Origin of the sequence: Polynucleobacter sp. UK-Mo-2m-Kol15, assembly GCF_018881505.1 — a bacterium.
Lineage (GTDB): Bacteria > Pseudomonadota > Gammaproteobacteria > Burkholderiales > Burkholderiaceae > Polynucleobacter.
This window is the reverse complement of the sequence record NZ_JACVQC010000001.1, coordinates 281623-339293: the sequence shown is the minus strand read 5'-3', so window position 1 is coordinate 339293 and position 57671 is coordinate 281623. Positions and strand designations below refer to the sequence as shown.

At 45.9% G+C, this 57671-nt stretch carries 67 protein-coding genes (2 of these 67 only partly in view); 9 read left to right on the top strand and 58 right to left on the bottom strand.

The features are described from left to right. The 3 genes from hisA to hisB all read right to left on the bottom strand — a co-directional run. Positions 1-51: the beginning of a 1-(5-phosphoribosyl)-5-[(5-phosphoribosylamino)methylideneamino]imidazole-4-carboxamide isomerase gene (gene hisA / locus ICN43_RS01845; protein WP_216196928.1), read on the bottom strand. 711 nt of this gene lie to the left of the window's left edge; 51 of the gene's 762 nt are visible here — the first part of the coding sequence; it begins with the start codon at positions 49-51; its stop codon lies beyond the left edge, outside the window. An 18-nt stretch (positions 52-69) separates the two neighbouring features. Then, positions 70-732 carry an imidazole glycerol phosphate synthase subunit HisH gene (hisH, locus tag ICN43_RS01840; protein WP_216196927.1) on the bottom strand — a complete coding sequence of 221 codons (663 nt, stop codon included), beginning with the start codon at positions 730-732 and terminating at the stop codon, positions 70-72. A gap of 62 nt (positions 733-794) precedes the next feature. Further along, positions 795-1382, bottom strand: coding sequence for an imidazoleglycerol-phosphate dehydratase HisB (gene hisB, locus ICN43_RS01835; protein ID WP_088526719.1), 588 nt, complete (start codon positions 1380-1382; stop codon positions 795-797). 126 nt (positions 1383-1508) lie between these two features. Here hisB and hisC point away from each other — a divergent pair, with 126 nt between their 5' ends. Continuing rightward, a complete protein-coding gene (gene hisC / locus ICN43_RS01830) occupies positions 1509-2582 on the top strand; it encodes a histidinol-phosphate transaminase (RefSeq protein WP_216196926.1) in 1074 nt (357 codons plus the stop codon). 2 nt (positions 2583-2584) lie between these two features. Here hisC and hisD read toward each other — a convergent pair whose 3' ends face one another. The 16 genes from hisD to ICN43_RS01750 form a co-directional block, all read right to left on the bottom strand. After that, a complete protein-coding gene (gene hisD, locus ICN43_RS01825) occupies positions 2585-3856 on the bottom strand; it encodes a histidinol dehydrogenase (protein ID WP_370623190.1) in 1272 nt (423 codons plus the stop codon). Positions 3857-3917: 61 nt separating this feature from the next. Continuing rightward, complete coding sequence (gene hisG / locus ICN43_RS01820) at positions 3918-4544, bottom strand: ATP phosphoribosyltransferase (RefSeq protein WP_216196924.1); 627 nt, start codon at positions 4542-4544, stop codon at positions 3918-3920. A 20-nt stretch (positions 4545-4564) separates the two neighbouring features. Beyond that, positions 4565-5839, bottom strand: coding sequence for a UDP-N-acetylglucosamine 1-carboxyvinyltransferase (gene murA / locus ICN43_RS01815; RefSeq protein ID WP_216196923.1), 1275 nt, complete (start codon positions 5837-5839; stop codon positions 4565-4567). A gap of 33 nt (positions 5840-5872) precedes the next feature. Beyond that, positions 5873-6121 (bottom strand): BolA family protein, encoded by a 249-nt coding sequence (locus tag ICN43_RS01810; RefSeq protein WP_216196922.1) that lies wholly within the window; start codon positions 6119-6121, stop codon positions 5873-5875. A 66-nt stretch (positions 6122-6187) separates the two neighbouring features. Continuing rightward, on the bottom strand, positions 6188-6976 hold the full coding sequence (locus tag ICN43_RS01805) for an ABC transporter permease (protein WP_216196921.1): 789 nt from the start codon (positions 6974-6976) through the stop codon (positions 6188-6190). Continuing rightward, positions 6973-7725 carry an ABC transporter ATP-binding protein gene (locus tag ICN43_RS01800; RefSeq protein WP_216196920.1) on the bottom strand — a complete coding sequence of 251 codons (753 nt, stop codon included), beginning with the start codon at positions 7723-7725 and terminating at the stop codon, positions 6973-6975. The genes ICN43_RS01805 and ICN43_RS01800 overlap by 4 nt, the downstream gene beginning before the upstream one ends. 1 nt (position 7726) lies before the next feature. After that, on the bottom strand, positions 7727-7987 hold the full coding sequence (locus tag ICN43_RS01795; RefSeq protein WP_216196919.1) for a lipid asymmetry maintenance protein MlaB: 261 nt from the start codon (positions 7985-7987) through the stop codon (positions 7727-7729). A 33-nt stretch (positions 7988-8020) separates the two neighbouring features. Next, the gene (locus tag ICN43_RS01790) at positions 8021-8668 is read right to left on the bottom strand and encodes a phospholipid-binding protein MlaC (protein WP_216196918.1); all 648 of its coding nucleotides are present in this window, start codon (positions 8666-8668) and stop codon (positions 8021-8023) included. Between the two features lie 73 nt (positions 8669-8741). Further along, positions 8742-9488, bottom strand: a complete 747-nt coding sequence (locus ICN43_RS01785; protein WP_216196917.1) for a VacJ family lipoprotein — start codon at positions 9486-9488, stop codon at positions 8742-8744. Beyond that, on the bottom strand, positions 9488-9970 hold the full coding sequence (mlaD, locus tag ICN43_RS01780; RefSeq protein WP_216196916.1) for an outer membrane lipid asymmetry maintenance protein MlaD: 483 nt from the start codon (positions 9968-9970) through the stop codon (positions 9488-9490). The genes ICN43_RS01785 and mlaD overlap by 1 nt, the downstream gene beginning before the upstream one ends. Positions 9971-9991: 21 nt before the next feature. Next, entirely contained in the window at positions 9992-10789 is a 798-nt protein-coding gene (mlaE, locus tag ICN43_RS01775; RefSeq protein WP_216196915.1) for a lipid asymmetry maintenance ABC transporter permease subunit MlaE, read from the bottom strand. Continuing rightward, a complete protein-coding gene (locus ICN43_RS01770; RefSeq protein WP_216859717.1) occupies positions 10786-11652 on the bottom strand; it encodes an ABC transporter ATP-binding protein in 867 nt (288 codons plus the stop codon). The genes mlaE and ICN43_RS01770 overlap by 4 nt, the downstream gene beginning before the upstream one ends. Before the next feature lie 10 nt (positions 11653-11662). Continuing rightward, on the bottom strand, positions 11663-13126 hold the full coding sequence (locus tag ICN43_RS01765; RefSeq protein WP_216196914.1) for a glutamate synthase subunit beta: 1464 nt from the start codon (positions 13124-13126) through the stop codon (positions 11663-11665). A 38-nt stretch (positions 13127-13164) separates the two neighbouring features. Then, positions 13165-17910, bottom strand: a complete 4746-nt coding sequence (locus ICN43_RS01760; protein WP_216196913.1) for a glutamate synthase-related protein — start codon at positions 17908-17910, stop codon at positions 13165-13167. Positions 17911-18104: 194 nt separating this feature from the next. After that, entirely contained in the window at positions 18105-18809 is a 705-nt protein-coding gene (locus ICN43_RS01755) for a transposase (protein ID WP_216196912.1), read from the bottom strand. Between the two features lie 12 nt (positions 18810-18821). Then, a complete protein-coding gene (locus tag ICN43_RS01750) occupies positions 18822-21158 on the bottom strand; it encodes a penicillin-binding protein 1A (protein WP_216196911.1) in 2337 nt (778 codons plus the stop codon). A gap of 140 nt (positions 21159-21298) precedes the next feature. Here ICN43_RS01750 and ICN43_RS01745 point away from each other — a divergent pair, with 140 nt between their 5' ends. Genes ICN43_RS01745 through aroB form a run of 4 tightly spaced genes read left to right on the top strand, consistent with a single transcriptional unit; the run spans position 21299 to position 24725 of the window. Beyond that, positions 21299-21979 (top strand): hypothetical protein, encoded by a 681-nt coding sequence (locus ICN43_RS01745; RefSeq protein WP_216196910.1) that lies wholly within the window; start codon positions 21299-21301, stop codon positions 21977-21979. Positions 21980-22014: 35 nt separating this feature from the next. Then, on the top strand, positions 22015-23097 hold the full coding sequence (locus tag ICN43_RS01740) for a secretin and TonB N-terminal domain-containing protein (protein ID WP_255533380.1): 1083 nt from the start codon (positions 22015-22017) through the stop codon (positions 23095-23097). 12 nt (positions 23098-23109) lie between these two features. Continuing rightward, on the top strand, positions 23110-23634 hold the full coding sequence (locus tag ICN43_RS01735; RefSeq protein ID WP_216196909.1) for a shikimate kinase: 525 nt from the start codon (positions 23110-23112) through the stop codon (positions 23632-23634). A gap of 8 nt (positions 23635-23642) precedes the next feature. Beyond that, on the top strand, positions 23643-24725 hold the full coding sequence (gene aroB / locus ICN43_RS01730; protein ID WP_216196908.1) for a 3-dehydroquinate synthase: 1083 nt from the start codon (positions 23643-23645) through the stop codon (positions 24723-24725). Positions 24726-24737: 12 nt separating this feature from the next. Here aroB and cyaY read toward each other — a convergent pair whose 3' ends face one another. Beyond that, positions 24738-25166 carry an iron donor protein CyaY gene (cyaY, locus tag ICN43_RS01725; protein WP_255533379.1) on the bottom strand — a complete coding sequence of 143 codons (429 nt, stop codon included), beginning with the start codon at positions 25164-25166 and terminating at the stop codon, positions 24738-24740. Positions 25167-25168: 2 nt separating this feature from the next. Here cyaY and ICN43_RS11240 point away from each other — a divergent pair, with 2 nt between their 5' ends. Together ICN43_RS11240 and lysA are read left to right on the top strand one after the other, a co-directional pair. After that, positions 25169-25360: a lipoprotein gene (locus ICN43_RS11240; protein WP_216196907.1), complete on the top strand. Its 192-nt coding sequence runs from the start codon at positions 25169-25171 to the stop codon at positions 25358-25360. Further along, a complete protein-coding gene (gene lysA, locus ICN43_RS01715) occupies positions 25357-26655 on the top strand; it encodes a diaminopimelate decarboxylase (protein ID WP_216196906.1) in 1299 nt (432 codons plus the stop codon). Before ICN43_RS11240 ends, lysA begins: the two co-directional genes overlap by 4 nt. A 94-nt stretch (positions 26656-26749) precedes the next feature. On the opposite strand, the gene ICN43_RS01710 is transcribed toward lysA, so the two are convergent. Next, positions 26750-27475 carry a cytochrome c gene (locus tag ICN43_RS01710; RefSeq protein WP_216196905.1) on the bottom strand — a complete coding sequence of 242 codons (726 nt, stop codon included), beginning with the start codon at positions 27473-27475 and terminating at the stop codon, positions 26750-26752. A 114-nt stretch (positions 27476-27589) separates the two neighbouring features. Between ICN43_RS01710 and yihA the strand changes: the two genes are divergently transcribed. After that, positions 27590-28255, top strand: a complete 666-nt coding sequence (gene yihA, locus ICN43_RS01705; protein ID WP_216196904.1) for a ribosome biogenesis GTP-binding protein YihA/YsxC — start codon at positions 27590-27592, stop codon at positions 28253-28255. Continuing rightward, positions 28239-29258, top strand: coding sequence for a porphobilinogen synthase (hemB, locus tag ICN43_RS01700; protein WP_216196903.1), 1020 nt, complete (start codon positions 28239-28241; stop codon positions 29256-29258). Before yihA ends, hemB begins: the two co-directional genes overlap by 17 nt. A 51-nt stretch (positions 29259-29309) precedes the next feature. Here the strand turns inward: hemB and dsbD are convergent, their stop codons facing one another. The 37 genes from dsbD to rpoB form a co-directional block, all read right to left on the bottom strand. Continuing rightward, on the bottom strand, positions 29310-30986 hold the full coding sequence (gene dsbD / locus ICN43_RS01695; RefSeq protein ID WP_216196902.1) for a protein-disulfide reductase DsbD: 1677 nt from the start codon (positions 30984-30986) through the stop codon (positions 29310-29312). Between the two features lie 5 nt (positions 30987-30991). Next, a complete protein-coding gene (gene cutA, locus ICN43_RS01690; RefSeq protein ID WP_216196901.1) occupies positions 30992-31324 on the bottom strand; it encodes a divalent-cation tolerance protein CutA in 333 nt (110 codons plus the stop codon). A 68-nt stretch (positions 31325-31392) separates the two neighbouring features. Continuing rightward, the gene (rplQ, locus tag ICN43_RS01685; protein ID WP_216196900.1) at positions 31393-31785 is read right to left on the bottom strand and encodes a 50S ribosomal protein L17; all 393 of its coding nucleotides are present in this window, start codon (positions 31783-31785) and stop codon (positions 31393-31395) included. A 16-nt stretch (positions 31786-31801) separates the two neighbouring features. Continuing rightward, complete coding sequence (gene rpoA / locus ICN43_RS01680; protein WP_015420255.1) at positions 31802-32782, bottom strand: DNA-directed RNA polymerase subunit alpha; 981 nt, start codon at positions 32780-32782, stop codon at positions 31802-31804. Between the two features lie 23 nt (positions 32783-32805). Next, a complete protein-coding gene (gene rpsD, locus ICN43_RS01675; protein WP_216196899.1) occupies positions 32806-33429 on the bottom strand; it encodes a 30S ribosomal protein S4 in 624 nt (207 codons plus the stop codon). Positions 33430-33544: 115 nt separating this feature from the next. After that, the gene (gene rpsK / locus ICN43_RS01670) at positions 33545-33952 is read right to left on the bottom strand and encodes a 30S ribosomal protein S11 (RefSeq protein ID WP_011901923.1); all 408 of its coding nucleotides are present in this window, start codon (positions 33950-33952) and stop codon (positions 33545-33547) included. An 18-nt stretch (positions 33953-33970) separates the two neighbouring features. Then, a complete protein-coding gene (gene rpsM / locus ICN43_RS01665) occupies positions 33971-34336 on the bottom strand; it encodes a 30S ribosomal protein S13 (protein ID WP_015420253.1) in 366 nt (121 codons plus the stop codon). A 24-nt stretch (positions 34337-34360) separates the two neighbouring features. Continuing rightward, complete coding sequence (gene rpmJ / locus ICN43_RS01660; RefSeq protein ID WP_012357167.1) at positions 34361-34477, bottom strand: 50S ribosomal protein L36; 117 nt, start codon at positions 34475-34477, stop codon at positions 34361-34363. A gap of 36 nt (positions 34478-34513) precedes the next feature. Further along, positions 34514-34732, bottom strand: coding sequence for a translation initiation factor IF-1 (gene infA / locus ICN43_RS01655; RefSeq protein WP_015420252.1), 219 nt, complete (start codon positions 34730-34732; stop codon positions 34514-34516). Between the two features lie 4 nt (positions 34733-34736). Next, positions 34737-36074: a preprotein translocase subunit SecY gene (gene secY, locus ICN43_RS01650; protein WP_216196898.1), complete on the bottom strand. Its 1338-nt coding sequence runs from the start codon at positions 36072-36074 to the stop codon at positions 34737-34739. Positions 36075-36091: 17 nt separating this feature from the next. Next, positions 36092-36532, bottom strand: a complete 441-nt coding sequence (gene rplO, locus ICN43_RS01645) for a 50S ribosomal protein L15 (RefSeq protein WP_015420250.1) — start codon at positions 36530-36532, stop codon at positions 36092-36094. Positions 36533-36559: 27 nt separating this feature from the next. Next, positions 36560-36748, bottom strand: coding sequence for a 50S ribosomal protein L30 (rpmD, locus tag ICN43_RS01640; RefSeq protein WP_215358833.1), 189 nt, complete (start codon positions 36746-36748; stop codon positions 36560-36562). A 24-nt stretch (positions 36749-36772) separates the two neighbouring features. Continuing rightward, entirely contained in the window at positions 36773-37291 is a 519-nt protein-coding gene (rpsE, locus tag ICN43_RS01635; RefSeq protein WP_015420248.1) for a 30S ribosomal protein S5, read from the bottom strand. Between the two features lie 18 nt (positions 37292-37309). Then, positions 37310-37663, bottom strand: coding sequence for a 50S ribosomal protein L18 (rplR, locus tag ICN43_RS01630; protein WP_015420247.1), 354 nt, complete (start codon positions 37661-37663; stop codon positions 37310-37312). A 13-nt stretch (positions 37664-37676) separates the two neighbouring features. Beyond that, positions 37677-38210 carry a 50S ribosomal protein L6 gene (rplF, locus tag ICN43_RS01625; protein WP_046329385.1) on the bottom strand — a complete coding sequence of 178 codons (534 nt, stop codon included), beginning with the start codon at positions 38208-38210 and terminating at the stop codon, positions 37677-37679. Between the two features lie 10 nt (positions 38211-38220). Then, positions 38221-38616, bottom strand: a complete 396-nt coding sequence (rpsH, locus tag ICN43_RS01620; protein ID WP_015420245.1) for a 30S ribosomal protein S8 — start codon at positions 38614-38616, stop codon at positions 38221-38223. A 24-nt stretch (positions 38617-38640) separates the two neighbouring features. Then, positions 38641-38946: a 30S ribosomal protein S14 gene (gene rpsN, locus ICN43_RS01615; RefSeq protein WP_046329384.1), complete on the bottom strand. Its 306-nt coding sequence runs from the start codon at positions 38944-38946 to the stop codon at positions 38641-38643. Between the two features lie 9 nt (positions 38947-38955). After that, positions 38956-39498 (bottom strand): 50S ribosomal protein L5, encoded by a 543-nt coding sequence (gene rplE, locus ICN43_RS01610; RefSeq protein WP_046329383.1) that lies wholly within the window; start codon positions 39496-39498, stop codon positions 38956-38958. A gap of 16 nt (positions 39499-39514) precedes the next feature. Then, positions 39515-39823: a 50S ribosomal protein L24 gene (gene rplX / locus ICN43_RS01605; protein WP_216196897.1), complete on the bottom strand. Its 309-nt coding sequence runs from the start codon at positions 39821-39823 to the stop codon at positions 39515-39517. Between the two features lie 9 nt (positions 39824-39832). Continuing rightward, entirely contained in the window at positions 39833-40201 is a 369-nt protein-coding gene (gene rplN, locus ICN43_RS01600; RefSeq protein ID WP_015420241.1) for a 50S ribosomal protein L14, read from the bottom strand. Positions 40202-40387: 186 nt separating this feature from the next. Continuing rightward, positions 40388-40657, bottom strand: a complete 270-nt coding sequence (gene rpsQ / locus ICN43_RS01595; RefSeq protein WP_076024550.1) for a 30S ribosomal protein S17 — start codon at positions 40655-40657, stop codon at positions 40388-40390. A 12-nt stretch (positions 40658-40669) separates the two neighbouring features. Next, positions 40670-40864: a 50S ribosomal protein L29 gene (gene rpmC / locus ICN43_RS01590; RefSeq protein WP_015420239.1), complete on the bottom strand. Its 195-nt coding sequence runs from the start codon at positions 40862-40864 to the stop codon at positions 40670-40672. Positions 40865-40878: 14 nt separating this feature from the next. Then, on the bottom strand, positions 40879-41292 hold the full coding sequence (gene rplP, locus ICN43_RS01585; protein WP_015420238.1) for a 50S ribosomal protein L16: 414 nt from the start codon (positions 41290-41292) through the stop codon (positions 40879-40881). Between the two features lie 2 nt (positions 41293-41294). After that, complete coding sequence (gene rpsC / locus ICN43_RS01580; protein WP_216196896.1) at positions 41295-42116, bottom strand: 30S ribosomal protein S3; 822 nt, start codon at positions 42114-42116, stop codon at positions 41295-41297. A gap of 8 nt (positions 42117-42124) precedes the next feature. Then, a complete protein-coding gene (gene rplV / locus ICN43_RS01575) occupies positions 42125-42457 on the bottom strand; it encodes a 50S ribosomal protein L22 (protein ID WP_215300499.1) in 333 nt (110 codons plus the stop codon). Positions 42458-42464: 7 nt separating this feature from the next. Beyond that, entirely contained in the window at positions 42465-42743 is a 279-nt protein-coding gene (gene rpsS / locus ICN43_RS01570; protein ID WP_011901904.1) for a 30S ribosomal protein S19, read from the bottom strand. Between the two features lie 19 nt (positions 42744-42762). Next, positions 42763-43593 (bottom strand): 50S ribosomal protein L2, encoded by an 831-nt coding sequence (gene rplB, locus ICN43_RS01565; RefSeq protein WP_015420235.1) that lies wholly within the window; start codon positions 43591-43593, stop codon positions 42763-42765. Between the two features lie 2 nt (positions 43594-43595). Beyond that, positions 43596-43910: a 50S ribosomal protein L23 gene (gene rplW / locus ICN43_RS01560; protein ID WP_076024545.1), complete on the bottom strand. Its 315-nt coding sequence runs from the start codon at positions 43908-43910 to the stop codon at positions 43596-43598. Then, entirely contained in the window at positions 43907-44527 is a 621-nt protein-coding gene (gene rplD / locus ICN43_RS01555; RefSeq protein ID WP_215326126.1) for a 50S ribosomal protein L4, read from the bottom strand. Before rplD ends, rplW begins: the two co-directional genes overlap by 4 nt. 11 nt (positions 44528-44538) lie before the next feature. Continuing rightward, positions 44539-45195 carry a 50S ribosomal protein L3 gene (gene rplC / locus ICN43_RS01550; protein WP_216199814.1) on the bottom strand — a complete coding sequence of 219 codons (657 nt, stop codon included), beginning with the start codon at positions 45193-45195 and terminating at the stop codon, positions 44539-44541. Between the two features lie 197 nt (positions 45196-45392). Further along, entirely contained in the window at positions 45393-45704 is a 312-nt protein-coding gene (gene rpsJ / locus ICN43_RS01545) for a 30S ribosomal protein S10 (protein WP_011901899.1), read from the bottom strand. Between the two features lie 116 nt (positions 45705-45820). After that, positions 45821-47011 carry an elongation factor Tu gene (gene tuf, locus ICN43_RS01540; protein WP_216196890.1) on the bottom strand — a complete coding sequence of 397 codons (1191 nt, stop codon included), beginning with the start codon at positions 47009-47011 and terminating at the stop codon, positions 45821-45823. 49 nt (positions 47012-47060) lie between these two features. After that, positions 47061-49163, bottom strand: a complete 2103-nt coding sequence (gene fusA, locus ICN43_RS01535) for an elongation factor G (RefSeq protein WP_216196895.1) — start codon at positions 49161-49163, stop codon at positions 47061-47063. A 27-nt stretch (positions 49164-49190) separates the two neighbouring features. After that, the gene (gene rpsG, locus ICN43_RS01530; protein WP_015420229.1) at positions 49191-49661 is read right to left on the bottom strand and encodes a 30S ribosomal protein S7; all 471 of its coding nucleotides are present in this window, start codon (positions 49659-49661) and stop codon (positions 49191-49193) included. Between the two features lie 150 nt (positions 49662-49811). Then, on the bottom strand, positions 49812-50192 hold the full coding sequence (rpsL, locus tag ICN43_RS01525; RefSeq protein WP_041484791.1) for a 30S ribosomal protein S12: 381 nt from the start codon (positions 50190-50192) through the stop codon (positions 49812-49814). 177 nt (positions 50193-50369) lie between these two features. Continuing rightward, complete coding sequence (rpoC, locus tag ICN43_RS01520; protein ID WP_216196894.1) at positions 50370-54632, bottom strand: DNA-directed RNA polymerase subunit beta'; 4263 nt, start codon at positions 54630-54632, stop codon at positions 50370-50372. A 1-nt stretch (position 54633) separates the two neighbouring features. Next, positions 54634-57671: the 3' portion of a DNA-directed RNA polymerase subunit beta gene (gene rpoB, locus ICN43_RS01515; protein WP_216196893.1), read on the bottom strand. Its footprint extends 1063 nt past the window's final position; the window shows 3038 of its 4101 coding nt (coding positions 1064-4101); the start codon falls outside the window, past its right edge — the gene reads right to left on this strand; it ends in the stop codon at positions 54634-54636.

Sequence of the window (57671 nt, the reverse complement as noted above, 5' to 3'; positions counted from 1 at the left end):
GAGTCGAACACAGTGGCCGTCTTTTAAGTCAATCGCGGGAATCAGCAGCATAGCGGTAATTAGAAAATATTAAGGTTGCCAAGAAACAAAGTTTTTGTAGAGCTTTAATCCGTATTCTGCACTTTTTTCTGGGTGAAATTGCGTTGCAAAAATATTATCCCTTGCAACTGCAGAAGTAAACCAATCACCATATTCTGTTGAGCCTGCAATATCTTCCTTGCGCTGCGGGACAGCATAGTAACTATGTACAAAATAAAAGCTCGTCAAATCCGGAATACCAGCCCAAAGCGGATGCTGAGAATCCTGACGAACCTGATTCCAGCCCATATGTGGCACCTTGTATACGGAGTTATCTGGCTGTAATTTTCCAGCCAAGTCAAAACGTCGTACTTCGCCAGAAATTAATCCCAAGCATGGAGTCCAATCTGATGGGGAATTTGCTCGCACTTCTGCGCTTTGATCAAAGAGCATCTGCTCGCCCACACAAACACCTAAAAGTGGTTTATTTTTAACGGCATCCAACAGTGCCTCCAATAAACTAGACTCTTCGAGATGCTTCATACAATCTGGCATGGCGCCCTGGCCTGGAAGTACTACCCGCTCTGCGGAGTTGATCTCTGCTGGAGTATGTGCAATCAGCACATTAGCATCGGGCGCCACATGCTGAAAGGCTTGATATACGGAACGTAGATTACCCATTCCGTAGTCAATGATCGCAATGGTCTGCGCCAATTGTTAGCCTATGTTCTGTAGTTTTTTGACAGTCTTCTACTCAACGCTAGAAATTTTCTAGATTAGAGGCTGCCTTTAGTAGAAGGAACGACACCGGAAGCGCGTGGATCGAGCTCTAGGGCCATGCGTAAAGCACGACCAAAGGCCTTAAACACGGTTTCAATTTGGTGATGAGCATTAATTCCGCGTAAATTATCAATATGCAAAGTCACACCAGCGTGGTTTACAAAACCACGGAAGAACTCGATGCTGAGATCTACGTCAAAGTCACCCACACGTGCACGGGTAAATGGAACGTTGAACTCCAAGCCTGGACGACCTGAAAAATCAACCACTACGCGGGAAAGGGTTTCATCCAAAGGAACATAGGAGTGGCCATAACGAGTAATGCCTGCTTTATCGCCAACCGCCTTGGCAAATGCCTGGCCCAAGGTAATGCCCACATCTTCAACAGTATGGTGATCATCAATATGGGTATCGCCTTTTGCGACCACTTTAAGGTCAATCATGCCGTGACGGGCAATTTGATCCAACATATGGTCCAGAAAGGGCACGCCAGAGGCTAGCTCAGCTTTACCTGTGCCATCTAAATTGATGGCAATTTGAATTTTGGTTTCCGAAGTGTTTCGGGTAACGTCGGCTTGCCGCATGCTTCAGTGCGCCGCGAGGCGAAGTGTTGATTGAAGCCTCATAATATCATTCCTAATAGAGATATAAATGCCGATTTTGATTGCTGGCTTTTATTCATTTTTGCTGATTTTTGACTAGAGTCCCTCATGAGCCGCTTTTGGAGCCCCGTTGTTCAGACCCTTACCCCTTACGTTCCCGGGGAGCAACCGCAAATGCAACGCTTGGTAAAGCTCAATACGAATGAGAGCCCATATGGTCCCTCCCCTAAGGCTTTGGCTGCCATTAATCAGCAAAACACGGATGATTTAAGGCTCTATCCAGACCCAGAAGGAATGGCTCTTAAAAGGGCTATAGCCGATTTACACGGTCTAGACCCTAAACAGGTGTTTTTAGGAAATGGCTCCGATGAAGTGCTGGCTCACGTCTTTTTAGGCCTCCTCAAACAAGCTCAACCGGTCCAATTTCCGGATATCACGTATAGCTTCTACCCAGTGTATTGCAAGTTATTTGGTATCGACTACCAAACAGTTCCCTTGGGTAGCAATTTTGAGATCCAAACCCAGAACCTCAAAGCCCCTAATGGCGGAATTATTTTCCCCAATCCCAACGCCCCTACTGGTCGCGCCATTCCACGATCAGACATCGAGACCCTTCTCCACAGAAATACAGAATCCGTAGTGGTGATTGATGAAGCTTATGTCGACTATGGAACCGAGTCTTGCATTCCATTGCTTCGCGGGAATGCTTGCCCAGAAAACCTCTTGGTCGTTCATACCCTATCAAAGTCACGCGCTCTGGCAGGACTACGAGTAGGATTTGCAGTGGGGCACCCGGCGCTGATTGAGGGTCTAGAGCGAGTCAAGAACAGTTTTAACTCCTACCCACTAGGCCGCTTGGCACAAGCTGGAGCAATTGCTGCAATACGAGATCCAGCCCATTTAGAATCGACGAGTAAAAAGGTAATTCAGACTCGCGAGCACCTGGTAAATGAACTGGCAGCGCTAGGTTTTGACACTCTGCCATCAACAGCCAACTTTATTTTTACGCGCCATGCGAAATACGCTGGTGCAAAGCTATATCAATCTTTACGCGATCGTGGAATTATTGTGCGTCACTTCAAGTCACCAAGGATTGAAGAATTTCTGCGCATCACCATTGGTACCGATGATCAAACAAATGAATTGATTAGCGCCCTAAAGGAAATTTTGGCTAGCGCTTAAATTTATTTATTCAGGCGCATCTCTGCAGCACGGGCATGAGCTGTTAAGCCCTCACCATGTGCGAGTGTACTGGCGACAACACCTAGTGTTTGAGCTCCTGCTTCGCTCACCTCAATCATGCTCGAGCGCTTGATAAAGTCATACACCCCCAATGGAGAAGAGAAGCGCGCAGTACGAGCTGTTGGTAAAACGTGATTTGGGCCAGCGCAATAATCACCCAAGGATTCACTGGTGTAGTTACCCATAAAGATAGCGCCGGCATGACGAATTAACTCAGCCCACTTGCGAGGCTCACCAGCACAAATCTCTAAATGTTCCGCAGCAATCGCATTAGCAATTTCACAGGCCTCACCCATATCATTTACCTTAATCAATAACGCACGATTAGTAAGCGATGTTTCAATCACTTGCTTTCTAGGCATTTCAGGTAATAACTTATTAATACTTGCTTGCACTTGCAGAATAAATTGCTCATCTGGGCAAAGCAAAATAGATTGCGCCAACTCATCATGCTCAGCCTGCGAGAACAAATCCATTGCAATCCAATCAGGATTGCTAGAGCCATCACAGAGAACTAAAATTTCTGAAGGGCCGGCGATCATATCGATGCCAACGGTGCCAAATACTCTGCGCTTAGCTGCTGCTACATAGGCATTACCAGGACCAACAATTTTATCTACCGGCGGAATAGTTTGTGTGCCGTAGGCTAAAGCACCAACAGCTTGGGCACCACCAATCGTAAAGACGCGATCAACGCCAGATAAATAAGCGGCTGCCAAAACTAAAGGGTTACGAGCGCCATCGGGGGTAGGTACCACCATGATGACTTCTTTGACACCAGCAACTTTTGCAGGGATCGCGTTCATTAACACGGAGGATGGATAGGCAGCTTTACCGCCGGGAACATAAATTCCGACGCGATCTAATGCTGTGACTTTTTGACCCAAACGCGTGCCATCAGCCTCCTCGTACTCCCAAGAGTGACAACCCGCTTCATTCTTTTGCTTCTCGTGATATGAGCGTACTCGCTGTGCAGCAATATCTAAGGCATTTTTTTGCTCAACCGATAAATCATCGTAAGCATTTTTTAATGCTTCTTGAGATATCTCTAACTCAGCAACACTAGCAACATTTAAGCGATCAAACTGTTTTGTGAAATCCAGCACTGCAGCATCGCCATTCACCTTTACTTGCGCCAAGATGTTAACTACTGCAGCATCAATTGCCTCATCATCTGCCATTGGCAAAGATAGGCTAGAGAGCAAGGTTGCCATAAACCCTGCATCTTGGCTATTAAGGAGTTTGACTTTGACGTCTGCTGACATGTGAATTTCTTTACTTCAGCAACTCAAAGAATGGTTGAAGCTTTGTGCGCTTACGTTTATAAGAAGCTTGATTAACCACTAAGCGTGCACTGATATCAGCGATTGGTTCGACCTCAACCAAACCATTTGCGCGTAAGGTATTGCCTGTAGACACTAAATCCACAATCGCATCTGCTAGACCAACCAAGGGAGCTAACTCCATCGAACCATATAAATGAATCGTATCAATGTGAACACCTTTGTTGGCAAAGTGTTCGCGTGCGCAATTGACATACTTAGTGGCAACTTTTAAACGAGAACCCTGCTTTACTGCAGCAGCGTAATCAAAACCTTCTTTAACCGCAACAGACATGCGACATTTAGCAATATTCAAATCAAATGGAACATATAGGCCATCGGTGCCGTTTTCCATCAAGACATCAAGGCCGGCAACCCCAAAATCCGCCCCGCCAAACTGAACGTAAGTCGGCACGTCTGAAGCGCGCACAATAATGAGGCGCACATCTGGATTTGAGGTCTCAATAATGAGTTTGCGTGACTTCTCTGGATCCTCAAGCGGACGAATGCCGATCTTAGATAAGATCTCGGCGGTTTCTTCGAAGATGCGCCCCTTCGAGAGGGCTAGAGTTAACTTCATGGACTAATTATCCATCAGGCTTACTTGATTCGCTGAATGTTGGCTCCTAACAGGGTCAACTTTTGCTCCATGCGGTCATAACCACGATCTAAGTGATAAATTCGGTCCACCTGGGTTTCACCTTGGGCGGCCAGTCCGGCAATCACCAGGCTGGCGGATGCTCGTAAATCTGTAGCCATCACGATTGCCCCAGAAAGCTTCTCTACACCTTGCGCAATCGCTGTATTGCCTTCAATCGCAATATCTGCGCCGAGGCGATTCATCTCTTGGACGTGCATAAAGCGGTTTTCAAAGATCGTTTCAGTGATCGTGGCATTACCTACAGCAATCGCATTGACTGCCATGAGCTGAGCCTGCATATCCGTTGGGAAAGCCGGATACTCAGAGGTACGGAAACTAACTGCTTTTGGGCGGCTTTTCATGGAGGCCCTAATCCAATCAGGGCCCACTTCCATCTCTAAACCGGCTTCTTTAAGTTTGACGATTACAGCATCTAATGTATCTGGGCGGCAGTGCTTTACTAAAATCTCACCGCCAGTAGCTGCGACTGCGCACAAAAATGTACCCGCCTCGATCCTGTCGGCAATCACAGCATGTTCTGCGCCATGAAGCTTTTCAACCCCCTCGATGACTAAGCGATCACTACCGATACCGGTAATCTTCGCACCCATTTTGACGAGCAACTCTGCTAAGTCACCTACTTCAGGCTCACGTGCGGCATTCTCGAGAATGGTTGTTCTCGATGCCAAAGTAGCGGCCATCAATAAATTCTCTGTACCGGTTACGGTGATCATGTCAGTCAAGATTGAAGCGCCTTGTAAGCGACCCGAGGTAGATTTAGTTTCTGCCTGGATGTAGCCACTCTTAATCGTGATCGTGGCACCCATCGCTTTTAGACCCTTAATATGCTGATCAACTGGACGCGCGCCAATCGCGCACCCACCCGGTAGTGAAACCTTAGCGCTATGCATTCTGGCAAGAAGTGGGCCCAGTACCAAAATAGAGGCGCGCATGGTTTTCACCATCTCATAAGTTGCTTCAGAGCTCTTAATATTAGCCGCATTTAGCACTACATGATTGCGATTATTCGTATCTGGGAAGGTAACGAGCACACCAATTTCTTGCAAGAGCTTGAGCATGGTTCGAACATCTTGTAAGTCAGGAACATTTTGCAAACTAATGGGCTGATCAGTGAGTAAACAAGCGCATAAAATTGGTAATGCCGCGTTCTTTGCGCCAGCAATCGCTACCTCACCCTTCAGGGGGGTGCCGCCAACCATTCGTAATTTGTCCATGAATCTATTCCAATGAAAAGCTAATGTCGTATTTTAAGTTGGGGTACTTTGCGAAAACTCTTGTGGCGTAAACGCTTTGATTGATAAAGCATGAACTTCTGCTTTCATGCGATCGCCCATGGCACCATATACCAATTGATGGCGCTGAATCAAACGCTTACCCTCAAACTCTGGACTCACAATCGTCGCAAAGAAGTGTTGACCATCACCTTCAACTTTGACATGAGTGCATGTGAGGCCTTGCTGAATATAGCCTTCAATTTGCTCTGGGGTTGGGAACATCACAATCTCCTGATTTCTAATTTCTGAATAATGCTTCGTATGTATTTGGGGAAAGCTCAAGCTCAACTAGTGCCTGAGCTTGTAGCCTTTTTGTAGCAAACGTAAAGCGATTGCTGATACCACAATAAAGAAGCAAGCAACAATCGCAAAACTATTCCAAGGAGAAATATCTGACACTCCAAAGAAGCCGTAGCGGAATCCATCAATCATGTAGAAAAATGGATTGAAGTGAGAGACCACTTGCCATGCTGCTGGCAAAGAATGGATGGAATAAAACACGCCCGATAGCATTGTTGCTGGCATGATGATGAAATTCTGGAAGGCCGCCAATTGATCGTACTTATCGGCCCAGATACCTGCAATTAAACCCATGCTTCCCAAAATTGCAGCGCCCAAAAGCGCAAACGCTATGATCCATAGTGGATATTCAAAAGATGGCATAGCAAACCAGGCGGTAATCAGCAATACACCGGAGCCCACGACAATGCCACGCAACACTGCAGCCAAGACATACGCAGCATAAAACTCTAAGTGACTAAAAGGGGCCAGTAAGACAAAAACTAGATTTCCCGTCACCTTAGATTGAATGATTGATGAGGAGGTATTAGCAAATGCATTTTGCAACACACTCATCATGACTAAACCAGGAATTAGGAAGGCCGTGTAATTGAGACGACCGTACACCTCTTTGCCCTCGAGCACATGCCCAAAAATCATTAAATACAGCACAGCGGTAAGAACTGGAGCTGCAACCGTCTGAAACGCCACCTTATAAAAACGCTTCACTTCTTTTCGTAGAAGCGTTGGAAAGCCACTGCCATAAGAGATGGGTAATTTATTCAAAACAGATTTCATCGAGCGCCTCCCGACATGATGTTGACAAACACATCTTCGAGATCCGTCTTGCCCTCACCATCTTTTTTTACCGAGCCATATTGACTCAATAAATTCGCAGTAGTGTCTAAGGCAACAATCTTGCCTTGCTTGAGCATGGCAATGCGCTGACATAATGCCTCAGCTTCCTCGAGGTAATGGGTTGTTAAAACAATCGTATGGCCATCTTGGTTTAATCGACTAATGAATTGCCAGAGAGATTGCCGCAGCTCTACGTCAACACCTGCTGTAGGTTCATCTAAAATAATCACGGGTGGTCTATGAACTAAAGCCTGCGCCACCAATACACGGCGCTTCATACCGCCAGATAAGGAGCGCATATTACTATCAGCTTTATTAGTGAGATCTAAGTTGGCCATAATCTCGTCAATCCAAGCATCGTTGTGACGAATGCCAAAATAACCAGACTGAAATTGCAAGGTCTCTCTAACGGTAAAAAAGGGATCAAATACTAACTCCTGTGGCACCACACCTAGCATTCGGCGCGCATCACGAAAGCGAAATTGAACATCAGCACCCATAATTTCTGCATACCCGCTATCCGCAGTAATTAAGCCAGCAAGAATGGAGATAAGGGTTGTCTTACCTGCACCATTGGGGCCAAGCAAACCAAAGAACTCGCCCTGCTCAATTGATAAGGAAACGTCATCTAAGGCTTGGAGTGCACCATAATTTTTAGATACGTTTTTTATGGATATTGCTGCGTGCATGCTATGACAAACCTAGCAACTCTGCAACACCATACACCCTAGCTAATACAGTTAATTTTTCTGGTACGTTTTGCACTGAAATCTGCCGGCCATCTGCCTGTAGTTTTTTCTGCCACGCTAATAAAACCGTTAATACTGTAGAGTCAAAATCCTTGAGATTGATGCAATCCACCGTTTTCAATGTCGCAAGATTTAACAGGCCATCTTTTTCTAATTGCAAGACATTGTCCTGTGTCACAGAAACGGGCAATAAAAATGGCATCTGATATTTTCTTTAATTGGTCTTATGTGACATCTAGTTGGCTGGCTTCGTAGCAGCAAGCTGTTTATTACGATCCTGCAAAAACTTCACGAGACCATCGACACCATTCTGGCTAATTTGATTCGCAAATTGATTGCGATAGGCCTCAACCAACCAGACACCCATGATATTCATGTCATAGACTTTCCAGCCATTACTTGTTTTTTCAAGGCGATAGTCAAGCGGTATCGGATCACCACGACCAATCACTACAGTCCTCACAACTACCTCTTTGTCATCTGGAGCTGCACGCAAAGGTTTAAATTGAATAGTCTGGTCACGCAACTGGCTCAAGGCGCCAGAGTATGTGCGAATGAGCAAGCTTTTAAACTCATTAACCAATTGCACTTGCTGTTCAGGCGTTGCTTTTTTCCAATTGGGCCCCATGGCCATTTCAGTAGTGCGGCGCATATCGGCATAAGGAAGAATTTTCTTTTCTACCAGCTCTACGATACGCGGAATATTCCCTTTTTGAATTTCCGGATCAGACTTCACGGAAGCCATCACGTCAGACACTACAGTCTTAATCAAACCGTCTGGCGTGGACTGATCAACTGCCTGAGCAGAAACGCTAGCGGCAAACAAAGCCAAGCTTGATAGCATTGCTGCAAAGTATTTTTGAATCGTTTTTTGGCTTTTCATGTGTCCTCGATTAATGACGGTCATTGGGTCTCATTTTAGCCCTTAAAGGAAATCAGCCTAGGCTTGATCGCCTTTATTCGTAGGGGTTTTCATAAACCGGCATGAGGGGCTCCCTATCTTCGCGTCCTTCATTAATTTGATATTCCCGTCGCTGAATATAAGCATCTCGCATAAAACTATATTTATCGATTGCTGCCCCGTCTAATAGGTCGCCCGCTTCGTAATACGTGTTACGCGCGTTAACTACGCGCAGGCCAGTAATGCTATTACGCAAACCAATATCTTTAACGTAAGCAAAAAGATAATCTGACTCCAAATCAGCTGCCGTCCCAAAGGTATCTCGGACACTACTGGGGCCAAAGAACGGTAAAACCACATATGGGCCAGAAGGAATGCCCCAGACGCCAAAGGTTTGACCCCAATCTTCCTTATGCTTCGGTAGGCCGCCAGGCGTTGCCATATCGATTAGGCCTCCCAAACCAAAGGTGGTGTTGACCACTACCCGCATAAGATCACTAAAGGCATAGTCGGGCTTGCCCTGCAAAAGATTCTGCAATGCGGTGTAGATATCACTGTAGTTACTAAAGAAGTTATAAATGCCGTCACGCACAAACTCTGGCAAGACAAAGCGGTAGCCAGCGACTACTGGCTTGAGTAAATAGGCATCTAAGCCTTCATTGAATTCAAAAACAGAACGGTTGAACGGCTCCCATGGATCCTGTGGGGAAGGCTCTACGCCAGCAGGAATAGAGGCACAACCTACCATTCCAGCTGCCATGCCAAGCAGAACAAGACGTTTAAGTTTCACAAGCCACTGCATTACTTTTCAGCGCCCTTATCTTTACCGCTATCGGCAGCCTTGTTATACAAGAACTGGCTAATCAAATTTTCAAGGACAACCGCAGACTGAGTCTGAGTAATCTTATCTCCAGTAGCTAACATTTCATCAGAGCCACCAGCTTCAAGCCCAATATATTGTTCACCCAATAAACCTGAGGTCAAAATCTTGGCAGCAGAATCCTTAGGAAATTTATAAGTATCTTCAATGGTCATAGTGACAGTAGCTTGATAAGTCTTGTCATCAAAAGCAATATTGGCAATACGGCCAACAACTACACCAGCACTTTTGACAGGTGCACGTGGTTTGAGTCCACCGATATTGTCAAAACGCGCAGAAATTTTGTAAGTAGGAGCAAAGGAAACGGCATTCATATTGCCGACCTTCAATGCCAGAAATAAAGCAGCCAGCAAACCAATGGCTACAAAGATTCCAACCCAAACATCAATTGCACTTTTTCTCATAAGAGTCCCAGTTTATTCTTTCTAATTCGAGAACATCATCGCGGTCAGCAAGAAATCCAATGCCAAAACCGATAAGGAGGAGATGACCACCGTTCTGGTGGTTGCTTGCGATACTCCCTCAGGTGTAGGCTTGGCTTCATAACCTTGATACAGCGCTATAAAAGTCACAGCCACACCAAATACCAAGCTTTTAATCAAGCCATTCCCAATATCAGAAAAAAGATCTACCCCGCCCTGCATCTGGGACCAAAAGGCTCCGGAATCCACTCCAATTAAGGGAACTCCGACAAAGTAACCGCCCATCACACCAACAGCAGTAAAGATCGTAGCCAAAATCGGCATAGCAATAATCCCAGCCCATAGACGCGGAGCAATCACTCGACTCAATGGGTCTACTGCCATCATTTCCATTGCACTGAGTTGTTCGCCAGCTTTCATCAAACCAATTTCGGCAGTTAAAGACGTACCAGCACGGCCCGCAAATAACAAAGCGGTAATCACGGGCCCTAATTCACGAGTTAGTGAGAGTGCCACCAATAAACCCAAAGCCTGCTCTGAACCATAGCGGTTAAGGGTGTAATAACCCTGTAAACCTAGAACAAAACCAACGAATAAACCAGAAACCGCAATAATCACAAACGAATGATTGCCGACAAACAAAATTTGATCAGAAACTAAGCGAGGTCTTTTTAATAAAAAGCCTGAGCGCCAAATCACTGCGGCGAACATGCGCGCAGCAAGTCCAAGGCTCGTTAAGTTGCGACGAACAAAAAAACCAAGGTCACCAAAAAAATCTACGGCGCTATGAATTATGCTCATTTCAAGCTCACCCCAAAATCTTCCGCAAGGCTTAGGCCTGGATAATGAAATGGCACAGGGCCATCAGGTGATGCATCTAGAAATTGACGAACAAACGGATCACTTGAGCGACTCAACTCTTCCGGAGTGCCTTGAGCACCAATACGACCATTAGCAATAAAGTAAACGTAATCTGCAATCTCAAAGGTTTCTTCAACGTCGTGCGTCACCAATAGACTCGTTGCGCCCAGAGCTTGATTCAAATCCCGAATCAAACGCGCAGTAATCCCCAAGGAGATTGGATCTAAGCCAGCGAAAGGTTCGTCATACATGATCAATGGGGGGTCAAGCGCAATTGCCCTTGCTAAAGCAACACGTCGCGCCATGCCACCAGAAATTTGTGAGGGCATTAAATCACGTGCGCTACGTAAACCAACCGCATTGAGCTTCATCAACACTAAGGAATGTAATAGATCTTCACTTAAATCGGTGTGTTCACGCAAAGGAAAGGCAACATTTTCAAAAACACTAAGGTCCGTAAAGAGCGCTCCAAACTGAAAGAGCATACCCATACGACGACGAGCAGCCATTAATTCAGAGCTGTTCATTTTGCCAATGTCACTACCTTCAAATAAAACTTGGCCAGACTGTGCTGTGAACTGACCACCAATGAGCCTCAAAATAGTAGTCTTGCCACAACCAGAGCCGCCCATCACGGCAACCACTTGGCCACGACGGAACTCCATATTAAGTCCCGATAAAATTTGCCGCTCCCCGGGGGCATAAGAGAAATTGACGTCTTTGATTGAAACGACAACTTCGCCATGCCCACCACTCACGGTATTTTGCGTTACTTCCGCGGGGTTGGAGTGGCTACTGTTCATATCCTGGATATTATCGCGGGAGAACGGATGACCCCATTAAATACTCGTCTACTGCCTGCGCAGCTTGTCGACCTTCACGAATCGCCCAAACCACCAAAGATTGTCCGCGACGCATATCGCCAGCAGCAAATACCTTTGGAACATTGGTTTGGTAGGCATTTTGACCATCAACAGGAGCTTTTGCATTACCGCGAGCGTCTTTTTCAACACCAAAGGCATTGAGGACTTGGGCTGCAGGAGACACAAAACCCATTGCCAAGAAAACCAGATCTGCCTTAATCTCAAATTCAGAATTTGGCATTTCTGACATTTTGCCGTCTTTCCACTCTAGGCGGACGCAGATCAACTTCTCAAGCTTGCCATCTTTGCCTTCAAATCGCTTAGTCGCAACAGACCAATCGCGCTCACAACCTTCTTCATGCGAAGATGAAGTACGCAACTTAGTTGGCCAGTAAGGCCATACCAAAGGCTTGTTTTCAGTTTCTGGTGGCTGTGGCAATAATTCAAATTGGGTAATCTTGGCGGCGCCATGACGATTCGAAGTACCTACGCAATCAGATCCAGTATCACCACCGCCAATCACAACAACATGCTTGCCAGATGCAGAAATTTCGTTCTTGAAATCGCCAGCGTTTTCTTTGTTCTGTGGAATCAAAAATTCCAAAGCGTAGTGAACACCCTTCAACTCACGGCCAGGAACTGGCAAGTCACGCGGTTGCTCAGATCCACCGCTAATTACAACTGCATCAAAATCTTTCATCAACTGATCAGGTGAAACTGTTTTTGTTGAGTAGTTTTTTACTTCAGCACCAATTGCTTCTTTGCCAACAAATACACCAGTCTCAAACTTCACGCCTTCAGCTTGCATTTGCTCAACGCGACGATCGATCAACCACTTTTCCATCTTGAAATCAGGAATACCGTAGCGTAACAATCCGCCGACACGATCATTTTTTTCGAATACGGTAACCTCATGACCAACGCGCGCCAATTGCTGAGCAGTAGCCATGCCAGCAGGTCCACCGCCAACTACAGCAACCTTCTTACCTGTCTTAGTTTTAGGTGGTTGCGGCTTAACCCAACCATTCTCCCAGCCCTTATCGATAATGGCGTGCTCGATAGACTTAATGCCCACTGCATCGCTATTGATTCCTAAAGTGCAGGCAGCTTCGCAAGGTGCCGGACAAATACGACCAGTGAACTCAGGGAAGTTGTTGGTCGATTGTAAAACGTCTAATGCATTCTTCCAGTCATCATGAAATACCAAATCATTGAAGTCTGGGATGATGTTATTTACAGGGCAGCCGTTATTACAAAATGGAATACCGCAATCCATACAGCGTGCGCCCTGTACTTTGGCTTCATCATCCGTTAATACTGCAACGAACTCTTTGTAGTGATGGAGGCGTTTAACGGGGGCTTCGTAGGTTTCATCTACGCGCTCAAACTCCATAAATCCAGTGACCTTACCCATATTGAATCCTTAGTATCTTTTCTTAATGTCTTTATTAATTAAGCTGCAACAGTTTTGTTTTGCGCTTTTTCCCATAGCTCACCCAAAGCACGTTTGTACTCAGTAGGCAGCACCTTCACAAAACGACCGCGAGCGTTTTCCCAATCAGCCAGGAGCGCTTTAGCGCGCTCTGAACCTGTATGGCGGAAATGACGCTCAATTAGACTCTTCAAAATTTGCTCGTCTGTCATGCGCTCGCCACCATCTTTGACGTCGACTGGAGCATGCCACTGTGACTGAGGCATCTTGGCAATCTGCTCAGTTGAAGGCAATACTTTTTCCAAGGTTGCCATGCTGGTATTGCAACGCTTCTCAAAGAGGCCATCTTCATCGTAAACATAAGCAATGCCGCCGCTCATACCTGCCGCAAAGTTACGGCCAGTTGCACCCAATACAACTACAGTACCCCCAGTCATGTATTCGCAACCATGATCACCGGTGCCTTCAACTACAGTTGTTGCACCAGAGTTACGAACTGCAAAACGCTCGCCTGCAACACCATTGAAGAATGCTTCACCGCCAATTGCGCCGTAGAGAACAGTGTTACCAACAATAATGTTCTTCGCTGTGTCGCCACGGAATTCGTGTGGCGCACGCACAATCACGCGTCCACCAGACAGGCCTTTACCAACGTAGTCATTACCATCGCCAACCAAGTCTAGCGTGATTCCGCGAGCCAAGAATGCTGCAAAACTTTGTCCTGCAGTGCCGTTCAATTGAATATGAATAGTGTCATCAGGCAAACCAGCGTGGCCATAACGCTGAGCGATTTCTCCGGAGAGCATTGCGCCAACAGTACGATTCACGTTTTTTACTGGAACAATGAAGGAGACTTTCTCGCCACGCTCAAGCGCAGGCTCACTCTTTTCGATAAGAATGTTATCTAAAGCACTATCTAAACCATGATCTTGGGTCAAGATCTGGTAGCGAGGAGCATCTTTGGCTACAGCTGGCTCAGCAAAAATCTTACTGAAATCTAAACCATGTACTTTCCAGTTCTCAATACCTTTGCGGGTATCTAGGAAGTCAACGCGACCGATCAAATCATCAAACTTACGAATACCGAGTTGCGCCATGATCTCGCGTACCTCTTCCGCAATAAAGAAGAAGAAGTTCACAACATGCTCAGGCTTACCTGAGAACTTTTTACGCAATTCAGGATCTTGTGTAGCCACACCAACTGGGCAGGTGTTCAAATGACACTTACGCATCATGATGCAACCCTCAACAACCAATGGCGCTGTTGCAAAGCCGAACTCGTCTGCGCCTAACAATGCGCCAATCACAACATCACGACCGGTTTTCATTTGGCCATCAGCCTGTACGCGAATGCGGCTACGCAAACCATTAAGTACTAATGTTTGTTGTGTTTCAGCTAAGCCCAATTCCCAAGGGGAACCAGCATGCTTAATAGAGGATAGTGGTGATGCACCGGTACCGCCATCATGCCCGGCAATCACTACGTGATCCGCTTTTGCTTTAGCAACACCAGCAGCGATCGTGCCAACACCTACTTCAGATACCAACTTCACTGATACGTCAGCGGCTGGGTTCACGTTCTTCAGATCATGAATCAACTGGGCGATATCTTCAATAGAGTAAATATCATGATGTGGAGGCGGAGAAATCAAACCAACGCCCGGCACAGAGAAACGCAACTTACCGATGTAATCAGAAACTTTGCCGCCTGGCAATTGACCGCCTTCACCTGGTTTAGCGCCTTGAGCCATCTTGATCTGAATCTGATCGGCAGAGCGAAGGTATTCAGTAGTAACGCCAAAACGTCCTGAAGCAACCTGCTTAATTCTGGAGCGCAGTGAATCACCGTCAAGCAAAGGGATATTTGCCTCAACCACATCGTCACCCAAAATGCTGGCTAAGGTTTCGCCCTTCTTGATTGGAATGCCTTTGAGCTCATTTACATAACGATTCGGATCTTCACCACCTTCACCAGTATTGGACTTACCGCCAATACGGTTCATAGCAATTGCCAAAGTAGCATGTGCCTCAGTAGAGATAGAACCCAAAGACATCGCGCCCGTTGCAAAACGTTTAACGATTTCTTTTGCAGGCTCTACTTCGTCCAATGGAATTGCTTTAACTGGATCAATCTTGAACTCAAACAAGCCACGCAGGGTCATCTGACGTTTGGTTTGGTCATTTATCAGATTGGCATACTCTTTATAAGTTTGATAGCCCTTATCAATACCAGCGCGAGTAGAGTGCTGCAACTTCGCAATCGTATCCGGAGTCCACATATGGTCCTCACCACGAATGCGGAATGCATACTCACCACCAGCATCCAACATATTGGTCAATACAGGATCATTACTAAATGCAGACTGATGCATGCGCAAGGCCTCTTCAGCTACTTCAAATACACCGATGCCACCCACGTTAGATGGCGTGCCTTTGAAGTAATGATCAATAACGTCTTTATTTAAACCAATCGCTTCAAAAATCTGAGAACCGGTGTAAGACATATAAGTAGAGATGCCCATTTTAGACATTACTTTTTGCAAACCCTTACCAACTGCTTTCACAAAATTCTTGACGGCTTTTTCGGCCGATAGATCACCAGATAAACCTTTAGCCATCTCAGCCAAAGTCTCCATTGCAAGGTATGGGTGAACTGCCTCAGCGCCATAGCCAGCCAAGAGTGCGAAGTGATGTGTCTCACGGGCACTTCCAGTCTCAACTACGAGACCAACACTGGTACGCAAACCTTTTTCCACCAAGTGCTGATGAATGGCTGAAGTAGCTAACAATGCTGGAATGGCAACATGCTGCTCATCAACCTGACGATCGCTCACGATCAAGATGTTATAACCAGAGCGGACCGCATCAGCCGCTTCAGCGCATAAGGATGCTAAGCGGGCTTCAATACCAGCCTTGCCCCAAGATGCTGGGTAGCAAATGTCTAGCTCATATGAGCGGAACTTACCGCTAGTGTAATGACCGATATGACGAATTTTAGTCATATCATCAAAATCTAAAATCGGCTGGCTTACTTCCAAGCGCATTGGTGGGTTGATATTGTTGGTATCCAACAAATTCGGCTTAGGCCCAATGAAGGATACTAAAGACATCACCATGTTTTCACGGATAGAGTCAATCGGGGGATTGGTCACCTGAGCAAATAATTGCTTGAAGTAGTTATAGAGTGGCTTGTTTTTATTTGATAACACGGCTAATGGGCTATCGTTACCCATCGATCCAATCGCTTCTTCGCCATTCATAGCCATTGGTGCCATGAGGTACTTAATATCTTCCTGGGTGTAACCAAAGGCTTGCTGACGATCTAGTAATTTTGCTGCTGGGCGAATAGTTATCTTTTCATCAACCAAGTCATCCTTAGTTGCATCAACTTCATCGAGCTTCACACGCACTGCATCGATCCAACTCTTATATGGCTTGGCTTTTGAGACGGCGTCCTTCAGTTCGACATCATCAATAATGCGCCCTTGTTCCATATCAATCATGAACATCTTGCCTGGTTGCAAGCGCCATTTTTGAATAATCCTACTTTCTGGAATAGGCAATACACCTGCCTCAGAACCCATAATGACCAAGTCATCATCGGTAACGTAATAACGTGCTGGACGTAAACCATTACGGTCCAAGGTTGCACCAATTTGACGACCATCAGTAAACGCCATTGCTGCTGGGCCATCCCATGGTTCCATCATTGCGGCGTGGTACTCATAAAATGCACGACGGTTTTCATCCATCAATGTGTGCTGTTCCCATGCTTCTGGAATCATCATCATCATCGCTTGTGCCAATGGATAACCTGACATGACTAATAACTCTAAGCAGTTATCAAAACAGGCCGTGTCAGACTGGCCTGGGTAAATCAGTGGCCATAATTTTTTGAGATCTTCCCCTAGCACCGGGGAGCTAATAGCGCCTTCCCGTGCGTTCACCCAATTCACGTTACCTTTAACTGTATTGATTTCACCGTTGTGCGCAATCATGCGATAAGGGTGAGCCAATTCCCAAGCAGGGAATGTATTGGTTGAGAAACGCTGATGCACTAATGCTAGCGCTGATACTGTGCGCTTATCTTGCAAATCCTGATAGTAGGCACCCACTTGGTTAGCTAACAACAAACCCTTATAAACAATAGTTCGAGCTGACATCGAAGCAACAAAGTATTCTTTTCCGTGCTTTAAATGTAAATCCTGAATTGCATGGCTCGCTGTCTTACGAATGACGTACAACTTGCGCTCAAGCGCATCAGTTGTCATGATCTCGCGACCGCGTCCAATAAAAATTTGACGAATAAATGGTTCTGTCATTTGCACGGTTGGGGACATTGGTAATTTCACATCTACCGGCACATCCCTCCAACCCAAAACAACTTGACCCTCTAAGCGAACGGTGCGCTCTAATTCTTGCTCGCAAGCTAAACGGGAGGCATGCTCTTTAGGCAAGAAAATCATGCCAACACCGTATTCACCAAAGGGGGGCAACTCTACACCCTGCTTTGCCATCTCTTCGCGATATAAAGTATCGGGGACCTGAATCAAAATTCCAGCCCCATCACCCATTAGCGGGTCAGCGCCTACTGCTCCTCGGTGATCCAAGTTCTCAAGAATTTTTAATCCCTGAGCAACAATCTCATGGGACTTCTTTCCCTTGATGTGAGCGACGAATCCGACGCCGCAAGCATCATGCTCATTTTGCGGATCGTAGAGGCCCTGTGAGATTGGACGAAGGTCTGTATTCATTTGTGTAGTCATGGTATTTCCGATGGCCCAGCGGGCTTGATTACTTTTGGAGGATCAAATATAGGGGAATACCCATGCTGATGCAATAGAAATAAAATGAGTCCGTCCCATTTAAATTAGACTTTTAGCAAAATGAATTATAAAAAAAGGGACAGAGTCAATACTTGATGCCAGCAGCATCAAGTAAATTGATTTTAGAAAATCATCTAACTTACTGAATTGATAGGGATTAATTTCTTTGGGCGACCACGCTGGCGGATTAATGCCTGCTCAGGATTCTCTTTAAATACATTTTTTGCATAGATATCGCCTACCCAGGGCTTAGATCTTAGCAATGCATCGGTAATTTGGCGGTCTTCCCAATGGGGCGCGCCCTCCTTCACAAATGCCGCCCAAGTCATTTGTCGCTCAAAAGGAGTATTACCTAACTTCCAAAAATGTTGGTGATCCACTAACCATGGCTCTGCATTTCCACCGATGTGGGAAGCAAAACTGGTCCAAGTGGAACCTTGGGGGCTAGCTTCAAAACCAGCCCTCACAGGATTAAGCTCAATATAGCGTTGACAACGTAAAAAATAATCAGGGTCTATCAGCGAAGAGCGATAGCGTCCCTCCCAAATAGTTCCCGAGCGGTTGTGCTGTTGATTGAAATACTGGGCATAACGCCTACCTAAAGATTGCATCGTCTTTGCCAGAGAATCCGTATTTTGGGGAGTCATCAGGAGATGTACATGATTAGGCATCAAAGCAAATGCATGGACCGAACTACCAAATTGCTTTGCAGCTTCTCGCAGCCAATCCAAATATCTGCGTCGATCAGTCTCATTAAAAAAAAGTATTTCCCGATTATTGCCGCGAACCATGACATGCATTGCTTGGCCAGGAATAATGGTGCGTGCTTGCCTTGCCATTACTAAAACGAACTATTGCAGTTCGCGCGCACCGCCACTATTAGAAAACTCGGGAATAAACCAATCACCATCAACTTGGGTTACACCCGCAGGAACTTCACGACCTTGTTGGGGATGATCTTTTAAGGCCGTACTCATGTAAGAGATCCACATTGGTAAGGCAAGGCCACCACCGGTTTCACGATCACCCAAACTTACAGGCTTATCAAAACCAATCCATGCAATGGCCACTACCTTTGGACTGTACCCTGCAAACCAAGCATCGTGTGAGTCATTGGTTGTGCCTGTTTTACCTGCGATATCACTACGACCTAATTTCGCTCTTGCACTTCCCGCAGTCCCAGTTTTTGTAACCTCTTGCAACATGCTGTCCATTACGAAGGCTGTACGAGCGTCTAGAACACGAGTCGCATCTTCGCCTGCATGTGTTGGTTTGGCCTCAAATAAGACCACTCCTTTTGAATCCGTCATCTTATTAATCAAGAATGGATCTACGCGATAGCCACCATTAGCGAACACACTATAAGCCGATGCCATTTGCAGAGGCGTTACAGAGCCAGCACCTAAAGCCATTGTTAAATAAGGCGGGTGCTTTTCTGACTCAAAACCAAAGCGCTGAATATATTCCTGCGCATAAGAGGGGCCGATGGCGCGAATAAGGCGCACCGAAACTAAGTTTTTCGATTTAGCCAAAGCTGTACGTAAGCGCATCATGCCCTCATATTTACCATCGTAGTTCTTAGGCTCCCAAGCTTTACTACCAGTCTCCATGCTGCCAATGGATAGCGGCGCATCATTGGCCATCGTGCTTGGAGAGAATCCTTTTTCAATTCCAGCGGCATAAATAAAGGGTTTAAATGAAGAGCCCGGCTGACGTTGTGCCTGAGTCACGTGATTAAATTGATTGCGGCGAAAATCGAAGCCGCCCACCAAGGAGAGAATCGCACCCGTCTCGGCATTCATAGAAACAAAGGCTGCTTCAACTTGTGGTAACTGCGCTAACTTCCAAATGCCACCATCGGAAAGCAACCTCACAATCGCACCAGGGCGTAAACGTTTTTTGGGTTGCGTACTGTCAGTCAAGGAGGCGGCCGCAAGCTTCAAGCCCTCGCCTTTGAGTGTGATCATATCTCCAGTTGAAATCATCACTTGCATTTCTTTTGGTTTGATATCAAGCACTACGCCGGACTGTAAATCATCTAACTGCGGGTAAGCTAACAAGGCCTCATCAATTGCCCGTTGACGCTTCACAGTATCCTGTGGCAAATCAATAAATCCCTCTGGTCCACGATATGCGTGCCGTAAATCATATTCAAAAATACCGCGACGCACTGCTCTATAGGCTGCTTCCTGATCTGCCTTCAAGATCGTGGTGTAAACGTCTATTCCCTGAGAATAAATTGCTTCGCCATATTGGGTAAACAACAATTGACGTACCATCTCCGCAGCAAAATCGGCGCGGGTACTAAATTCATTTCCCAAGCCTCGAATTTTTAACTCTTCAGCCATGGCGATTTGATATTGCTCAGGCGTGATGTAGGACAAATCACGCATACGCTGCAAAATATATTCCTGACGAATCTTGGCGCGGCGGAAATTGCTGACGGGGTTATAAGCCGAGGGTGCTTTAGGCAATCCTGCCAACATGGCGGCCTCCGCAATGGTAATGTCCTTTAATTCTTTACCAAAATAGATTTGAGCCGCACTAGAAAATCCATAAGCTCTCTGACCCAAAAAGATCTGATTCATATAAATCTCAAGAATCTTGTCTTTACTTAATTGAGACTCGATTTCCCAAGACAGAAGCACCTCATAAATCTTGCGACTGAAAGTCTTCTCGTTACTAAGAAAAAAGTTTCGTGCCACCTGCATGGTGATGGTTGATGCACCTTGGGAGAGGTTACCGCGCAAATTAGTTAACGCAGCCCTGAGGATGCCTATGTAATCCACTCCACCATGTGAGTAAAAGCGATCATCCTCAATGGCTAAAACTGCATTGCGCATACTCATTGGTATCTCATTCAAAGGGATCACCTTACGGCGCTCCTCTCCAAACTCACCAATAAGCACTTTGTCAGCCGTATAAATCCGTAATGGTGTTTTCGGGTTGTAATCAACCAATGCCGAGATCTTGGGCAAATTCGGCTTTGCTATTAAAAAGGCGTACCCCAGCAATAGCGTAATCACTACAGCAAAGACCACGCTGATAATGAGCAGCGCCTTAATGAGGGGGTTGCCTCCTGACTTAGCAGACGAGAAATTTTCCCCTCTTTGCTGACTGGGACGTTTATCAGGCTGTCGGTTAAACCGCCGATTTAAGGGCGGCCTGTCTTTTGGAGGTAGAGCCATAGACTCAAATTATAGGGTGCTTACCGACTTTTCCTTAAAGCTCCAAAACCCTTGTTTGAAATATTTCTGGGCTGATTTTTCTGACGCTAAATTCTGCTTTTCCTGATCGCCTTTAACATCCCCATATTGAACAATATGGCATGCCTGCACGCCATATCTCCCCCCAAACATTTGATGATATTTTGAGCGAGCTGGGTGATGACCCCGCCATTCCAGATCCCCACGGAATTCGCAAAACATCATCTCCTAGAGGGGTGGATATGGGGCCCCAAAGTAAGCCTCCAAAGCCCTTTTTTTCTACTAACTGGTTTGAACTCAACAGCCTTACTTGCAGCCCACTTTGGGTCTTTGGTGGAAGCTTAATACTCTTTGGAGGCAGCCTCTTTTTTTATTTTGAAACAAAACAATCTGGGGCTGAGATAGAAATTAGCACCTTACAGAATCAGCATTTAACACTCAAAGAGGAATTTGAATACTCTCAAAGCAAATGGCATTCTGAGCAAGAAGATCTATACGAAGCAATTGATGAAATAGAAGTAAGTATTCACTTATTAGAGATAAAACCACCAATTCAGGCGCCCCAAAACAAGCCCATGGTTATTCCTGAGGAAGCAGACCTTCGTCGCTGGAGATACTTAGGTATCGCCCGAATTGGCATGACGGAGCAAGCTTTTTTCCATACCGGCAAATCCACCACCATGGTGCTCAAGGAGGCAATAGCTTTAGGGGAATGGCGACTGACTCAATTGTCAAAAGAGCTGGCCGTCTTGACCCACCCCAAAGGCAAATCTATCACCTTTAAATCCACCCGATCGGAGTGACTTTATTGAAAATCTTTCCAAAACTCTCTGCCAGTATGCCGCTCATAATCCTGGCTTTATTACTCAAGCCAGCGCTGGGAAATCACGCTGAAATGAGCTCATCAAGCAAGCCTGAAGAAAGTCAAATTAGCCTGCAATTTAGCCAAATTGAATTGACTGAGCTTTTGCAAGTTTTAGCCAAAATGGGAGATACCAACTTTCTCCTCAGCGAATCGATTGAGGGCAAGATTTCAGTTGATCTCAAAAATACTCCTTGGCAAACCGCCCTCCATTCGATCTTAGCTAGCCGAGGATTACGGCTGGTCCGAAATGGCGATATTTACTGGATTGGTCCTCATGCAGAAATTCAAACTTTTCAAAAATTTCGACGGGAGGATGCTGCACTGCCTTTTGGGGGAGACCACATCAATAGCCCTCGCCAGATACTCATAGAGGCTCGTATCGTTGAAGCCGATCAGCGCTTTGCCCGTGAGCTAGGTATGAAGTTGGGATTTCAAGCTAATGCAATTGGCAACCACCCAAACCAAAATGCAAGCGCTAACCTTGATCTCGCCGGAACTGGCTTGGCTGGATTCAATCCAGCTACATTAGCTGCAACTTTAGTTTCTAAAAATGCGGCCCGTCAATTACAAATTGAGCTCTCAGCCCTCGAATCCGATGGCCAAGGTAAGATTCTCTCCAACCCCCGCATCATGACAGGCGATCAGGTGAAAGCAACGATTGAACAAGGAACTGAGTTGCCCTACCAAGTGAGCTCTCAAAGCGGGAGTAAATTACAGTTTCGCAAAGCTAATTTACGGCTAGAAGTCCTGCCTAAGATTCATCCGGATGGGAAAATTTCTATGTTGGTGGGTATTAATAAAGACACCATTGGCATGAAAACTGAGCAGGGTTATGCGATTGATACCAAAAATCTCAGCTCCGAAGTCACAGTTGAAAATGGGGGTACAGCGATCATAGGCGGGATTTTTCAAACCACCGAACGCGATGACGAGATCAAAGTACCTTTACTGGGTGACATTCCTTTGATTGGGCATTTATTTCGCCATAAATCCAAATTGGCAGATAAAACTGAATTATTAGTCTTCTTAACCCCCACCATCCTGGACAAACACTAATAAAATCATAGGGTGAACACTTCATCCAACAATATCTTTCTTATTGGCCTCATGGGCGCCGGAAAGTCGACGGTCGGGAAATTGCTGGCCAAGAAATTAGGTCGTCGTTTTTTAGATGCCGACCATGTGATTGAAGAGCGTTGTGGCGTCAAGATTCCCGTCATTTTTGAAATGGAAGGCGAGGATGGCTTTCGCAAACGCGAGGCTCAGGCCATAAAAGATATTACAGCTGAACATGAGCTCATTTTGGCTACCGGGGGCGGGGCTGTTCTCCTTCCCGAAAATCGTCAATTTCTTAGTAAAAGAGGCACAGTAATTTATCTCCATGCTAATCCCATAGAACTGTGGCATCGCACCAAAGGCGGCGAAGGTAGGCCACTTCTTAAGAATGGTGATGCAAAAAAGATTTTAGAAAACCTCTATGCTATTCGTGACCCCCTGTATCGCGAAATCGCTGACTATGTCATTGAGACTGGCAAACCTAGTGTTAATCAACTGGTCAACACTCTCATCATGCAACTCGAACTCTCCGCATAAATCTATCCATGAAAACATTAGAAGTTGATCTAGGCAGCCGCAGTTACCCCATTCATATTGGTACAGATTTAATAGATCAACCAGAGCTATTTAGCGCTTGCAAAAAAGCGACATCGATTTATATCGTTACCAATACAACTGTTGCTCCCTTATATGCACAGCGTCTCACTAAGACTTTAGAAAAACTAGGTAAGCCCGTCAGAACGATTGTCTTGCCTGATGGGGAGTCTTATAAGGACTGGAAAAATCTTCAGTTGATTTTTGATGACCTCCTCAAGTTTGGCGCTGATCGTCAAACCATGTTGCTGGCCTTGGGGGGTGGCGTCATCGGTGATATGACTGGCTTTGCTGCTGCCAGTTTTATGCGTGGCATCCGCTTCATTCAAGTGCCAACAACATTATTGGCTCAAGTGGACTCATCTGTAGGTGGTAAGACGGGCATCAACCATCCGCTGGGGAAAAATATGATCGGAGCATTTCATCAGCCAGTAGCAGTCATTGCCGATCTCAATACTTTGAAGACATTACCTGCACGCGAACTCTCTGCGGGCCTAGCTGAAGTGGTAAAGCATGGCGCTATTGCAGATGCTGAATTCTTAAGCTGGATTGAGGCAAATGCAAAAGCATTACTGGCATGTGACACGGCAGCAATGGCTCATGCAGTTTTAAGGTCTTGTGAAATTAAATCAGCAGTTGTTTCAGCAGACGAGAGAGAGGGTGGAATTCGTGCCACACTCAATTTCGGACATACCTTTGGCCATGCGATTGAAGCCGGCATGGGTTACGGCGAGTGGTTGCATGGTGAGGCTGTTGGTTGCGGCATGGTCATGGGTGCAGACCTCTCACGACGTCTGAACTTCATCACTCAAGCTGAGGTTGATCGTTTAACTCAGATTATTCAAGCGATGAACCTACCTATTGCGCCACCGAAGTTCGGCACACAGCGTTATATGGAATTAATGCAAGTAGATAAAAAGACTGAAGGCGGCCAGATTCGCTACGTCGTTTTAGAAAAAATTGGTAAAGCTCAAATTAAGAGCGTACCCGACGCTCAGGTCATCGAGACCTTAATGGCGACCGGGGCAGTTTAATTATTTCCTTACTTATTTCTGAAGTAGGCTAATAGTAATTGCCTGCCCAGCTTGAGCGCTGGCAAATTCTGATAAATCGCCCATTAATTCGCGCCCAGTTTTAGTATCTAACCACAATGGGGAGGCCAGAGTGCCAGCCCATCTATAGTGATAGCCACCAGATTTAGCTGCTACCCAAATCTCATGTAAAGGGGGCTGTGTATTGACGACAATGACGCTACGATCCCTAAATCGAATATTAATTACGTTGCCACCCTGACGCTCTACATCGAGATCTAGATCCAGTGCGTCGTCCGCAGCTTCCAAAGCCACCTCTATCGACTGCAACAAATTGCTACCCAACTGGTGGAATTGCTTGTCATCAATGGTTTCCGTCGTTAAATTGCCTAGCTTCATATTGGAGTCCTGCATGCTATATTCAATCATTCGTTTTAGAGACATTCATGATAGCGATTCTTAAAAGAACTCTTGGCATTAGCCTTCTAATATCCCTTGCTGGATGTGGGGTTAGAGGGCCCTTATATCTACCAAACGTACCGCCCGCACCCGCTCCCCCTTCTGAGGCAGAGCCCAAAGGCAAGCTCTATCCACCCCAAAGCCCAGCTGCTAACAACCCAACATCGGCCAAGCAATGACAATTAAAGCAATTCCACTCCCCAACTTAGCGGGATTTACAGAGCGTAATGGCGCCTGGTATGCAGAAGAAATTCCTCTGGCAGATTTAGCTAAAGAGTTTGGTACGCCTTTATATGTTTACAGCAAAAAAGCGTTAACCGAGGCTTATCAAGCCTATGACAAAGCTTGTGTTGACCCTTTTGGAAAAAGGCGTGCTCGCGTTCACTACGCCATGAAAGCCAATAGCAATTTAGCGGTAATTGATTGTTTTAAAAAATTAGGTTCTGGCTTTGACTTAGTCAGTGGCGGCGAATTAGCTCGTGCCATTGCAGTTGGTGCAGATCCAAAAAGTTTGGTTTTCGCAGGTGTAGGTAAGTCTACAAAGGAAATCACCCAAGCATTGCAAGCGGGTGTTAAATGCATCAATGTGGAATCGATTGCAGAGCTCCATCAAATTAATCGGGTTGCCACTAAGCTTAACTGCCGCGCCCCAATTTCCTTACGAGTAAATCCCGATGTGGATGCGCAAACACATCCTTATATTTCTACCGGATTAAAAGGAAATAAATTTGGTATTGCTTATTACGAGGTTCTAAAAACCTATCGTGAGGCTGCATTACTTTCACAAATTGATGTGGTTGGTATTGATTGTCATATTGGCTCACAAATCACAAGCACTGCACCCTATCTTGATGCACTTGATAAGGTACTCGAATTAGTTGCTCAATTGAAAAAAGAGGGTATTGAGATTCATCATCTCGATTTGGGTGGAGGACTTGGGATTTCTTATGGCGATGACAACCCACCTGACATTACTGAGTTCACTAATACCTTGCTCAATCGTGTTGCCGAGCGTGGCTTTGCTCACCTCGATGTGGTCTTAGAGCCCGGTAGATCATTGGTTGGCAATGCTGGCGTCCTCTTGACCCAAGTGGAATACCTCAAGCCAGGTGCCGAGAAAAACTTTTGCATTGTGGATGCAGCGATGACAGAATTAATGCGTCCCGCCCTCTATGAGGCTTATCACGCCATTGTTCCAGTCCAAAGCAAGCATATTGCAAACTCTATGTATGACATCGTTGGGCCTGTATGTGAGTCTGGTGATTGGCTCGGCAGGGACCGTGAGCTTGCAGTAGAAGAAGGTGATTTACTGGCTATTCTGTCTGCTGGCGCTTATGGTTTTGTAATGGCTTCGAATTACAACACTAGACCAAAACCTGCAGAAATTATGGTTGACGGTAAGAATGCATATGTCATTCGTACTCGTGAAAATGTTTCCGATCTCTTCGCTAGTGAATCTACCCTGCCAAAATAAATGTAATTAAAAAATTCATTTTGCTTGGTAAATCTCTATGCAATAAAAAACCCCGCTACACCAGCGGGGTTTTTGTTTTGTACTTAAATAATGATTAATGCAAGCCTGCCATGTAATCAGAAACTGCTTTCATTTCTTGATCAGAAAGCTTGGTAGCAATCGTTGTCATCTGTGTGCTATTTTTGCGAGTACCTTCACGGAAACTCACTAGCTGATTATAGGAATATTCAGCCCACTGCCCACCTTGGCGAGGATATTGCGCAGGAATGCCTGCCCCATTCGGGCTATGACAGCCAGCGCAAGCCGGAACACCCTTTGACGCAATACCGCCACCATAAATACTCTTGCCCAGCTGGATGGTATCTTTACTTTGAGCAAGGCCTTGGGATGGAGCCTGCTGAGCGAGGAAAGTGGCAATATTGGCCATATCTTGATCATTTAAAGGCATAGACATACCCATCATGATCGCATTCGCTCTAGTACCTTCTTTAAAGTTTTTCAACTGCTTTGCTGTGTATGCAGCATGCTGAGCAGAAAGCTTGGGCCAAGTAGATATGGCACTCTGACCCTTGGGGCCATGGCATGTAATACAAGCCACAACTCCGCGAGTTGCATCTCCGGAGTTATAGAGTGCTTCGCCAGCAGCCACGTCAACCTTTGGCTTACCTGGAACCACAGCCTTTGCCTCTGCAGTTGCTGCCATGGGCGCTGGATCAGCTGCAAAAGCTTGTTGGGTAAGCCCGCTTAGAGCGAAAATAGACAGGACTGCAAAGCCAGCGCGTAAGCTAGTTAATTTGGAGATTTGAGAGGTTTGACGCATTATGTTTACCTTGGCAAAAATTCCTAAAAGTGTTTGGGCCCTACTTTTACAACCTTTTACCCAACACCATGAGATATTTCATGATTTTGCGTGATTTTACAATAGCTTCTGGACATGTCTAAACTCTTTCAAGCCCGATTTTCGACCACAGTCAATGACACCCATTGTCTGCCTGCCACTCCGCTCCGAGAGGTAGCCTTTGCTGGACGATCAAATGCTGGAAAATCCAGCGCAATCAACGTGCTTTGCAACCAAAAACGTCTCGCTTTTGCAAGTAAAACGCCAGGGCGTACCCAGCACATTAACTATTTTGGGCTTTTTGCCAAAGATGATCTATTAGCTTATTTAGTTGATTTACCTGGATATGGCTATGCAGCAGTCAATCACGAGACCAAATACCACTGGAATACCCTGCTCAGCGACTATCTCCAAGAACGAGAGCAGCTGGTAGGCATGGTCCTTATTGTCGACTCCAGACGTGGTATCACCGAGCTAGATGAACAAATGATTCAATGGTTTGTGCCAACCGGCAAACCTATCCATATTTTGCTCAGCAAATGCGATAAGCTCAACAAAAGTGAGTGTAAGCATGCTTTAGAGGCAGTTCGTAAGCAATTAGAACAATATGCTCCAGCCCTGCCCGATGGCCATGGTAACTCCCAGCAACTTACGGCACAATTATTCTCTAGTACCAAGCGCATTGGTCTTGAAGAGGCCGACAATATTGTTATTAAATGGTTATTTGAAGCAGAGACTCAAGAAGATGAAATCACAAGCTAACTCTTTATTGAACTTTCCACGACACCGCCCCCGTCGCATGCGACGTGATGATTGGTCACGTCGCCTGATGCAGGAGAATCATCTCAACACAGGCGATTTAATATATCCAGTCTTTTTGCTCGAAGGTACAAATCAATCCCAAGTAGTTGCTTCCATGCCTGGGATCAATCGCGTGTCACTCGATTTGCTTTTTAATGTCGCTGAAGAATGTGTTGCCCTTGGCATTCCAGTGCTGGCACTTTTTCCGGTAATTGATTCATCCCTGAAAACACCTGATGGCAAAGAGGCGTTTAATCCAAATGGTTTAGTTCCAAATGCAGTGCGTGAACTCAAAAAACGCTTTCCTAATTTGGGCATCATGACCGATGTAGCACTTGATCCATATACAAGTCATGGCCAAGACGGCGTCTTGGATGAGCAAGGTCGCATCCTGAATGATGAAACCACAGCAATCTTAGTCCAACAAGCTGTTGCTCAAGCACAAGCTGGTGTTGATATCGTTGCACCATCGGACATGATGGATGGCCGCATCGGAAAAATTCGTGAGGCACTAGAGCAAAAAAACCTCATTCATACTCGCATCATGGCTTACTCGGCTAAATATGCTTCCGCTTTTTATGGGCCATTTCGTGATGCAGTTGGTTCAGCAAAAAATTTAGGTAAGGCTGATAAAAAAACGTATCAAATGGATTACGGCAATACTGACGAGGCTTTGCGGGAGGTTGCACTGGATATTAGCGAAGGTGCTGACATGGTGATGGTTAAACCTGGTATGCCTTACCTCGATATCGTTCGCCGAGTGCGTGATGAATTTAATTACCCAACTTATGTTTATCAAGTGAGTGGTGAATATGCCATGCTCAAAGCGGCCACACAAAATGGTTGGCTTGATCATGATGCTGTGATGATGGAATCTTTACTCGCATTTAAACGTGCCGGTGCTGATGGTATCCTGACTTACTTCGCACTTGAGGCGGCGCGCTTAATCAAGGCTAGCAAATAATCTGCGAGGATGAAGACTGAATAAGTGCAGACTTATTCAGTCTCAAGTGCTTTAGCTTCCTAGTACTTTTTTCAAACGCTCAATAAAACGTTGAGGTGGCATATAGCCAATTACCCGTTGATCTTTTATCTCTTCTGAGTTGAGATTAAAGATCAAAATACCAGGCGGGCCAAATAATCCAAAGCGTTTCAACAATGCCTGATTCTCTGGACTATTTTTTGTCACGTCGGCCTGCAGTAATATCAATTTCTGTAACTCTTGATTCACTTCAAGATTACCGAAAGTATTGACTTCCATCTCCTTGCAAGAGATGCACCAGTCCGCATAAAAATCTAGGAGTACTAGTTTCTTTTGTTCTTTTGCTTGGGCTAAAAATTGATCTAACTGCTCACTAGATTCAATCACGATAAAATTAGCACTTCCGATCTGATGTTGGCGCTGACCATTGGCCATTATTTTGTCACCTGCTTCGCTGCTGCCACCCTGTAATAAGGGTGAGGCAATCCAAGCTGCAGTTGCGACTAACAAAACACCTAATGTCCTTTGCAACCAAACCATCCAAATTCCAGTTGACGGAATTAAGATGCGTGCTTCGATAGCAATAAATAAAAGTGGCAGTCCCATGCCCAGAGCCATCACAAAAAGTAGGCCCGCACCCAAGCTCATTGATCCAGTTTGGGCAATAAAAGCGAGTACACCAGCCAAAGGGGCGGTAATACAAGGGCTCGCTACCAATGTAGAAATTCCGCCCAAGGCAAAAGCACCAGCAAAGCTCCCGCCCTTGTGGCGCCCTGCTAATTGATCTACCTTTTCCTGCCAAGATTGAGGCATTCTGAGTTCATATAGACCAAATAGGCTACCTGATAGGGTTAGCAGGAGTAAGGAAAAGGCTGTGAGGGCTATAGGGCTTTGTAAGGCTCTCTGAACGCTACCGCCCAGCGCTGCCATCAACAAACCAGCTAGGGCATATACACAAGCCATTCCAAGCACATAGGCTGCTGCCAGTAGGCTTGCACGGCTCTTAGCTATAGCATGCTTGCCCTGTGTTCCAAACACCACACTCGACAGAATGGGTAGCATCGGAAGAACGCAGGGAGTGAAAGCTAATGCTAGTCCCAGAATGAAGAAAGCCAGGAAAAGATATTGAGTGGGCGTACTCTCTAAGAAGCGACTAATGACATTAACGTCATCGCGCTCACGCCATACATCCATTAGGCTCAATTCTTTTTTGGGTGCATTGCCAGCTTGCACCCCATCCAATACTTCTGGTATCGGTCCGGCCTTTACCCCAGGACCTGCAAGTAGAAACTTGAGGGTCATTGGTGGATAACATATTCCCGCTTCAGCACAGCCTTGTAATTCCAACTCTAGATATAAAGGCTTTCCTGCTTCTGCTTTTTTATCTAGGGTGAGCATAAATGCCTGCTTATAAACCTGCATTTTCTTTTGAAAAGTTTCGTCATACTTTTCAATCCCAGCAGGGAGTAATGCCCTTAAAGACCCTAATTTATTAGACTCGGAGCCCATCTTGAAATGTAGAGATTCTTGATAGATGTAATAACCCTTGGCCGGAAAAATCTCCAACTCAATGTCGTTTGTATTTACCGCCCATGTTGCTTGGGCCTGAAATGCCTTCTCAGGCAGAAGAAACTCTGGAGCTGCAAAAGCAGTACCAACAAAGAATAGGAGTGCGGCTAACAACGGGATAAATTTATTAATCAATCTCATAGGAGTCACTTTACCTCGGCTTGCACCCACTTGCCATACAGCGCTTCATATTTTGCAGGTACATAAGCCATCACCTCTGGTAAATCATAAGAGTGATGACTTTTTATGAAATTAGAAATATCTATCCATTTATCTGCAGTTGTCTTTGCAGACAACAAAACTTCGTTTTCCTCACAAACCTTTCCCTCCCATCGATAGACAGAATGCATGCCTCCTTGAATTTGTACGCAGGCAGCTAATCGACCTTCTATCAATTGATGCGCCATTTTCTTCGCATCCTCTATTGATTTGAAAGTAGTGATAACAATCAGTAACTCAGTAGATTTATCAGGGGTCATTACGTATTTATAACCATATAAATGAAAAAAGCCAGACCGAAGCCTGGCTTTTAAACTAGCTAGAAGGCTTAAGCCTCTTCAGCTGCTGCTGTTTCTTCAACTTCTGGACGATCTACCAACTCAACCAAAGCCATAGGTGCATTGTCACCATGACGGAAGCCAAACTTCAAAATACGAAGGTAGCCACCTGGACGAGTTGCGTAACGTGGGCCGAGCTCTGTGAAGAGTTTGGTCACGATATCGCGATCGCGCGTGCGATTAAATGCTAAGCGACGGTTTGCTAAGTTATCTTTTTTACCCAAGGTAATCAAAGGCTCAACAACCATGCGCAATTCTTTTGCTTTTGGCAAAGTGGTTTTAATCACTTCGTGCTCCAAAAGAGAATTGGACATATTGCGCAGCATCGCCAAGCGATGTGATGACGTTCTGTTTAGTTTGCGTAAGCCGTTTCCGTGACGCATGATGCTTCCTTTCTAATTATTTCTCGAGGTTAGCTGGAGGCCAGCTTTCGAGTTTCATGCCAAGACTTAAGCCACGAGCCGCCAATACATCTTTGATTTCGTTCAAAGACTTGCGACCTAGATTAGGCGTCTTCAACAATTCATTCTCTGTACGTTGAATCAAGTCACCGATGTAGTAAATATTCTCAGCTTTCAAGCAGTTTGCAGAGCGAACTGTGAGTTCAAGATCATCCACTGGGCGCATCAACATTGGATCAACCATTGAAGAGCGGCTTGGCGCTAGATCACCAGAAACTTCGCTGCTTTCGAGGGCTGCGAATACAACCAACTGATCAACCAAAATAGTAGCGGCTTGACGAATTGCTTCCTCGGGAGACAAAACACCGTTTGTTTCGATTGTCATTACGAGACGATCGAGGTCGGTACGTTGCTCAACACGAGCAGATTCAACAGCGTAACTAACGCGGCTTACAGGGCTAAATGAGGCATCCAATACGATACGACCAATGATCTTGGTAGCTTCGTCATGGTATTGACGCATATTGCCTGGTACATAACCACGGCCTTTTTCAACCTTGATCTGCATATCCAACTTGCCACCAGCTGACAAGTGGGCGATAACATGATCAGGATTAATAATTTCAACATCATGTGGCAAGTCGATATCTTTTGCAGTTACAACGCCTGGACCTTCTTTGCGCAAATTGATAGTAACTTCATCACGTGACTGCAACTTAAATACGATACCTTTGAGGTTCAACAAAAGGTTAACTACATCCTCTTGAACTCCATCTAATGTGGAGTACTCATGAACAACACCAGCAATTGCTACTTCTGTTGGTGCATAACCAACCATCGAGGATAACAAAACGCGGCGTAATGCATTACCGAGTGTGTGGCCATAGCCACGCTCGAACGGCTCCATAACAACCTTAGCTTGGTTGGCAGTAAGCGCTTCAACAGAAATAATTTTTGGCTTGAGCAAATTTGTTTGCATATTTTTTCCTTGAGAGTGCCTAATTAGCGTGAATACAATTCGACGATCAAACTTTCATTAATTTCACCGCTAATATCTTCACGGTCAGGCACTTGCTTAAATGTTCCCTCGAGCTTGGTTGCGTCAACTGAAACCCAAGTAACAGCTGCCATTTGTCCAACCAAATTGAGTGATTCTGTAATACGCGCTTGCTTCTTCGCTTTTTCACGAATAGCTACTACATCACCAGGCTTAACCTGAATCGATGGAATATTTACTGGGCTACCATTGAGCATAACTGCACAATGAGAAACCAATTGGCGCGCTTCAGCACGAGTAGAACCAAAACCCATGCGATAAACCACGTTGTCTAAACGTGACTCAAGCAACTGAAGTAATGTTTCACCAGTGTTGCCCTTACGACGCTCAGCTTCTGCGAAGTAACGACGAAATTGACGCTCTAATACGCCATAGATACGCTTAACCTTTTGCTTTTCACGCAATTGATTACCGTAATCAGATGTTCTTGAGCCAGATGTACGGCCATGTTGACCAGGCTTAGTATCTAACTTGCACTTGTCTGACAAGGCGCGACGTGCGCTCTTTAAAAATAAGTCGGTACCTTCCCGACGTGCTAATTTGGCCTTAGGCCCTAAGTAACGTGCCACGATGCTTTCCTTTCTTTGCCGCAGTCTTACGACCGGCGGTGAGTTCACCTTTTAATTCAGATGAACGGTGGGCTTTTATAAAAAACTACTAAACTTGTACTGTCAACTTCTCAGCTTAAATACGACGACGCTTAGGAGGACGGCAACCATTGTGCGGAACTGGGGTTACGTCTTGAATCTCAGTGATCTTGATGCCCAATGAGTTCAATGCGCGAACTGCTGATTCACGACCTGGGCCCGGACCCTTGATCTGAACTTCTAAGTTCTTGATACCGCACTCAACAGCAGCTTTACCAGCTACTTCAGCAGCTACCTGAGCAGCAAAAGGCGTTGATTTACGTGAACCTTTGAAGCCCTGTCCACCAGATGTTGCCCATGAGAGCGCATTACCTTGGCGATCAGTGATCGTAATAATGGTGTTATTAAAAGAAGCATGAACGTGTGCAATACCATCAGCAACGTTCTTTTTAACCTTCTTGCGTGCGCGCTGTGAAGCTGCGGAAGCGGATTGTTGTTTTGCCATGTTAATAAACTTTCTTGATTATTTCTTGAGTTGCACGCCGGACTTACGTGGGCCCTTGCGGGTACGCGCGTTTGTTTTGGTGCGTTGACCACGTACAGGCAAGCCCTTACGATGACGAACGCCGCGATAGCAGCCTAAGTCCATCAAACGCTTGATGCTCATCGTTACTTCACGACGAAGGTCACCTTCAGTGATGAATTTACCTACCTCATCACGCAACTTTTCCAAGTCACCATCAGTAAGATCTTTAACTTTTTTGTCGATAGCAACACCTGTGGTTTCACAAATTTTGCGAGCACGAGTTGTGCCAATGCCAAAAATTGCTGTTAAACCGATAACAGTATGTTGATGATTTGGGATATTTACCCCAGCGATACGTGCCATGAGATTTCCTCTTAATTAACCAGATCAGCCTTGACGCTGCTTATGACGTGCGTCTGAAGAACAGATCACGCGCACAACGCGTTTGCGCTTAATGATCTTGCAATTTCTGCAAATACACTTAACGGATGCCAAAACTTTCATAACTCACCTCTAAAAAAATATGTACTACTTAATCTTTTACTTCGCTCGGAATATGATTCTGGCGCGCGTCAGGTCGTAAGGAGTCATCTCCACCGTCACCTTATCTCCTGGCAATATGCGGATGTAATGCATCCTCATCTTTCCAGAAATGTGCCCTAGAACCACATGTCCGTTCTCTAGCTTCACGCGAAACATTGCGTTCGGCAAATTCTCAATAATTTCTCCCGCCATCTGAATTACATCGTCTTTAGACATTCAGTTAAGCGCCCATCTTAAAGTTAGCTTTTTTCATTAAAGAACCATACTGTTGCTGCAATGCGAATGACTGAACTTGAGCCATAAAATCCATTGCAACAACGACAATAATCAACAAGGAAGTGCCGCCAAAGTAAAATGGCACGTTGTACTTCAACACTAAAAATTCTGGCAACAAACAAACCAAAACCATATAAATTGCACCTGCCAATGTCAAACGAATTAAGATCTTATCGATATAACGACCTGTCTGATCACCAGGACGAATACCCGGAATAAAGGCGCCGCTCTTCTTCAAATTCTCAGCAGTATCACGACTATTGAAAACCAAAGCAGTGTAAAAGAAACAGAAGAAAATGATCGCTGCTGCATACAGAATCGTGTACACAGGTTGACCTGGAGCTAATGTTGCAGCCAAATCTTTGATAACTCTGCTGAACATATTGGCAGGCTCGCCTGATGTAAACCAGCCAGCAATCGTTGCAGGGAACAAAATAATAGATGAAGCAAAGATTGGAGGAATAACACCAGCCATATTTAACTTCAACGGGAAGTATGAAGACTGACCGCCATATATCTTGTTGCCGACTTGACGCTTAGCGTAATTCACTAAGATGCGGCGCTGACCACGCTCTACAAACACTACAAAATAAGTTACTGCAATACAAATGACCACAATCAGCAAAGCTGACAAAATATTCATAGAACCAGTGCGCACTAGCTCGAGTAGGCTGCCGATTGCTGAAGGCAATCCAGAAACAATCCCACCGAAAATAATGATAGAAATACCGTTGCCAAGCCCACGCTCAGTAATCTGCTCGCCTAGCCACATTAAGAACATCGTGCCAGTAACTAAAGTCACTACTGTGTTGAGTTCAAACATCAAGCCAGGATTAATAACCAAACCTGGTTGAGCCTGCAGTGCTACTGAGATGCCTAATGCTTGGAATGTCGCCAAGAACACAGTGCCATAACGGGTGTACTGAGTAATCTTGCGCTGTCCCGCTTGGCCTTCTTTTTTCAAAGACTCCAAAGAAGGAACGACAATCGTCATCAACTGCATGATGATCGACGCAGAGATGTAAGGCATGATTCCTAAAGCAAAAACTGTAAAGCGCGATAAAGCACCACCTGAGAACAGATTGAACATCCCTAAGATGCCATCTTTTTGACCGGAGAACAATTGAGCTAATTGGTCAGGATCAATACCTGGAACAGGAATGTGTGCGCCCAAACGGAACACGAGCAATGCCAAAACCAGGAATATCAAGCGTTGGCGTAATTCGCCAAACTTGTTTCCTGATTGAGCAATATTTGCTGTGTTGGTAGGAGCGAGTGCCATCGTTTACTAAAAACTAATTAAACCAAGTCAACCAATTTGCCGCCAGCCGCTTCAATAGCCGCTTTAGCACCTGCAGTTGCTGTAATACCTTTGAGAGTCACAGCAATTGATAGTTCGCCAGTCTTAATTACTTTAACTGCATTAATCTGCTCACCAGCAAAACCATGGGCTCTCAAAACCAACAAGTCTACTTCTGGCAGGTTGATTTTCGCTAAGTCATTCAAAGTGATTTGACCAACGTGACGACGTGTCAAAGAAACGAAACCGCGTTTTGGTAAACGTCGATACATTGGCATCTGACCACCCTCGAATCCAACTTTGTGAAATCCACCGGAACGTGATTTTTGACCTTTGTGACCGCGGCCTGCAGTTTTACCAAGACCTGAACCGATGCCACGACCTACGCGACGACGGTTTTTCTTGGATCCCTCTGCGGGTTTTAGTGTATTGAGTTGCATATTCTTCGCCTATTTGCTTGCTAGTTATTAGCCAACGACTTTAACTAAATAAGAAACTTTATTAATCATTCCGCGAACTGCTGGAGTGTCTTCCAATTCTGAAACAGAATTGATGCGACGCAGGCCTAAGCCGCGAACAGTTGCACGATGGCTTTCGCGTGTGCCGATCAAGCTGCGTACTAATTGCAGTTTGACTTTGGAGTTAGATGTTGTCATATATAGATTCCTAATCTTTTGGTCTTAGCCGAGAATCTCTTCAACTGACTTACCGCGTTTAGCAGCAATTTCAGAAGGAGTGCTCATCTTGCTCAAGCCATCAATCGTTGCACGAACCATGTTGTAAGGATTTGTTGAACCAAGTGACTTGGCAACAACGTTAGTTACACCCATTACATCAAAAATTGCGCGCATTGGGCCACCAGCGATAACGCCAGTACCATCTTTTGCTGGAGAAATCATCACGCGTGACGCGCCATGTTTACCAATCACAGTGTGCTGCAAAGTACCTTTACGTAAGGAAACTTTGATCATCTTGCGACGTGCTTCGTCCATTGCCTTTTGAACAGCAACTGGAACTTCTTTTGATTTGCCTTTACCCATGCCGATGCGGCCATCGCCATCACCAACTACAGTGAGTGCAGCGAAGCCGAGAATACGACCACCCTTAACCACTTTAGTTACACGATTAACAGCAATCATCTTCTCGCGAAGACCATCATCACGCTCTTCGTTTTGCATCTTAGTTTGCATTTTTGCCATGTTTTTTCCTAAACCCTATTAGAACTTCAGGCCGGCTTCACGCGCAGCTTCAGCTAAGGCCTTAATACGGCCGTGGTAACGATGACCGGAGCGATCAAAAGCAACATCAACAATGCCCGCCTTAACAGCACGCTCAGCAACTAATTTGCCGATTTGTTTAGCCGCATCAGCGTTGCCGCCGTTTTTGATTGCTTGGCGTAAATCTTTTTCCATTGTTGAGGCAGCTGCTACAACTTTGGTTCCACATGGGCTATATACCTGTGCAGAAATATGGGAGTTGCTACGGATAACTGTTAAGCGATTTGCCAATGCTTCGGCAATGCGAATACGAGTCTGCCTAGCGCGTCTTTGTCTGGATTCGTCTTTATTCATTTTTTAATCTCGCTTACTTCTTCTTAGTTTCTTTCAGGTGTACAACCTCATCCACGTAGCGAACGCCTTTACCTTTGTATGGCTCTGGTGAACGGTATGCGCGAACTTCAGCGGCAACCTGGCCAACTTGCTGCTTGTTGGAGCCTTTAATAATGATTTCAGTTTGAGTTGGGGTCTCAGCTTTTACGCCCTTTGGTAGGTTGTAAATAATGTCATGCGAGAAACCTAACTGCAACTTCAATGAATCGCCCTGAGCAGCAGCACGATAACCAACGCCTACCAAGCTGAGCTTGCGCTCAAAGCCAGCAGTTACACCAACAACCATGTTGTTTACCAAAGCACGGGCCGTACCTGACTGTGCACCGGCTTCTGGTGTGTCGTTATTTAAAACAACTGTCAATACGCCGTCTTCTTGCTTCAAACCAACAGAAGGATGCAAGTTATGTGTCAAGGTACCCAATGGGCCTTTAACAGTAATATTTGCACCGTTGATGCTGATTTCAGCGCCCTTAGGGACTGGAATGGGTGATTTACCAACGCGGGACATATTTCTCTCCTTACGCGACGTAGCAAATAACTTCGCCACCAACGCCGTTTGCACGAGCTTTGCGGTCTGTCATTACGCCTTGTGGGGTTGAAATAATTGCAATGCCTAAGCCATTCATCACTTCAGGAATGTCGTGGCGGCCTTTGTAGATACGAAGACTTGGTGTAGAAACACGGTCAATTCGCTCAATAACAGGGCGGCCTGCGTAGTATTTGAGTTCAATATGCAGCACTGGCTTAGCTGCTTCACCCTTGATTTCAAAACTATCGATATAACCTTCATCCTGCAAGACTTTTGCAATAGCTACTTTAACTTTTGACGACGGCATCAAGACTACGGGTTTCTGCACTGCTTGCGCATTGCGGATCCTTGTCAACATGTCGGCGATTGGATCGCTGATACTCATGAGTTCTCCTAATTCTTTCGCCGCTTACCAGCTGGCCTTGGTTAAACCGGGGATTTCGCCACGGAAGGCGATTTCACGAATTTTGCTACGCGCTAGACCAAACTTACTGAATACACCGCGCGGACGACCGGTTAATGAACAACGATTTCTTTGACGAATCGGGCTCGCGTTACGTGGAAGTGCCTGTAACTTCAAGCGCGCTTCATAGCGCTCTTCATCGCTGCGTGATTGATCAGCAATGATTGCCTTGAGTTCAGCACGCTTTACAGCGTACTTCTCTACAGTTTTTGTGCGCTTATTCTCGCGCTCAATTAGGGATAGTTTTGCCACGTTAGCCTCTTAATTGCGGAAAGGGAATTTGAACGCTGCCAACAAAGCTTTTGCTTCTTCGTCAGTCTTAGCGGTCGTCGTAATACTGATATTGAGACCACGGAGGGCATCAATTTTGTCGTATTCGATTTCAGGGAAAATGATTTGCTCTTTAACGCCGATGTTGTAGTTACCACGGCCGTCAAATGCCTTGCCGGAAATTCCTCGGAAGTCACGTACGCGTGGCAAAGCAACAGTCACGAAACGGTCTAAAAATTCGTACATGCGTGCACCACGCAATGTCACCATGGCGCCGATTGGGTAGCCTTGACGAATTTTGAAACCAGCAATCGCTTTTTTCGCTTTTGTCACAACTGGCTTTTGACCTGCTACTTTAGTCAAATCACCAACTGCATTTTCGATAATCTTTTTATCGTTCACAGCATCGCCTAAGCCCATGTTCAGGGTTACCTTAGTGATACGCGGAACTTCCATTACAGACTTGTAGCCAAATTTAGCGATCAAATCAGCAACTACTTTAGCTTGGTAGTGTTCTTGAAAACGTGTGCTCATAATTTCTCCGTGCCCCTTATGCGCTTAAAGTTGCGCCAGTGGTTTTGAGGAAACGTTGCTTTTTACCGTCCACGAGTTTGATACCAACACGTGATGGTTTGCCGTTACCGTCAACCACAGCCACATTAGAAATGTGAACAGGCATCGACTTGTCAATCATGCCGCCAGTAACACCGGCTGCTGGATTTGGCTTAACGCTCTTTTTGTAAATATTTACGCCTTCGATTACCAATTTGTTCTCGAGAACGGCTGTAACAGTTCCTTGCTTGCCCTTATCGCGGCCAGTCAATAGAACTACTGAATCACCTTTACGAATCTTTTTCATATCAGCCTCTTAAATAACTTCGGGGGCGAGAGAAACGATCTTCATGAACTTCTCAGTACGCAATTCGCGCGTAACTGGTCCAAAGATACGTGTGCCGATTGGCTCTAACTTAGCGTTGAGCAATACCGCAGCGTTTCCATCGAACTTAATCAATGAGCCGTCTGGACGGCGTACACCCTTAGCAGTTCTCACTACTACGGCGTTATAAATATCACCTTTTTTTACACGGCCACGTGGAGCAGCGGACTTTACAGTCACTTTGATGACATCACCGATACTGGCGTAACGACGCTTAGAGCCGCCCAATACCTTGATGCACAAAACTTCACTGGCGCCTGTGTTATCGGCGACCTGTAATCTACTTTCGGTCTGAATCATTTTTTAATCCCCAACTTGTTAGCCAAAGGCAAACAGTCTTGGTTCCGTCTATGGGCTTTAACGAAAGTTAAAATCCGGAATTAATGAAAAAACACTGCTTCTCCCAATAAAACCAGAGAAGCCTTCTATCATACTACGCAAAACAGGGATTTGGCAAGAAACTTCGCCAAAATCCCTAATATTTCTTTAAATACCTTTTGATTCTTGAACTAAACGGGTCACAACCCAAGATTTAGTACGTGAAATTGGCTTAGATTCAGCAATTTCAACGGTATCACCCATCTTGTATTGGCCAGCTTCGTCATGAGCATGGTACTTTTTGGACTGTCCAACATATTTGCCATAAAGCGCATGTTTTACTTGGCGCTCAACTAGCACAGTCACAGTTTTTTGCATTTTATCGCTAACGACACGACCCACAAGGGTGCGGCGCAAGGGTTTAGATAATTCTGTCATATCCCTTTTTCCTTATTTCTGTGCAGTTTTTTGAGTAATAAAAGTCTTCACGCGAGCAATTTCACGCTTAGTTTTACCCAATTGGCTGGTATTGGTGAGTTGCTGAGTACCCTTTTGCATACGGAGTTTGAAGCTAGTCTTCAAAAGCTCTGTTAATTCTGCGTTTAAGGCAACCAGATCTTTGGATGCTAATTCTGTCTTTTTCATAATCTCTATCCCGATCAACCTAGGTGGCGAATCACGAAAGTGGTTTGCAATGGCAGCTTAGCAGCAGCAAGCTTGAAAGCCTCGCGCGCCAAACCTTCATCTACGCCATCCATCTCGTACAAAATCTTGCCTGGTTGAATTTCTGCTACGTAGTACTCTGGATTACCTTTACCGTTACCCATACGCACTTCAGCTGGCTTTTGTGAAATTGGCTTGTCTGGGAAAATACGAATCCAGATACGACCACCACGCTTAATATGACGAGTCATTGCTCGACGTGCAGATTCAATCTGACGTGCAGTCAAACGACCACGGCCAATAGCCTTCAATCCAAAGTCACCAAAGGCAACTGAACTGCCGCGTGTTGCTACGCCAGTGTTACGTCCCTTTTGTTCCTTGCGATACTTACGACGCTTTGGTTGTAGCATGCTTACTCTCCTGACTTCTGCGCTTCAGCACTTGCGGCTTCAACGGCTTTCGGTGCACGCTTCACTGCTGGCTTAGTAGCAACTAATGGCTTGCTGTCAGCAGCTGGTTTGCGTGCGGTTGTTTTAGCTGGTGCGCGACGTGGCTTCTTCTCTTCAGCTGCTGGCTCTGCTGTTACTGCTACAGCATCAGCACCGCGACCTAAAGTATCGCCTTTGTATACCCAAACTTTTACACCGATGATGCCGTATGTTGTTTCCGCTTCTGAAGTTGCGTAATCAATATCAGCCTTCAATGTATGAAGTGGAACACGACCTTCACGGTACCATTCGCGACGTGCAATTTCAGCACCGTTCAAACGACCAGAGGACATGATCTTGATTCCTTGTGCACCAAGGCGCATTGCATTTTGCATTGCACGCTTCATTGCACGTCGGAACATGATGCGCTTCTCTAACTGCTGAGTAATAGAGTCGGCGATCAATTGAGCGTCCACTTCAGGCTTACGAATTTCTTCGATGTTCACATGGACAGGAACGCCCATACGCTTCTGGAGTTCTCGACGGAGAACTTCAATATCTTCACCCTTTTTACCGATCACAACGCCAGGGCGTGAACTATAAATAGTGATGCGTGCGTTCTTTGCAGGACGCTCAATAATGACTTTACTTACGGATGCATTCTTCAGCTTCTTCTTGAGATAGATGCGGACATCTACGTCCTCTTTAAGCATCTTCGCAAAATCAGTATTGTTTGCATACCACTTTGATGTCCAGTTCTTCGTTACCGAGAGTCGGAATCCGGTTGGGTTTATCTTTTGTCCCATATCTTCCCTTAGTTACTCAAGGTCACGGTGATGTGACATGTTTGTTTTTCGATTTGATTGCCGCGACCCTTAGCACGTGCTGTGAAGCGCTTCAAGGAAGTACCTTTATCAACAATAATTGTTGAAACCTTGAGCTCATCAATATCAGCACCCTTATTGTGTTCAGCGTTGGCCATTGCGGACTCAACAACTTTCTTCACAATGAAGGCAGCTTTCTTGGGGCTGAAATTCAAAATGTTCATAGCGCGAGCAATTGGCAAACCACGGATTTGGTCAGCGACCAAACGTGTCTTTTGCGCAGAAATGCGGGCGCCCTTGTGAATAGCTTTAACTTCCATCATCATCCCCTTACTTCTTCGTTACTTTCTTGTCAGCAGCGTGACCTTTGAAAGTACGGGTCAAGGCAAATTCGCCTAACTTATGACCCACCATGTTTTCTGATACATATACCGGAACGTGTTGACGACCGTTATGTACAGCAATCGTCAGACCAATAAAGTCTGGGAGGATTGTTGAACGGCGTGACCAAGTTTTGATCGGCTTTTTGTCTTTGTTGGCTTGTGCAACTTCAACTTTTTTTACTAAGCTGGCGTCGCAAAATGGGCCTTTTTTAGCTGAACGTGTCATATCTATTTATCCTTATCGCTTAACGTTTTTGACGACGTTGAACGATCATCGAAGTTGTACGCTTATTGCGACGTGTACGATAACCTTTGGTTGGTGTGCCCCATGGGGAGACAGGTACACGGCCTTCGCCAGTTCTACCTTCACCACCACCGTGTGGGTGATCTACTGGGTTCATTGCCACACCGCGAACGGTTGGGCGAATACCACGCCAGCGATTTGCACCAGCTTTACCGATAACGCGCAAGCTATGCTCTTCATTACCAACTTCACCAATAGTTGCACGGCAATCGATCAAAATACGACGTACTTCACCTGAGCGCAAGCGCACCTGAGCGTATACACCTTCACGAGCCAATAACACCGCAGAGCCGCCAGCAGAACGTGCGATTTGAGCACCTTTGCCTGGCAACATTTCTACACAGTGAATCGTGCTACCAACTGGAATGTTACGAATTGGCAAGTTATTACCAGACTTGATTGGGGCTTCAGAGCCACTCATCAATGCCTGACCAACAGTCATGCCTTTTGCTGCAAGAATATAACGACGCTCACCATCGGCAAACACGATCAATGCAATATTTGCACTGCGGTTTGGATCGTATTCCAAGCGTTCTACTTTTGCTGGAATACCATCTTTGTCATTGCGTTTGAAATCAACAACACGATAGTGATGCTTATGACCACCACCTTTATGACGAGTAGTGATGTGACCATTATTATTACGACCTGCTTTTTGGAACTGTGGCTCTACCAACGCTGCAAAAGGTTTACCTTTATGCAGGTCAGGATTGACCACCTTGACCATTGAACGACGACCCGGTGAGGTCGGTTTTGTCTTCATCAAAGGCATGATTAATTCGCCTCCGCTTCAAAGTTAATTTCTTGACCTGGCTTCAAGCTTACATAGGCCTTCTTAGTGTGGTCACGACGACCTTCAAAACGGCCGTAGCGCTTTGGCTTACCTTTTTGGTTCACGATCTGAACTGAGTCAACTTGCACTTTAAAGAGCAATTCAACTGCTTGCTTCACATCGCTCTTATTAGCGTCGCGTGTAACCTGAAATACCACTTGTTCGTTTTTCTCTGCAACCATAGTGGCTTTTTCAGAGATCACCGGTCCAAGCAGAACCTTCATCAAGCTGTGATCGTTTTTACGGACTTGGCTCATTTCAGCAACTCCTCAATTTTTGCGATCGCTGCTTTGCTTACCAATACTTTTTTGTATTGAACTAAAGCTAATGGATCAGCGTGCTGTGGCTCACATACAGCAACCTTATGCAAGTTGCGTGATGCCAAGTACAAATTCTCGCTAACCTGATCAACGATGATCAAGACTGAATCCAAGCCCATTGCTTTAACTTTGTCAGCTAAAACTTTAGTCTTTGGAGCATCGAGATTAAATTGGTCAACAACATTCAAACGACCTTCGCGAGCTAACTGAGACAAAATTGATCTCATACCAGCGCGGTACATTTTCTTGTTTACTTTTTGGCTGAAATTTTCTTCAGGTGAATTCGGGAATATACGACCACCTCCACGCCACAGCGGGGAAGAGCTCATACCAGCACGTGCACGACCAGTACCTTTTTGACGCCAAGGTTTTTTGGTTGTGTGCTTAACTTGCTCTCGGTCTTTTTGTGCACGGTTACCGCTACGTGCATTTGCTTGGTAGGCCACAACAACTTGGTGTACCAATGCTTCGTTATATTCGCGCTCGAATACTTCTGGTGAGGCTTGGATGCCAGCGCCTAAAGTTCCGTTGTCTTGGAGAAGCTTAAGTTCCATATTCGCTCTCCTTATTTCTTCTTCAACGGTGTCTTCACCGCTGGAGTAACAATAACTTTACCGCCTGGGGCACCTGGAATAGCGCCTTTAACCATGATGAGATTGCGTTCTGCATCAATGCGTGCGATGACTAAATTTTGTACAGTGCGTGTTTCGTCACCAAGGTGGCCTGTCATGCGCTTTCCTGGGAAAACACGACCTGGATCTTGCGCCATACCGATAGAACCTGGCACGTTATGTGAACGTGAGTTACCGTGTGACGCACGACCTGAAGCGAAGTGATGGCGCTTGATGGTACCGGCATAGCCTTTACCAATCGTTACACCTTGTACGTCCACTTTTTGGCCAGCAGCAAATGCAGTGTCAGCAGGAATGACTTGTCCTGGTGTCATTTCTGCGATTTTTACTGCATCTAAATGAAATTCGTTGAGACCGTTACCAGCCATCACACCCGCTTTAGCGAAGTGACCAGCCATTGCTTTGGTAACGCGAGTAGCTCTACGTGTGCCATGTGCCAACTGGATAGCATCATAGCCATCAGTTGCCTGGGTCTTGATTTGAGCGATTCTGTTGTCGCTCACGTCAATTACGGTGACAGGAATTGCTTCCCCTTCGTCCGTAAATAGACGGGTCATGCCGATCTTGCGACCGATTAAGCCTAAGCTCATATTCATGCTCCACGCCGACTTCGATTGGTCGGCAAAATTAATTTAAGTGATTTACAAGTAAAAGTACTTCTAAATCAATAACTTACAACGTTTTTAATGCTGATAAAACTGAGATTTTCGCCCAAATAATTGAGCGAAGCTTTAGATTCTATCCCGAAATACCGATCTTGACAAGCAAAAAGACCGGAAACAGCCAATTACTGCAACTTAATTTCGACGTCTACACCTGCTGGGAGGTCTAATTTCATCAAAGCATCTACAGTTTTCTCCGTAGGATCTACGATATCCATCAAACGGAGATGGGTGCGGATCTCTAATTGATCACGAGATGTCTTGTTCACGTGTGGTGAACGCAGAATGTCGAAGCGCTCGATACGTGTTGGCAAAGGTACTGGACCCTTAACAACAGCACCAGTGCGCTTAGCTGTATCAACGATTTCAGCTGCAGACTGGTCGATCAAACGGTAATCAAATGCTTTAAGACGAATACGAATTTTTTGGTTTTGCATATTAATTCCAAAGAGCGTTGTGGTGCTGCCACGTTATACATCTAAAGAGCTCGGTGACATCAGCAGCACTGATGTCACCGGTTAGCAAACCGCTAAATATTTATTACTAGTAAAACTTAAGCCAAAATCTTTGCAACCACGCCGGCGCCAACAGTACGGCCACCTTCACGGATCGCAAAACGTAAACCTTCTTCCATCGCAATCGGCGCGATGAGTTTGACGGTAATTGTGACGTTATCACCAGGCATCACCATTTCTTTATCTTTTGGCAACTCGATTGAACCAGTTACGTCCGTAGTACGGAAGTAAAACTGTGGACGATAGTTGTTAAAGAATGGAGTATGACGGCCACCTTCATCTTTACCCAAGATATAAACCTCGGCTGTAAAGTGAGTATGTGGGGTGATTGAACCTGGCTTAGCCAATACTTGGCCGCGCTCAACTTCTTCACGCTTTGTACCGCGTAACAAGATACCAACGTTATCGCCTGCTTGACCTTGATCGAGCAATTTGCGGAACATTTCAACACCAGTACAAGTTGTCTTGAGTGTTGGCTTGATGCCAATAATTTCAATCTCTTCGCCAACTTTAACAATACCGCGCTCAATACGGCCTGTTACAACAGTACCGCGACCGGAGATAGAGAACACGTCCTCTACTGGCATTAAGAACGCACCGTCAACAGCACGCTCTGGAGTCGGGATGTATGAGTCAAGTGCATCAGCTAACTTCATGATGGCTTCTTTACCCAATGGGCCTTCGTCGCCTTCAAGTGCTAACTTAGCAGAACCTTGAACGATTGGTGTGTCATCGCCTGGGAAGTCGTACTTAGATAAAAGCTCACGAACTTCCATTTCTACGAGCTCTAACAACTCAGCGTCATCTACCATGTCGCACTTGTTCAAGAAAACGATGATGTATGGAACACCCACTTGGCGTGCCAAGAGGATGTGCTCACGAGTTTGTGGCATTGGGCCGTCAGCTGCAGAGCAAACCAAAATTGCGCCGTCCATCTGAGCAGCACCAGTAATCATGTTCTTAACGTAGTCAGCATGTCCTGGGCAATCCACGTGTGCGTAGTGACGATTCGCTGTCTCATACTCAACGTGTGCTGTATTAATCGTAATACCACGTGCTTTTTCTTCGGGAGCAGCGTCGATCTGATCGTATGCTTTTGCTTCGCCACCGAATGCTTTAGAAAGCACGGTTGCAATTGCTGCTGTCAATGTGGTTTTACCGTGGTCAACGTGACCAATGGTGCCAACGTTTACGTGCGGTTTTGTCCGCTCAAACTTTTCTTTTGCCATTTTTTGTCTGCCTTCTTAGCTAGTCAATATTCAAAATAATGTGGATAAATTACTTCGCTTTAGCAGCCATCACTGCCTCAGCAACGTTCTTAGGTGCTTCGGAATAATGCTTAAATTCCATGGTGTAGGTAGCGCGACCTTGGGTCAACGAGCGCAAGCCAGTTGAATAACCAAACATCTCTGCCAATGGCACTTCAGCACGAACGATTTTGCCGCCCCCTGGAATGTCATCCATACCTTGCAAAATACCGCGACGTGATGAGAGGTCGCCCATTACGTTACCCATGAAATCTTCTGGTGTTTCAACTTCAACAGCCATCATTGGTTCAAGCAACACAGGTGCCGCTTTGCGCATACCGTCTTTAAATGCCATAGAACCCGCCATCTTAAATGCGTTTTCATTGGAATCAACGTCATGGTATGAACCGAAGAACAATGTTGCTTTGATATCTACAACTGGATAGCCAGCCAAAATACCGGAATTTAATGTTTCGATAATTCCTTTTTCTACCGCAGGGATGTATTCACGTGGAACGACACCACCCTTAATTGCGTCAACAAACTCAAAACCCTTACCTGGAGCTTGTGGCTCTAACTTCAATACCACATGACCGTATTGACCACGACCACCAGACTGTTTAACAAACTTGCCTTCAATCTCTTCGCAAACCTTACGAATAGTTTCGCGGTATGCAACTTGTGGCTTACCAACAGTTGCTTCAACACCAAATTCACGCTTCATACGGTCAACCAAAATTTCCAAGTGGAGCTCGCCCATACCGGAAATAATGGTTTGGCCTGACTCTTCATCTGTCTTCACGCGGAAAGATGGATCTTCTTGTGCCAAGCGATTCAAAGCAAGACCCATTTTTTCTTGGTCAGCTTTTGTCTTTGGCTCAACTGCTTGAGAAATCACTGGCTCTGGGAATACCATGCGTTCCAAAATAACGATGCTATCTGGATCACACAATGTTTCGCCAGTAGTTGCGTCTTTTAGACCAACTGCAGCCGCGATATCGCCAGCGAATACTTCTTTAATTTCTTCACGTTCGTTTGCATGCATTTGCAGCAAACGACCAACACGCTCTTTCTTACCCTTAATTGGGTTATAAATTGTGTCACCAGATTTCATTACGCCTGAGTAAACACGGAAGAAGATAAGCTGACCAACAAACGGGTCGGTCATGATCTTAAATGCGAGAGCTGAGAACTTAGCGCTATCAGAGGCTTCGCGTGTTGTTGGCGTGCCATCTTCCAATTCACATGGAACTGGTGGAACATCTAATGGTGAAGGCAACAATTCAACCACTGCATCCAACATCGCCTGAACACCTTTGTTTTTGAAAGCTGTTCCGCACAACATTGGAACGATTTCATTAGCAATAGTACGCTGACGCAATGCTGCTTTAATTTCTTCCTCGGTCAACGCTTCGCCGCCAAGGTATTTTTCCATCAACTCTTCTGAACTCTCTGCAGCAGCTTCGAGCATTTTCTCGCGCCACTCTTCTGCAGATGCTTGCAATTCAGCAGGAATATCTGCGTAGGTAAATTTAGTACCTTGTGATTCTTCATCCCAATAGATGGCTTTCATTTTCACCAAGTCCACAACGCCTTTGAAGTTTTCTTCAGCGCCGATTGGAATTTGGATCAAAATAGGATTTGCTTTGAGGCGCATCTTCATTTGGTCATAGACCTTGAAGAAATTCGCACCAGTACGGTCCATCTTGTTTACGAACGCTAAACGTGGAACTTGATACTTGTTAGCTTGACGCCAAACAGTTTCGGATTGGGGCTGCACACCACCTACCGCACAGTAAACCATGCAAGCGCCATCTAAAACGCGCATTGAGCGCTCAACTTCAATCGTGAAGTCTACGTGTCCTGGGGTATCAATAATATTGATGCGGTGCTCTGGGAAATTGCCAGCCATGCCCTTCCAGAACGTTGTAGTAGCAGCAGAGGTAATCGTGATACCACGCTCTTGCTCTTGCTCCATCCAATCCATGGTTGCAGCGCCATCATGTACTTCACCAATTTTGTGGTTAACACCGGTGTAGAACAAAACACGTTCGGTTGTTGTTGTCTTACCTGCGTCAATATGCGCAGAAATACCGATATTGCGGTATCTTTCGATAGGGGTTTTACGTGCCACTGTTGGTACCTTTTCTTTGCTGTGCGATTAGAAGCGGAAATGTGAGAAAGCTTTGTTAGCTTCTGCCATACGGTGAACTTCTTCACGCTTCTTCATTGCTCCGCCGCGACCTTCTGCAGCTTCTAATAATTCGTTGGCCAAACGTTGAGCCATGGATTTTTCACCGCGCTTTTTAGCGGCTTCGCGCACCCAGCGCATTGCCAAAGCGGAACGGCGTGATGGGCGAACTTCGACAGGAACCTGGTAGTTTGCGCCTCCGACACGACGGCTCTTCACCTCAACCATTGGCTTAACGTTGCCCATAGCTGTTGAGAAAACTTCGAGTGGTTCTTTATTTGCTTTTTTCTCGATGTGATCAAATGCACCGTAAACGATACGCTCTGCAACCGATTTCTTGCCGTCCAACATCAGGACGTTCATAAATTTTGCTACTTCTACATTGCCGAATTTTGGATCAGGCAGGATTTCCCGTTTGGGAACTTCACGACGACGTGGCATAACTACTCCTTCAGTTCAGTTAGGGGTGGCCCACATGGATCACCCGCTCCGGCTGTCCTACTATCCAGAGAAATCTCTGGACGGAACAGCCACTTACTTGTCTTTAAAGTCTGACAAACGAAGACTTACTGCAAATACTGTAAGTTGCTATTAAGCAGCTTTCTTAGCGCGCTTAGCACCGTACTTGGAACGTGATTGCTTGCGGTCTTTAACACCTTGCAAATCAAGTGAGCCACGAACGATGTGGTAACGAACGCCTGGCAAATCCTTCACACGACCACCACGAATCAACACAACTGAGTGTTCCTGGAGGTTATGGCCTTCACCACCAATGTATGAAATGACTTCAAAACCATTGGTTAAGCGAACTTTAGCTACTTTACGCAGCGCAGAGTTAGGCTTTTTAGGAGTGGTTGTATACACACGTGTACATACACCACGGCGCTGCGGGCTGTTTTGCAGCGCAGGGCTCTTGCTTTTAACGGTCAGCCGTGTTCTTGGCTTACGTAATAATTGATTAATTGTTGGCATAAAATAGCTCGGTTAGTACTTCTTTGTTGCTTTCTTCAAGAAAATCAATGACTTAGATAAATTCTAGGTCAAAAAGACCCTCTTCTGAATCAGTAGAACTCAGCATTCTAGCTTGGCCAGCCTTTTCCGTCAACCACATGGGGAAAAAACTGGCCATTTCTGGCCAGAATTACCAAATTAGCTCGGATCAGCCTCCCCAGCAGGAGCAATCACTTCAGCCTCTATTTCTACAGGCATATCAGCCATTGCTTCCTCTTCGGCGGCAATCATTTGAGCGCGATCACGCTCGAATTGCTCTCTGACCTTGCGTGCACGGCGGTAAGACAAGCCGGTACCAGCAGGGATCAGGCGACCAATAATGACGTTTTCCTTGAGGCCACGGAGTGTATCGGTCTTGCCCATAATTGCAGCTTCGGTCAACACACGGGTGGTTTCTTGGAAAGAAGCCGCTGAGATGAAGCTGTCTGTCGACAAGGACGCCTTAGTAATACCAAGCAACACGTTCTCGAACTGAGCTGGGCGCTTACCTTGTGCAATCACAGCATCGTTTGCGTCATACAACTTAGAACGCTCAACTTGCTCACCAGTGATGTAGGCAGTATCGCCACCATCAGTAATTTGCACACGACGCAACATTTGACGCACGATCACTTCAATATGCTTGTCATTAATCTTCACGCCCTGCAAACGGTAAACGTCTTGCACTTCATCCACGATGTAGATCGCCAACTCTTCAATACCTCTGAGTGTCAAGATGTCGTGTGGATCAGCAGGGCCTTCCACAATCATCTCGCCCTTGTTCACAACTTGACCGTCATGAACGAGAACTTGCTTCTCTTTAGGAATGAGGAATTCGTTAGCTTCGCCATCCATATCGGTAATCACTAAACGTTGCTTACCTTTGGTTTCTTTACCGAAGGAAACAGTTCCAGTTACTTTAGCCAATACAGCTGCATCTTTTGGTGAACGTGCTTCGAACAATTCAGCAACGCGAGGTAAACCACCGGTAATGTCGCGAGTCTTCTGTGATTCGATTGGAATACGCGCTAATACTTCACCAACTTCAACTTTTTGACCATCTTTAACAGTGATCAAGGCGCCAACTTGCAAGCCGATATTTACTGGGTGATCTGTACCGGCAATCATCACTTCACCGCCCTTATCATCAACTAAGTTGATCATTGGACGAACGCCTTTGCTTGCAGCACTTCGACGCTTGCCGTCAATCACTACCAAAGTGGAGAGTCCAGTTACTTCGTCAACCTGCTTAGCTACAGTAACACCTTCTTCAACGTTGTCAAAGCGAGCAATACCAGCGTACTCAGAAATAATTGGGCGTGTTAATGGATCCCATGTAGCTAAGCTTGCACCAGCCTTAACTGCTGCATCCTCTTTAAACAAGAGAGTTGCACCGTAAGGTACCTTATGACGCTCGCGCTCGCGACCATTCTCATCAACGATCACGGCTTCGCCTGAACGTGAAATCACGATCTGCTCGCCCTTCGCATTCTTCACAACACGCATCGTGCCGGAGAACTTCAAGGCGCCATTAGACTTGGCTTCAATATTGCTTGCAACCAATGCGCGTGACGCTGCGCCACCAATGTGGAAAGTACGCATAGTCAACTGTGTGCCTGGCTCACCGATGGACTGAGCAGCGATAACACCAACCGCCTCACCAACGTTTACCAAACCACCGCGGCCTAGATCACGTCCGTAGCACTTAGCACACAAACCAAAGCGAGTTAAACATGACAACACTGTGCGAACTTTAACTTCGTCAATACCCAAGGCAACGATTTGATCTACATGATCTTCATCGAGCAAAGTGTCATTGGAAACGATGACTTCTTGTGTATCCGGATGAACGATATCACCGATACATACACGACCCAAAATACGATCGCGCAATGCTTCGATAATTTCGCCACCCTCAACAAGCGCCTTCATGGTTACGCCGGAAGTTGCACCGCAATCATCTTCGATTACAACGAGGTCTTGGGTTACATCGCACAAACGACGAGTCAAGTATCCTGAGTTCGCTGTTTTCAATGCGGTATCAGCCAAACCTTTACGAGCACCGTGAGTTGAGATGAAGTACTGCAACACGTTCAAACCTTCACGGAAGTTCGCAGTAATTGGGGTTTCAATGATGGAGCCATCGGGCTTGGCCATCAAACCACGCATACCAGCCAACTGACGAATCTGCGCTGCAGATCCACGCGCACCAGAATCCGCCATCATGTAGATGGAGTTAAAGGATTCTTGACGCACAGTCTTACCGTTACGGTCGAGTACGTCAACGTGTGACAACTCATCCATCATCGCCTTACCAACTTGATCACCAGCAGCACCCCAAATATCAACCACGTTGTTATAACGCTCTTGATTGGTTACGAGACCAGACATGAACTGCTTGTCATACTCCTTAACCTTCGTAGAAGCCTCGCTGATGATGCGCTCTTTAGAGCTTGGAATCAGCATATCGTCGATCGCAACCGAGATACCAGCGTTAGTCGCTAAGCGGAAACCAGACTGCAAGAGGCGGTCAGCAAAAATAACTGTTTCACGAAGACCGCACTTACGGAATGAAGTGTTAATCAAACGTGAGATTTCTTTTTTCTTCAGAGGCTTATTGATTTCCTCGAAAGACATGCCCTTAGGCAAAATTTCTGACAAGATTGCACGGCCAACTGAAGTTTGATAGATCTTGGTCTTCTCAGCAAAACGGGCATCACCCTCTGCCTTCTTATCCACAATCTCAAACTCAGTAATACGAACAGCAACGCGTGAAGCTAATTCAACCTGGCCAGCTTCGTATGCACGAATGACTTCAGTGATATTAGCGAAGACCATGCCTTCGCCCTTACCATTGATTTTGTCACGTGTAGCGTAGTAGAGACCCAACACCACGTCCTGTGAAGGAACGATTGATGGTTCGCCGTTAGCTGGGAACAATACGTTGTTCGAAGCCAACATCAATGTACGTGCTTCCATTTGTGCTTCGAGCGACAAAGGAACGTGAACCGCCATTTGGTCACCGTCAAAGTCGGCGTTAAATGCTGCGCAGACTAATGGATGCAATTGGATTGCTTTACCTTCAATCAGCATTGGCTCGAAAGCCTGAATACCGAGACGGTGCAATGTAGGCGCACGGTTCAACATGATTGGATGCTCACGAATCACTTCTTCGAGAATGTCCCAAACGATTGGAGTCTGACTTTCAACTTCTTTCTTTGCAGCCTTAATAGTGGTTGCAATACCCAAAGTCTCAAGCTTGTTGAAAATAAATGGCTTGAACAATTCTAAGGCCATCAATTTTGGTAAGCCGCACTGATGCAATTTCAATGTAGGGCCAACCACGATGACTGAACGACCTGAGTAGTCAACACGTTTACCCAACAAGTTTTGACGGAAACGACCGCTCTTACCTTTGATCATCTCAGCCAAGGACTTGAGAGGACGCTTGTTAGCGCCAGTCATAGCCTTACCACGACGACCGTTGTCGAGTAATGAGTCAACCGCTTCTTGCAACATGCGTTTTTCGTTACGAACGATGATCTCTGGTGCGCGCAACTCTAACAAACGCTTTAAACGGTTATTACGGTTGATCACACGACGATAGAGGTCGTTCAAATCGGAGGTAGCAAAGCGACCGCCATCCAATGGCACCAATGGGCGCAATTCAGGTGGCAATACTGGCAATACTTCCATAATCATCCAGTCAGGCTTGATACCTGAAGTCTGGAACGCCTCGAGCACTTTTAAGCGCTTAGCGTATTTCTTGATCTTGGCATCGCTACCAGTAGCTTTCAAGTCAGCACGAATGGTCTCGACTTCACGATCGATATCAATCGAACGCAAGAGATCACGAATACCTTCAGCGCCCATGATGGCAGTAAACGCACCGTCACCATACTCTTCAGTCTTGGCAATGTACTCGTCCTCAGACATGATCTGACCGCGCTTCATTGCGCCTTCAGGAGTCATGCCAGGATCAACAACTACATATGCTTCAAAGTAAAGAACGCGCTCGATATCACGCAATGTCATATCGAGAACCATGCCCAAACGGGATGGCAATGACTTTAAGAACCAGATGTGTGCTACAGGAGCTGCCAACTCAATGTGGCCCATGCGCTCACGACGTACCTTAGCGAGAGTAACTTCTACACCGCACTTCTCACAAATAACGCCACGGAACTTTAAACGCTTGTACTTACCGCATAAGCACTCGTAGTCTTTGGTTGGGCCAAAAATCTTGGCGCAGAACAAACCATCACGCTCGGGCTTAAAAGTCCGGTAGTTGATAGTTTCTGGTTTGCGTACTTCACCAAAAGACCATGAGCGAATTTTCTCAGGAGATGCAAGGCCAATCTTGATGACATCAAACTGCTCATCACCCTGCGTTTGCTTAAATAAATCGAGCAATGCTTTCATATCAGTTGCGCTCCATGTCAATGTCAATACCCAACGAGCGGATTTCTTTTACCAACACGTTGAAGGATTCGGGCATGCCAGCATCAATTGTGTGCTCGCCCTTGACGATGTTTTCGTAAACCTTGGTACGGCCTGCGACGTCATCGGACTTCACTGTCAGCATTTCCTGCAAGACATATGAAGCACCGTATGCTTCGAGGGCCCAAACTTCCATCTCACCAAAGCGCTGACCACCAAACTGAGCTTTACCGCCCAGTGGCTGTTGCGTTACTAAGGAGTAAGGTCCGGTTGAACGTGCATGCATCTTGTCATCGACCAAATGGTGAAGTTTCAAGACGTGCATTACGCCAACAGTTACAGGACGCTCAAACTGATCGCCAGTACGGCCGTCACACAAAATCATTTGCTGACGTGAAGGCGTCATCTTTAATGAAGTAGCTACTTCATCTGGATAAGCCAACTCGAGCATGCGACCAATTTCTGCTTCAGTAGCACCATCAAACACTGGAGTAGCAAATGGCAAGCCTTGGCGTAAATTCTCAGCCAAAACATTGATCTGCTCATCAGTGAAGTTATCGATATCTTCGATACGACCGGTTTCGTTGTAAAGCTGCTTCATGAACTTACGGAGTTCAGCTTGTTTAGCCTGCTGACGAACCATCTCGTCAATACGCTTACCAATACCTTGAGCTGCCCAACCTAAGTGGGTTTCCAAGATCTGACCGACGTTCATACGGGAAGGAACACCTAATGGATTCAAGACGATGTCAACAGGACGTCCATCAGCCATAAATGGCATATCTTCGGCTGGAGCGATTTTAGAAACCACACCTTTGTTACCGTGACGACCAGCCATCTTGTCACCAGGCTGTAAGCGACGCTTGACTGCCAAGTACACCTTAACCATCTTGGTTACGCCAGGCTGCAAATCATCGCCCTGGGTAAGCTTGGTGCGCTTCTCTTCAAAAGCTTCGTCAAACTGCTTACGCTTCGCTTCGATAGAAGATTTGATTGCTTCAACTTGTGTGGCAACCTCATCATCCGCCGGACGAACGTCAAACCAATGGTATTTGTCTAAGTCTGCAAGATATTCCTTGTCGATCTTAGTGCCTTTAGCTAATTTCTGAGGACCACCATTGGCAACCTTACCAATCAACAGTTTTTCTAAACGCATGAAGGCATCGCCTTCAACAATACGCAACTGGTCATTTAAGTCCAAACGATAGCGTTGTAATTCTTCTTGAATAATTGACTGTGCGCGTGCATCGCGCTCAATACCTTCACGAGTGAAGACTTGAACATCAATAACAGTACCGATCATTCCAGATGGAACGCGCAAAGAAGTATCTTTAACGTCAGATGCCTTTTCGCCGAAGATCGCACGGAGGAGTTTCTCTTCTGGAGTGAGAGTAGTCTCACCCTTTGGAGTTACCTTACCAACCAATACGTCACCAGCCTCAACTTCAGCACCGATATAAACAATACCGCTCTCGTCCAAGCGGGAGAGTTGTGACTCAGCCAAGTTGGAGATATCGCGTGTAATTTCTTCTGAACCAAGCTTGGTATCACGAGCAACAACCGACAACTCTTCAATATGAATAGAGGTGTAACGGTCATCAGCAACAACTTTCTCAGAGATCAAGATTGAATCCTCGAAGTTGTAACCGTTCCATGGCATAAATGCCACAGTCATGTTTTGACCCAAAGCCAATTCGCCCAAATCGGTAGATGCACCGTCAGCAACTACGTCGCCACGGGCTACACGATCACCAGCCTGAACGATTGGACGTTGGTTGATGTTGGTATTTTGGTTTGAACGGGTGTACTTGATGAGGTTATAAATATCCACACCGACTTCACCGGCCGCTGTCTCGTCATCGTTTACACGAATAACTACACGGTTTGCGTCAACATAGTCAACGATACCGCCGCGGGAAGCCAAAATAACCGTACCTGAGTCAACTGCAACAATGCGCTCTAAACCGGTACCAACCAATGGCTTATCTGGACGCAAGCAAGGAACCGCTTGACGTTGCATATTCGCACCCATCAACGCACGGTTCGCATCATCATGCTCCAAGAATGGAACCAATGAAGCAGCAGCAGAAACGATCTGACTTGGAGCAACGTCGATGAAATCGATACGCTCTGGGCTCACCATCATGGTCTCACCAGCTTGACGTGCTGAAACCAATTCATCGGCTAACTTACCGCTCTTGTCGATCGTTGCGTTTGCCTGAGCAATAACGTATTTCGCTTCTTCAATCGCAGAGAGGTAAACAACTTCGTCGCTTACTTTGCTATTGGAAACTTTACGATATGGGGTCTCTAAGAAACCATGCTCATTCAAACGCGCAAATAACGCGAGAGAGTTGATCAGACCAATGTTTGGTCCTTCTGGAGTTTCAATTGGGCAAACACGTCCGTAGTGGGTTGGATGTACGTCACGCACTTCGAAACCTGCGCGCTCACGTGTCAAACCACCAGGTCCCAACGCAGAAATACGACGCTTATGCGTAATCTCTGACAATGGGTTTGTTTGGTCCATAAACTGGGACAACTGTGAAGAACCAAAGAACTCACGAATTGCTGAAGAGATTGGCTTGCTATTAATCAAATCATGCGGCATGAGGTTTTCAGTTTCAGCTTGGCCGAGACGTTCTTTAACCGCACGCTCAACACGTGACAAACCTGCGCGGAATTGATTCTCTGCCAACTCACCTACGCAACGTACACGACGATTACCTAAGTGATCGATGTCATCGACTTCGCCTTTACCGTTACGCAAGTCAACCAAAGACTTGATGGTGTCGAGGATGTCTTCATCCGACAAAACCATTTTGCCTTCCATCTCTGAACGACCGAGACGGCTATTTACTTTCATACGGCCAACGCGTGATAAATCGTAGCTATCTTCGTTGTAGAACAAGCGCTGGAACAAAGCTTCAACAGCATCTTCTGTTGGAGGCTCACCAGGACGCATCATGCGATAGATGGCGATACGAGCAGCCATTTGATCGGCAGTTTCATCAGTACGCA

Coding starts and splice junctions, on each gene's coding strand:
- rplN (WP_015420241.1), bottom strand. CDS start 40,201: ATGATTCAGACCGAAAGTAGATTACAGGTCGCCGATAACACAGGCGCC.
- rpsM (WP_015420253.1), bottom strand. CDS start 34,336: ATGGCACGTATCGCTGGGGTAAATATCCCAAATCATCAACATACTGTT.
- rplV (WP_215300499.1), bottom strand. CDS start 42,457: ATGATGGAAGTTAAAGCTATTCACAAGGGCGCCCGCATTTCTGCGCAA.
- secY (WP_216196898.1), bottom strand. CDS start 36,074: ATGGCACTCGCTCCTACCAACACAGCAAATATTGCTCAATCAGGAAAC.
- rpoA (WP_015420255.1), bottom strand. CDS start 32,782: ATGCAAACAAATTTGCTCAAGCCAAAAATTATTTCTGTTGAAGCGCTT.
- cutA (WP_216196901.1), bottom strand. CDS start 31,324: ATGACCCCTGATAAATCTACTGAGTTACTGATTGTTATCACTACTTTC.
- ICN43_RS01785 (WP_216196917.1), bottom strand. CDS start 9,488: ATGCAGTGGCTTGTGAAACTTAAACGTCTTGTTCTGCTTGGCATGGCA.
- ICN43_RS01795 (WP_216196919.1), bottom strand. CDS start 7,987: ATGCCATTTTTATTGCCCGTTTCTGTGACACAGGACAATGTCTTGCAA.
- ICN43_RS01710 (WP_216196905.1), bottom strand. CDS start 27,475: ATGCGTCAAACCTCTCAAATCTCCAAATTAACTAGCTTACGCGCTGGC.
- ICN43_RS01800 (WP_216196920.1), bottom strand. CDS start 7,725: ATGCACGCAGCAATATCCATAAAAAACGTATCTAAAAATTATGGTGCA.
- tuf (WP_216196890.1), bottom strand. CDS start 47,011: ATGGCAAAAGAAAAGTTTGAGCGGACAAAACCGCACGTAAACGTTGGC.
- hisB (WP_088526719.1), bottom strand. CDS start 1,382: ATGCGGCAAGCCGACGTTACCCGAAACACTTCGGAAACCAAAATTCAA.
- ICN43_RS01790 (WP_216196918.1), bottom strand. CDS start 8,668: ATGAAAAGCCAAAAAACGATTCAAAAATACTTTGCAGCAATGCTATCA.
- rplW (WP_076024545.1), bottom strand. CDS start 43,910: ATGAGCCAAGTCCGTAAAAACGATCACAGCTTGATGAAGGTTCTGCTT.
- hisG (WP_216196924.1), bottom strand. CDS start 4,544: ATGAAGTTAACTCTAGCCCTCTCGAAGGGGCGCATCTTCGAAGAAACC.
- murA (WP_216196923.1), bottom strand. CDS start 5,839: ATGGACAAATTACGAATGGTTGGCGGCACCCCCCTGAAGGGTGAGGTA.
- hemB (WP_216196903.1), top strand. CDS start 28,239: ATGAAATCACAAGCTAACTCTTTATTGAACTTTCCACGACACCGCCCC.
- ICN43_RS01745 (WP_216196910.1), top strand. CDS start 21,299: ATGCCTGCACGCCATATCTCCCCCCAAACATTTGATGATATTTTGAGC.
- ICN43_RS01755 (WP_216196912.1), bottom strand. CDS start 18,809: ATGGCAAGGCAAGCACGCACCATTATTCCTGGCCAAGCAATGCATGTC.
- rplX (WP_216196897.1), bottom strand. CDS start 39,823: ATGAAAAAGATTCGTAAAGGTGATTCAGTAGTTCTATTGACTGGCCGC.
- rpoC (WP_216196894.1), bottom strand. CDS start 54,632: ATGAAAGCATTGCTCGATTTATTTAAGCAAACGCAGGGTGATGAGCAG.
- rplP (WP_015420238.1), bottom strand. CDS start 41,292: ATGCTACAACCAAAGCGTCGTAAGTATCGCAAGGAACAAAAGGGACGT.
- ICN43_RS01750 (WP_216196911.1), bottom strand. CDS start 21,158: ATGGCTCTACCTCCAAAAGACAGGCCGCCCTTAAATCGGCGGTTTAAC.
- rpmC (WP_015420239.1), bottom strand. CDS start 40,864: ATGAAAAAGACAGAATTAGCATCCAAAGATCTGGTTGCCTTAAACGCA.
- mlaD (WP_216196916.1), bottom strand. CDS start 9,970: ATGAGAAAAAGTGCAATTGATGTTTGGGTTGGAATCTTTGTAGCCATT.
- rpmJ (WP_012357167.1), bottom strand. CDS start 34,477: ATGAAAGTTTTGGCATCCGTTAAGTGTATTTGCAGAAATTGCAAGATC.
- rplF (WP_046329385.1), bottom strand. CDS start 38,210: ATGTCCCGCGTTGGTAAATCACCCATTCCAGTCCCTAAGGGCGCTGAA.
- ICN43_RS01765 (WP_216196914.1), bottom strand. CDS start 13,126: ATGGGTAAGGTCACTGGATTTATGGAGTTTGAGCGCGTAGATGAAACC.
- rplE (WP_046329383.1), bottom strand. CDS start 39,498: ATGAGCACACGTTTTCAAGAACACTACCAAGCTAAAGTAGTTGCTGAT.
- rpsH (WP_015420245.1), bottom strand. CDS start 38,616: ATGAGTATCAGCGATCCAATCGCCGACATGTTGACAAGGATCCGCAAT.
- ICN43_RS01760 (WP_216196913.1), bottom strand. CDS start 17,910: ATGACTACACAAATGAATACAGACCTTCGTCCAATCTCACAGGGCCTC.
- ICN43_RS01740 (WP_255533380.1), top strand. CDS start 22,015: ATGCCGCTCATAATCCTGGCTTTATTACTCAAGCCAGCGCTGGGAAAT.
- hisC (WP_216196926.1), top strand. CDS start 1,509: ATGAGCCGCTTTTGGAGCCCCGTTGTTCAGACCCTTACCCCTTACGTT.
- cyaY (WP_255533379.1), bottom strand. CDS start 25,166: ATGTCTCTAAAACGAATGATTGAATATAGCATGCAGGACTCCAATATG.
- ICN43_RS11240 (WP_216196907.1), top strand. CDS start 25,169: ATGATAGCGATTCTTAAAAGAACTCTTGGCATTAGCCTTCTAATATCC.
- rplQ (WP_216196900.1), bottom strand. CDS start 31,785: ATGCGTCACGGAAACGGCTTACGCAAACTAAACAGAACGTCATCACAT.
- ICN43_RS01770 (WP_216859717.1), bottom strand. CDS start 11,652: ATGAACAGTAGCCACTCCAACCCCGCGGAAGTAACGCAAAATACCGTG.
- rpsE (WP_015420248.1), bottom strand. CDS start 37,291: ATGGCAAAAATGCAAACTAAGATGCAAAACGAAGAGCGTGATGATGGT.
- rpsK (WP_011901923.1), bottom strand. CDS start 33,952: ATGGCAAAACAACAATCCGCTTCCGCAGCTTCACAGCGCGCACGCAAG.
- infA (WP_015420252.1), bottom strand. CDS start 34,732: ATGTCTAAAGACGATGTAATTCAGATGGCGGGAGAAATTATTGAGAAT.
- hisD (WP_370623190.1), bottom strand. CDS start 3,856: ATGGCAACCTTGCTCTCTAGCCTATCTTTGCCAATGGCAGATGATGAG.
- aroB (WP_216196908.1), top strand. CDS start 23,643: ATGAAAACATTAGAAGTTGATCTAGGCAGCCGCAGTTACCCCATTCAT.
- rpsQ (WP_076024550.1), bottom strand. CDS start 40,657: ATGACAGAATTATCTAAACCCTTGCGCCGCACCCTTGTGGGTCGTGTC.
- rpsJ (WP_011901899.1), bottom strand. CDS start 45,704: ATGCAAAACCAAAAAATTCGTATTCGTCTTAAAGCATTTGATTACCGT.
- rpsC (WP_216196896.1), bottom strand. CDS start 42,116: ATGGGACAAAAGATAAACCCAACCGGATTCCGACTCTCGGTAACGAAG.
- rplD (WP_215326126.1), bottom strand. CDS start 44,527: ATGGAACTTAAGCTTCTCCAAGACAACGGAACTTTAGGCGCTGGCATC.
- rplC (WP_216199814.1), bottom strand. CDS start 45,195: ATGAGCTTAGGCTTAATCGGTCGCAAGATCGGCATGACCCGTCTATTT.
- rpsL (WP_041484791.1), bottom strand. CDS start 50,192: ATGCCAACAATTAATCAATTATTACGTAAGCCAAGAACACGGCTGACC.
- rplB (WP_015420235.1), bottom strand. CDS start 43,593: ATGCCTTTGATGAAGACAAAACCGACCTCACCGGGTCGTCGTTCAATG.
- rplR (WP_015420247.1), bottom strand. CDS start 37,663: ATGAATAAAGACGAATCCAGACAAAGACGCGCTAGGCAGACTCGTATT.
- ICN43_RS01810 (WP_216196922.1), bottom strand. CDS start 6,121: ATGTTCCCAACCCCAGAGCAAATTGAAGGCTATATTCAGCAAGGCCTC.
- yihA (WP_216196904.1), top strand. CDS start 27,590: ATGTCTAAACTCTTTCAAGCCCGATTTTCGACCACAGTCAATGACACC.
- rpsG (WP_015420229.1), bottom strand. CDS start 49,661: ATGCCACGTCGTCGTGAAGTTCCCAAACGGGAAATCCTGCCTGATCCA.
- dsbD (WP_216196902.1), bottom strand. CDS start 30,986: ATGAGATTGATTAATAAATTTATCCCGTTGTTAGCCGCACTCCTATTC.
- rpmD (WP_215358833.1), bottom strand. CDS start 36,748: ATGACAACATCTAACTCCAAAGTCAAACTGCAATTAGTACGCAGCTTG.
- rplO (WP_015420250.1), bottom strand. CDS start 36,532: ATGCAACTCAATACACTAAAACCCGCAGAGGGATCCAAGAAAAACCGT.
- rpsS (WP_011901904.1), bottom strand. CDS start 42,743: ATGACACGTTCAGCTAAAAAAGGCCCATTTTGCGACGCCAGCTTAGTA.
- lysA (WP_216196906.1), top strand. CDS start 25,357: ATGACAATTAAAGCAATTCCACTCCCCAACTTAGCGGGATTTACAGAG.
- ICN43_RS01805 (WP_216196921.1), bottom strand. CDS start 6,976: ATGAAATCTGTTTTGAATAAATTACCCATCTCTTATGGCAGTGGCTTT.
- mlaE (WP_216196915.1), bottom strand. CDS start 10,789: ATGAGCATAATTCATAGCGCCGTAGATTTTTTTGGTGACCTTGGTTTT.